Here is a 55,926-nt window from a genome sequence, read left to right on the forward strand (position 1 = left end):
ATGACCGGGATGCCGGGATGACGCTCTTTCAGCGCTGCTGTGATCTGGCGGCAGGGTTCCAGCGCATACTTCTGGAAATCCTCGCCCTTAAGGGATCCCGCCCAGCTGTCGAAGATCTTCACCACTTCGGCGCCCGCCTCGATCTGTTTCGACAGGTAATCGATGGTGGCCTCGGTGATGCGCGCCAGAAGCGCCTCGAACAGGGCCCGGTTTTCGGCCTTCAGCGCATGGGCCGGTCCCTGATCCGGCGTGCCGCGTCCCGCGATCATATAGGTCGCAACGGTCCAGGGCGCCCCGGCAAACCCAATCAGAGCCGTCTCGCTGGGCAATTCCTGTTTCAAAATGCGCAAGGTGTCGTAGATCGGGTTCAGCGTCTCGTGGATGTCGCTGACCGGGCCAAGCTTGGCAAAATCCGCATCGGTGGTGATGGTCGACAGGCGCGGCCCTTCGCCGGTGACGAACCACAGATCCGCGCCCAGCGCCTGCGGCACCAACAGGATATCGGCAAACAGGATCGCCGCATCGAACCCATAGCGGCGGATCGGTTGCAGGGTGACCTCGGCTGCCAGTTCGGAATTGTAGCACAGCGACAGGAAATCCCCGGCCTGAGCCCGCGTCGCACGGTATTCCGGCAGATAGCGGCCCGCCTGACGCATCATCCAGATCGGCGGCACATGCTGTTTTTCGCCTGCCAATGCGCGCAGCAGTTTCTTCTGTTCGGCCATGGGATTCCTCGCTTCTCTCTTGGGTACTGAGGTCTAGGCTGAGCGGCAAATTGTCAAGGGTGGTGAGGCCGATGCTTGTCACGGCATAATGTCGCGAATAAAGGTTCTGACATGACACAGAACCTGCCCTCCCCCGCTTCGCCCCTGAAGATCGGCACCCGTGGCTCGCCGCTGGCCCTGGCTCAAGCCCATGAGACGCGCGACCGTCTGGCCGCCGCGTTCGAGCTGCCGCAGGAGGCCTTCGAGATCGTCGTCATCAAAACCACCGGTGACAATCAGGCGCTGATCGCAGCGGACCGCCCGCTGAAGGAGATCGGCAACAAGGGCCTGTTCACCAAGGAAATCGAAGAAGCGATGCTGACCGGCGCCATCGACATCGCGGTGCATTCGATGAAGGACATGCCAGTGGCGCAGCCTGTGGGTCTGGTGCTGGATTGCTACCTGCCGCGCGAAGACGTGCGCGATGCTTTCATCTCCCCGAGCCTGTCCTCGATCACCGAACTGGCGCCGGGCTCTGTCGTGGGCACCTCCTCGCTGCGCCGCCGCGCGCAATTGCTGAACCGCCGCCCCGATCTGAAAGTGGTGGAGTTCCGCGGCAACGTGCAGACCCGCCTGAAGAAACTCGACGACGGCGTGGCCGAATGCACCTTCCTGGCGATGGCCGGGTTGAACCGTCTGGCGATGGAGAACGTGCCCGCAACCGGCATCGACACGGACGACATGCTGCCCGCCGTGGCGCAGGGCGCCATTGGCATCGAACGGCGCGCAGATGACAGCCGCGCGGGCGATATGCTTGCGGCCATCCATGATACAGAGACCGCACAGCGCCTTGCGGCCGAGCGCGCCTTTCTGGCGGCTCTGGACGGGTCTTGCGAAACGCCCATCGCGGGTCTTGCGGAGCTTGACGGCACCACCCTGCGCCTGCGCGGCGAAGTGCTGCGCCCCGATGGCTCCGAAGCCCTTCAGGACGCGCAAACCTGCGCGATCGAGGACGGACCGGAGCTGGGCCGTGACATGGCGGCAAAACTGCTGGAGCAGGCCGGGGAAGGTTTCTTCGACTGGCGCGGCTGACCGCCCCGCCCCGGACCTGACGCCACGGTTTTCTTGACCTGTTTGCGCTTCTGCTGGAAGCCTGCGGACTGGGAGGACTACACGCATGACACCGGGAAAAACATATCTCAGCTCTGACGAAATTCGCCCTTTGGCGGAACGATCGGATCCTATGGGACTGTGGCTGCTACTGCACTGCTGGGGCACGATCGCCCTGGCGATCGCGCTCTTCGCGCTCTGGCCCAATGTTCTGACCTTTGTGCTCGCCGTGATGGTGATCGGCTCGCGCCAGCTGGGTCTGGCGATCCTGATGCACGAGGCCGCCCATAACGCGCTGTTCAAGACCCGCCGCTGGAATGAGCTTGCCGGGGACTGGCTCTGCGGTCGCCCCATTCTGGCGGATCTGGGCGCCTATCGGCATTACCATCTGACCCATCACCGGTTCACCCAGACGGACAAGGACCCCGATCTGGTCCTGTCGTCGAAATTCCCCACCTCCCGCGCCTCGCTGCGGCGCAAGTTCACCCGCGATCTGACTGGTCAGACCGGCATCAAACAGCTTCTGGGCCAGATCGCCATGTCCCTGCAGCTGGCCGGAGATGACGACGCGATCAAGGCAGCGAACTCCGATTTCGCCCAAAGCTTCAAGGCGCCGCGCCTTTGGGGGGCACTGCCGGTATTTTTCGGCATTGCCCTGCTCATCAGTCTGATTGGCGACTGGTGGTGGGGGCTTGCCTTCTGGCTGCTGCCCTATCTCACTTGGTTCCAGTTCGTGCTGCGGGTGCGCAATATCGCCGAACATGGCGCCACCGAGCAATCGGAAAACCCGCTTCAGAACGTGCGCACCACCCGTGCAGGTCCGCTCGCCCGGCTTCTGGTGGCGCCCTATTGGGTGAACTACCATCTGGAGCATCACATGGTGATGCACGTTCCCTGCTGGCAGCTCAGACGCATGCACGCCCTGTTGCTGAAAAAGGGGCTGGGGGAGCAGATGCGCATCGCGAAAGGGTATGGTCAGGCCTTGGCCGAGGCAGGCTGGCGGCGGGCCTGATCCTGCGCCCTACTGTTCCAGCTGGCCGGACCAGCGCAACCAGCTTTCAGGACTGTCGTGGAACACATTGAGGTCCACGTCGCCATCGATCCCCGGCACCCGCCCGGTGCCGGTGTATTGCCAGAGCCGCCAGAAGGCGCTGGGATAGGTCTGGCGCGGATGCCCGGCGACAGAACGCAGCCAGAACTCCGTGCCGCGCAGCCGACCGATGCCGGTTTCGGCAAAGAAATCCACCGTGGTGTAGATGACCGGGCGGCGACCATAGTGAGCCTCCAGAATATCCAGAAACTTACGCGCCTCAGAGCGGATATGCGCACCATCGGGGCGATGCCTGCAGGTCTTTGAGTGGTGGCTCCACTCCATATCCAGAACATGGGGCAGCGCCTTTGCATCACGCGGCACGTTGCGGATGAACCACCGCGCCTGCTCCCGCGCCGGGCGACAGAAGTAGAAATAGTGATAGGCCCCGCGCGGCATCCCTGCCCGTGCAGCGCCGCGCCAGTTGTCGCCGAACTTCGGATCCAGCAGATCCCCGCCCTCGGTCGCCTTGAGATAGGCAAAGGAGACGCCTGCCGCCTTGGCCGTGTCCCAGTCGATGTCGCCCTGCCAGCGCGACACATCAATTCCGTGAATGGCATAGGAGTAGGGCGTGCGTCCCTCCCATGAATGCGGATCGCTGTCCTCGAACCGGGGATAGGTCACCAGCCGGGCCAGCTGTGCATCGGACGGAAGCTGGGTCGGCGCCGGGCGCTCCGGCTCGGGCCGGGTGCCGCAAGCAGCCAGTGTCACAAGGCAAAGGGCCGACATCAAAAAGAACCGCATCATCCCTCCGCACACAAACACAGTCTTTTGCCCCGTCTCTGGCCCGCGCGGACTACATCCTCGGATATTTTCGCAGAAACCGATATGCCCGGAGCCAGTTTGCTGCGCCACTCAGACCCATTTGGCCAGCGGCGGCAGGCTCATCAAAACCGCATTGGCATCATGCCCGGTTTCCAGACCAAATTTGGTCCCCCGGTCATAGACCAGATTATACTCGGCATAGAGGCCACGATGCACCAGCTGCGCCTCCTTGTCCTTGTCATCAAAGGGCTGAACCCGGCGTCTTTCCACCAGCGGCAGATAGGCTGGCAGGAAGGCGCGGCCAATGTCCTGGGTCAGAGCGAAATCCGCCTCCCAGTCACCGGTGCAACGATCATCCATGAAGATGCCGCCCACCCCGCGCGCCCGGTGGCGGTGCGGGATGTAGAAATACTCATCCGCCCATTCCTTCAGACGCGGATAGAGATCGGTGCCATGCGGGTCGAGATGCTGTTTCTGCTGCGCGTGAAAATGGGCGGTATCCTCGGCATACTCGATGCAAGGGTTGAGGTCCGAGCCGCCGCCAAACCACCAGGCATGCGGGGTCCAGAACATGCGGGTGTTCATGTGAACCGCAGGCACATGCGGGTTCTGCATATGCGCAACCAGCGAAATGCCCGAGGCCCAGAACCGCGGATCATCCTTCATGCCCGGAATGCCCTTGCGCGCCGCCATGGCGTTCTGCGCCCGCTCGCCCAGCGTGCCGTAGACTTCGGAAATATTAACGCCGACCTTTTCAAAGACACGGCCGCCCCGCATCACGCTCATCAGCCCGCCGCCCGCGTCCGATCCATCATCCGCGGTGCGCTTTGTCTCGCTCACCTCGAACCGGCCCGGCGCCTGATCAGAGAAGGGGCCGGTGTCATGGCTCGCCTCAAGCGCCTCGAAGGCCGCGACGATTTCATCGCGCAGGGTGCGGAACCAGGCGGCGGCGCGGGCTTTTTCGTCTTTCATTTCAGCAGTCATCTCAGAGCGTCTTTCGGTACTTGTGGGACGCCGCGCTGCGTGAGCGCAGGCAGGTCCCGGCATTCATCAGTGAACAGGAGCGGCAACGGAATCCAGCAGCGTGCGACCACCATCGACCGTCACGATCTGGCCCGTCATGAAACTGGCCGCGTCCGAGGCAAGGAACTGCGCCGTTTCGGTCAGCTCAGTCGGTGCGGCGATGCGGCCCAGCGGTGTGTGATCTTCGATATCCTGACGATAGGCGCGGTTGTCCTTGAGCGTGCCCCTGAGCGACGCGCTCATCACCGAGCCAAAGGCAATGGAATTCACCCGGACCCCGTGCGGCGCATAAGAGACAGAGAGCGACCGGGTCAGCTGATCCAGCGCCGCCGAAGCCACGGAATAGGCCATCAGATCGGGGTGGGTGCGCCGCGCCGCGATCGACGACAGGTTGATGATGGCCCCGCGCGCAGCGCCCGCCTCGCGCCCCTCGCCCTGCTTGATCATCCGCCGCGCCGCCTGCTGCGATAGACGCAGGGTCGGCAACAGGTTCTCGGTCAGGAGCAGTTCCAACGACTCGTCCTTCGGGTCCAGCGGATCACTCGGCACCACCTGACGGGCGCCGTTAACGAGGATATCCACGTCTTCGAAGGCATCGATGGTCGCCGACAACAGATTGGCGATGGTCAGCCTTTCGCGCAGATCACCGGCGAAGTAGCGGATGTTGCTTTCGTCGGCCTGCTCTCCCAGTTCGGCGATCAGGGCCGCCTCGTTGGTATCGGCAAACATGACGTTGGCACCGGCATCCGCGAACTGCTTGCCAATGGCCAGACCAATCCCGCTTGAGGCGCCGGTCACGATGGCAGTCTTGCCGGAAATCGAAAAGGACATTCGGGCACTCCAGAATGTTGCGTCGCGTAGTGAAAACTGAGCCGGAGCCTAGACCGGACCATTCGGTTTGAAAACCTGCAATACGGGGTGACCTTACCGCCCTAACGCCGCTGCCGCTTGGGGCGGCTGGCGTGCAAGACCTTGAACCGGTTGTCGCCTGCGGCTTCCTCGACTGCGGCAAACCGCTCTGACAGGGTTATCTCATAGGGCAGATGCCGGTTTGCAACCATCCACAGATGCCCCGAGGCGGTCAGCATCTCGGCAGCGCGGGAAATGAAGGCCTTCCCCAGCTCCGGCTCGGCGCTGCGACCACTGTGAAACGGCGGGTTCATCACCACCGCGTTCATCTGCCCCGGCGCCTTCCAATTGCGTACATCGGCCCAGTGGAACTGCGCCCGTTCATCGGCAACGTTGCGCCGCGCGCAGGACAGCGCGTCATGATTGGCTTCGACCAGATGCAGCTCTTCGATTTCGGGATGGCTCAGCATCTGGCGGGACAGATACCCCCAGCCTGCGCCGAGATCAGCAACGGCACGGCCAAGTTTTGCAGGCAGGGCGTCGACCAGTAGTTTCGAGGCCGGATCGATTCCGTCAGCGGAAAACACCCCCGGCACAGTCACGAAGCCCTCCACGTCAACGCCGTCTGCGGGTGGCAACCAGTCAGTGAGCGCATCGCCGCCGCCATCGAACCAAAAGACCTTGCCATGCGCCTTGGACACCGGTTCGGACGGGGACATGCGTTTGCGCAGTTCCTTCAGGATGGAATCGATTCCGTCCGTCTTGGCCCCATCTACCAGCACCGAACCGTCCGTCAGGGCCGAAGCCTGCGCCACCGCCATCCGCGACTGCGCCTTGGCGCGGGACAGGAACACCACGGCAGCGGCAAACCGCATGTCATCCGGCAATTCGGGGCGACAATCGTACCCTTGCGCGGCAAAGGCATCGTATTCACCGCGCATCGGCTGGATCAGCACCAGCTGATCCTTTGGCAGGCACGACAGATCGTGCTCCGCGCGCGGGTGGAAAACGGCGATACGGCCCTCTGCAGGCACCGCAAAGCCGCCCGTCTCAAGAGCGAGCGACAGGCGAACGGACATAGCGGGACCTCTTTAGTCTTCTTTTTCCATGGTGCATTGCAGCGGATGCTGATGGCGACGGGCAAAATCCATCACCTGCGCGACCTTTGTCTCGGCGATCTCGTGGCTGAAAACACCAACCACGGCCAGACCTTTTTTGTGCACGGTCAGCATGATTTCAAACGCCTGCGCGTGTGTCATGCCAAAGAACCGTTCCAGCACCATGACCACGAATTCCATCGGGGTGTAGTCATCGTTGAGCAGCAGAACCTTGTAGCGCGGCGGTCGCTGGGTTTTCGGCCGGGTCTTGGTCAGGACACCAAGATCGCTGTCGTCGTCCGAGTTGTCCGTCATCATCACTGGCTGAAGCAGCATAGCGTCTCTATTCCGGTCGTGCTTGGATTGGTTTCATCGCATATATAGCGTTTTGACCGCGCAGGAAAAGAGAGTGTATGGCCTCAGTGACACGCAATTTGACGACAATCGGTTTTGATGCCGATGACACCCTCTGGCACAACGAGCGATTTTTTCGTGTCACGCAAGAGCGTTTTGCCGAGTTGTTGCAGGATCATACGCCGCAGGACATGGGTCCCGATGCGCTAGCCGCGCGACTGCTGGAGGCGGAAAAGCGCAACCTCGGACGCTATGGCTACGGCGTGAAGGGCTTCACCCTGTCGATGATCGAAACCGCCATAGATGTCACCGAATCACAGGTCCCGGCCAGCGTCATCAAAGAGCTGATCGTCGCCGGACAGATGATGCTATCCTATCCGATCGAGCTGCTGCCCCACGCCCAAGAGGCCGTGGAGAAACTGGCTGGTGACTACCGTATCGTGTTGATTACAAAAGGTGACCTTCTGGATCAGGAGCGCAAGCTGGCACAATCGGGGTTGGGCGATCTGTTCGATGGGGTCGAAATCGTTTCGGAAAAAACCGCCCCTATCTACCACGATATCTTCGAGCGGCACGGGACCGGCGCGGCACAGGCAATGATGGTAGGAAACTCCATGCGCTCGGACGTGGTACCGATGATCAAGGCCGGAGGCTGGGGCACCTATGTGCCGCACGGGCTGATCTGGGAGGTCGAGCACGCCGAGGCACCTGAGGGGCACCCCCGGTATCACGAGATTTCGGACCTTGGCTGCCTTCAGGATCTGATCCGGGAAATCGGATAGAACTCAACCCGCAAGCCGCACAGCTCGACGCGCCAAAAATCTGTTGCCGAAACGCATCGCCTAGACTGATTTTTCAGCGGTACAAAGCGGGCCAGACGCCCAATTTTCCACCTTTTTGGTCAACACTTTTTAACCAAACGCACATCTAGGCAACGCACTCAAAGCCGCTACAACATGTCGGCATATGTACCTGCCGCAGCCGCAGAACCGGTCACGGAAATGGTTTATTCCAGCGCCATCACATGCTACCGTTTTGTTAAAGAAGTAGAACAGTCAGCCGGAAAACCGGCGGCGAGAGGCAGAAAATGGCAGATATCGTGCAGGTCAGGTGTATTCCGCTGACCCACGCCCTGCGGGCATTCGCCCAGCAGATGGCTTGGGCCTTGGGTGTTGTTCTAACAGTCGCGTTGGTGGGCCTTCCGCCTACCCAGGCAACCGCCGCCCCCTATGCGGCAATGGTCGTGGATGCCCGGACCGGCGAGGTGCTGCACTCGCGCAACGCCGACACACGCCTGCACCCGGCTTCCCTCACCAAGATGATGACGCTCTACATCGCGTTTGAAGCAGTCCGGAACGGTGAAATATCGCTGGATACCAAGGTTCGCATCAGCAGCAACGCTGCCTCCGAGCCGCCCTCCAAGCTCGGACTTCGCTCGGGGCAGCGCATCGCATTTCGATATCTGATCCGTGCCGCCGCAGTGAAATCAGCCAATGACGCCGCGACCGCCATCGGCGAAACCCTGGCCGGATCCGAAGCCGCCTTTGCCCGCCGCATGACCCGCACGGCAAAGGCGCTTGGCATGTCCCGCACGACCTTCAAGAACGCCCACGGTCTGACCGAAAGCGGCCATATGTCCACCGCCCGGGACATGACCACCCTGGGACGTCACATGCTTTATGACTACCCCGAGTATTATAACCTGTTTTCGCGCACCTCCACCGACGCCGGCGTGCGCGTCGTGCCCAACACAAACCGCCGCCTTCTGGCGGCCTACAAGGGCGCTGACGGGATCAAGACGGGCTATACCCGCGCCGCCGGTTTCAACCTCGTGGCTTCGGCCAAGCGCGGCAACGAGCGAGTGATCGCTACAGTGTTCGGCGGTAAATCCTCGACCTCGCGCAACGCCAAGGTCGCAGAGCTGTTGGACCTCGGCTTCCGCCGTGCCCCGGCGCACGCAAAACTGCGCAAACCGGCGATGCCCGCCTATGTGGGCAACCAGAACATCCAGGTGGCTGGTGGCGCCGCAGGCAAGACCATCCGCGTCAGCGGCCGGGTCCAGACCAGCCTGCGTCCGCGCCTGCGCCCCGCAACTGAGCCTGCCGAAGATACAGCGCCGGTGCTGGTCGCCGACGCCAGCCAGGCCACAGAAGAAACCGCTGCGGATACCGTGGCATCGACGCCCAAGCTCGACCCCGAGATCCTGCAGGCCAGCGTCGAAGCCGCAATCACCGAAGCCAAAGTGGTTCCCGCCTCTGCCGAAAAACCGACCGTTGGCGCGGCTGTGAAGACCTTCTTCAAAGGCCTGCGCCCCGTCGCCCGCCCGGCCAGATTGGCAAAGACAGAGACCGCCGCCGAGCCGGAACCGGTTGTTGTCACCCGCCTTTCGACCTCCGGGGGGCGCTACTGGGGTATCAACGTGGGCCGCTACACCAACCGGTATGAAGCGGAAAAGGTCCTTCTGCGCACGGCCCTGTCGGAAATGGAAACGCTCAACGGCTCGCTGCGCAAGGTGTCCAAATCCAGATTGGGGTTTGAGGCCAACTTCCTTGGCATGAGCAAGGAAAGCGCGGAACTGGCTTGTCGGCGCCTACAGGCCCGCAACGTGACCTGCGATACATTGGGACCTGCCTCCTGACCCCCTTGCCCCATGCAAGGGACAAGGCACCAGACCACCAGAAACGACAAAGGCCCCGGACGACGGGGCCTTTTCTTTTGTGTGATCTTGCACAGCGCCAAGGGTCAGGGTTTCGGGTGATCATCCCATTCATCGCTCAGGATGCGCCGAGCATCGCCTTCGGGATCGTCATACTGGTTCGACCGCACGGTGTAGATAAAGGCAACAAGCGCCGCGCCGCCTAGGATCAGCGAAATTGGGATCAAATAGGACAGGACGCTCATCTTGCGGACTTTCTCAGCTCAGGATTTCAGGCGCAACGCGTTCAGCGATACGGTGATCGAAGAGCTGGACATCGCCAGCGCCGCGATCAGGGGCGTTGCCAGCCCCGCCACAGCCAAAGGCACCGCGATCACGTTGTAAAGGGTGGCAAGGCGGAAATTCTCGCGGATCCGGCGGATCGCCTTTTGCGCCACGGTGCAGGCATCGGCGATGGGTTCCAGATCTTGCCCCAATAGCACGATATCCGAGGCCACCCGCGCCGCATCCAGCGCCGAGGCTGGCGAGATCGACACATGCGCTGCCGCGAGGGCCGCAGTGTCGTTCAGACCGTCCCCGACCATCAGCACCTTGCGCCCCTGCCCTGCAAGCATGCGGATGCGCCCAGCCTTATCCTCCGGCAGCGCCTCGGCCACCCATTTTTCGATGCCAAGCCGCTTCGCCAGCGCCTCCACCGCGCCGGTGGTATCGCCCGAAATCAGCAACACGTCCTTACCCGCCGTCTGCAGCGCACGCACCGCTTCGGCCGCGCCGGGACGCAGCGCATCAGTGAACAGGAAACCGCGCGGATTGCCATCGCCAGTATCAAGCCAGGCGGCCGTCTGGCTGCCCTGCGCGGCGCCAACCCAAGCCGCCCGGCCCAACCGCACGCGGCGGCCTTGGAAAATGCCTTCAGTGCCGTAGCCCGGCACCTCTTTCAGCTCAGAAACCTCCGCCGGAGTGATCCCGGCCTCCCGCGCGGCACGTGCCAGCGCCACCGAAAGCGGATGCGCTGAGGGCGCGGCAAGCGCCAGCGCGATTTCCAAATCGGATTTCGCCATCTCGTCCAGATTGACCAACTGGGGTGTGCCAGCCGTCAGGGTCCCGGTCTTGTCAAAGACAACGGTATCCACGCCTGCAAGCCGTTCCAACGCAGTGGAATGCTTGATCAGCATGCCCTTCTTGAACAGCCGTCCCGAGGCTGCGGTGGTCACCGCAGGCACCGCAAGGCCCAGCGCACAGGGACAGGTGATGATCAGAACCGCCGCAGCGATGTTGAGCGCCGTGCGCACATCAAAGGTGTAAAGATACCAGCCCACAAAGGCGAGCGCCGACAGGATGTGCACCCCGGGCGCATAGAGCTTGGCGGCCTTGTCGGCCAGCGATGTATAACGCGAGCGGCCCGATTCAGCGATCGCCACCAGATCGGCCATGCGATGCAGAGAGGTATCCTCCCCCACCGCCGTTGCACGAATGGTCAGCGGCCCGGTCAGGTTCACCTCGCCCGCCGAAACCCCGGTGCCGGGACCGGCAAAGACTGGCAGCGTTTCCCCGGTCAGCAGGGACCGGTCCAGTTCCGAATGCCCGTCGGTCACTTCCCCGTCCACCGGCATACGCCCGCCGGGACGCACCAAGATCAGATCGCCGATGGCCAGATCGGCGACAGGGACCTCATATTCCTGACCGTCCAGCAGACGGATCGCACGAGGCACCTCAAGCGCCGCAAGCTCCTGTGCTGCCGACCGCGCCACGGCACGGGTGCGATAGTCCAGATAACGGCCTGCCAACAGGAAAAAGGTCAGCGTCAGCGCTGCATCAAAATAGGCATGTTCCCCCGACAGCGAGGTTTCCCAAAGCGAGGTTACCAGCGCCAGAACCAGAGCGAGAACAATGGGCACATCCATATTGAGGCGCCCAACCTTCAGTGCGCTCCAGGCGTTCTTGAAGAAAGGCTGCGCCGAGAAAATGATCGCCGGAAATGTGATCGCCGCCGAAATCCAGTGGAACATGTCCCGCGTCGCGTCCGAAGCTCCGGACCAGACAGAGATCGACAGCAGCATGACGTTCATCGAGGCAAAGCCCGCAACCGCCAGCCGCATCAGTAGATCCCGGCCTGCGGTATCGTTCTGGGTTGCCGCAAGGGCGGTCACATCCAGCTCATGCGCCTCATACCCCAGATTTTCGAGCACCGGGATCAGATCGGCGGCGTGAACATCTGGCTCCGCTTCGATCAGAGCCCGTTTCAGGGTCAGGTTGACCCGCGCCGATTTTACGCCCGGATGGGCGTTCAGCCCGCGCTCGACCGCGGAAATGCAGCCCTGACAGTGGATTGACGGCAGGGACAAGGCCAGCCGTGCGTCTGTCGGAGCCTGTTCCACAGCTCCAGACGGCGCCGCAACGCAGCCCGGGCACACTGCCATCTGAGGACGCATCGGAGCCGTCATCTGCGTTACCCTTTTGCCACGTGCAGGATGACCCTCTGAGTGAACTCAGTGCCGTTCTGGGCCCGCGCCACCATCCGGATATTCCAGTTCCCAGCGCCCAGTTTGGCAGGCGCGACATAGGCCTGGCCGTTGAACTGGAAGTCAGGGTTCTGGTCGTCCTTCACGTGGGTTGCCCGGCCCAAAGTGGCCGTCAGCTTGGCCACTTCGACCGGGTTGCCATTCCGGTCGGTGATCTCAAGCTTTACCTGACCGTCCTGAGCCGAGGCATAGACCGACCAGCCCAGCGCCTCTTGGGCGGTGCGACGGGCATCGAACTCCTGGCTGGCGGTGTAGGAGTTCTTCACCTCCAGACCAGGAAAGGTTTTCACGGCATTGACCGCCAGCGCAATATTGACGCCAATGATGACCGTGAAAGCGCCGCCAAACACCATCAGCGCATGGCGACCAGTGAACTCACGCTGGGGTTTGTCTGCCGACATGGTTCAGTTTCCTTTCCCGTTGAAGGTCGTATCCTTGTAGGCACGCTCGCCGCTGTTGAGGTCTTCGACCCAGATCCGGACCGGGGTCGACTCGGCTCCGGACGCAGGCGCTCCCTTAGGGGTAACAATATAAACCCGTTGCAGGAAGGCGGTGTCGGCAGGCACCTGAACCGAGGCATAGGGCGTGCCTTCCAGCTGGATCCGCATTTCCGGCTCACCCTTGATCGACAGCTCGAACTGGCGCGGCTCCCCATGCTTGTTGCGCAGGCGCACATCATAGGTGTTGCGGACGGAGCCATCCGACAGGGTAACGAAGGTCGGGTTGCGGACCGGTGCGACGGTCAGATCGATATCCGGGCGGATGAACAGAGCAAACACCAGCGCAAAGCCAACAACAGCCCAGAGCGAGGTATACATGATCGTGCGCGGACGCAGGATATGTTTCCAGACGCTGCGCGGTGGCTGACCAGCGCGTTCGTTTGCCTCGTCCGACAGCGCCATATAGTCGATGAGGCCCCGCGGCTTGCCGATCTTGGCCATGACATCGTCACAGGCGTCGATGCACAGGGCGCAGGTGATGCACTCCAGTTGCTGGCCATCCCGGATGTCGATACCCATCGGACAGACGTTGACGCAGGCCATGCAGTCGATGCAATCGCCCATTTCCTGCGACTCGGCAGATTTGCGATGCTTGCCGCGCGGCTCACCCCGCCACTCACGATAGCCGACGGTCAGCGTGTCCTCATCCATCATCGCCGCCTGAATACGCGGCCAGGGGCAGGCGTAGATGCAGATCTGTTCGCGCGCAAAGCCACCAAAGAAGAAGGTGGTCAGGGTCAGCACCAACATGGTGGTATAGGCGATGGGGTGCGCCTGCAGCGTCACCAGATCGTGCAGCAGTGTCGGGGCATCGGAGAAATAGAAGATCCAGGCACCGCCGGTTGCCAGACCGATCAGGAACCAAGCCGCCCATTTGGTGACACGCAGCCGCGCCTTGCGGAAATCCATCTTTTTCTGACGGTGCAGACGCAGGCGGGCGTTCCTGTCACCCTCGATCCAGCGTTCCACAAGAATGAACAGGTCGGTCCAGACAGTTTGCGGGCAGGCATAGCCACACCAGACCCGGCCCAGCGCCGAGGTGAACAGGAAGAGGCCCAGCCCCGCCATGATCAGAAGACCGGCCACGAAATAGAATTCATGCGGCCAGATTTCGATCCAGAAGAAATAGAAGCGGCGATTGGCAAGATCCAGCAGCACCGCCTGATCGGGCAACGACGGCCCCCGGTCCCAACGGATCCACGGCGTGATGTAGTAGATGCCCAGCATCACGGCCATCAGATACCATTTGAGATTGCGGAACATGCCCGATACGCGCCTTGGGAAAATCGGCTCCCTGGCGGCATAAAGGCTTGGGGCGGGATCGGAATCGCTCACGGACTCACTCCACTGAATTTGCTCTTTGTCTTGCGTTCTCACAGATGCGGCGCAGCACAGCTTTGACGTGGATCAAAAAGGATATCGGACAAATATCTTTGCCAGCGTCCTGCCACCCTTTGATCACGTCAAAAAAACCGGCCACCAACTACCGTGATAGGTTGACGACACACGTCTGAAACGGTTGTCAGCGACCTTATATGGATGCGCAACGCGACCTTTTTGCACGTCTCCGCATCTGCAAACGTCTCTGTGACCAAGGGATCATAGGCGCGCAACCGGGATCGGCGGGCTCACGGGCGCAGCTTCACAAAATTGTGTTGTCCCGCCCGTCAGTTATCGCCGGTGTCATCCTCCGCCACAGCATTCGGAACCTGCCGGTGCTTCCTGAGCCAGGCGATGAATTTGCGGGCCTGCGACCGCAACACGCCGGGCCGAGTCACGATGTGATAACCGCGCGTGTCGTCCTCTGTGAACAGGTCCACCAGCCGCCCTGCCCTAATGTCCTCTTCGACAAAGGCGCGCACGCTGACCGCCGCGCCCTGACCGCCGCGCACCGCCTCCATCAGCAGATTTCCAGGCAGCCGGACCCGGGGGCCACGTAGGGCGTCGACGACACCACGGGAGACAAGCCATTTGGCCGCCTCCGTGGTTCCCAATTCCTCAAGCCAGGGAAAATCGAGTAGGTCCTGCGGCGAAGACACGCTGCGCCCATCAAGTAGATCCGGCGCCGCAACCACGGACATCGGCGATTGTAGCAACATCTCAGCCGCCAACCCGGACCAATCGCCAGAACCATAACGCAGCGCAATGTCGATCCCGCCCGGCGTCAGTTCGACCAATTCGCCACTTGGGTCCAGAACCATATCCACCTCCGGATGCAGGGCGCGAAACTCTGCAAGGCGCGGCATAAGCCACTGGGCGGCAAACATCGGCGTGCAACTGACATGTAACGGCCGCTGCGCGCCAGAAACGGTCAGGTCCTGAACCGCTGTCTGAATCGCACTGAACCCCAGTTGCAGTCCGCGCGCCAGATGCTCCCCCTCGCGCGTCAGCCGCAGCGCCCGGCCACTGCGGTCCAGAAGCGCCACGCCCATATGGCGTTCCAGCGCCCTGAGCTGTTGGCTAATGGCAGCGTGGCTGACATTCAGCGCCGCCCCTGCCTTCACCACATTCGACGTTTCGGCAAAGGCAGAAAAGGCTCTGAGCGCAGCCAGAGGCGGCAGGCTAAACCACTCCATATGTAATCCTGACTTACATAGTGACTTTTTTCCTGAGTCGCATGAAAAGCGTTTTGGCGCAACAGTACCGGACATGTTCAAACTCAGGAGGCATCGAAATGCTGACCGACATCTACGCACGCACCGTATTCACCGCGACCCGCCTCGACTGCGCCCCCCTGCGGGATATGCCACCCGTCAAACCGCTGCCCCAGCCACGGAGCCGCCTTGGCCGGATCAAAGCCTGGCTTACACGGCGCATCAGCCAACCAGCGCGGCGCACCCGCTGCATCGACCCGCAGAAAATCTAGGAAGAAAAAGCGTCGGCTTTTCAGGAAACGCGCGAACAGATCGAAAAGCCGACGCCTGTACCCGCCTAACCAGCACGTCGGTACCGGCGGGATGCGAAGGACCCGGCAGGAAAGCATCACCCTGATGCCTATCGCCCTGCAGGGCCTGTTTCTCTTTGAAACGATATAAGCACGCGACAGCCCAACGCGATTTGACACGGATCAAGTCACGCAAACTAAAGGCGCCAAATTGGACAGAAACTGCCGCCCGGCTGCGCAGCTCTGACTGGGCCCGCCGCAGGTCGCCGTGGAATTCTTGCCGGAATTCCAAACCGGTGCTATCGGCTTTGGATGTCAGATCGCTCTTCCAGCCCGCTTCCTGCCGCGCCATCGCTTGTTCTAGCCAGCGCGGGCGTGCTGTTTGCTTCGCTCTGCTTCGGCGCGCTGCCGTTCTTTGCCCGCAGCCTGACCGAACAGGGCATGCCGCCCCACATCATCGCCTTTTACCGTTTCACCCTGGCGGCCGTGGTCCTCTCGCCGCTGCTGTTCCTGCACCGGGACAAAGCCCGCGCAATCCTGTGGGGGATGGCGGCCGGGGCACTGATGGGGCTTGGCTGGATTGGATATGTCAGCGCCCTGCGCAGCGCGCCGGTCTCCGTGGTCGGGGTTCTTTACATGACCTACCCGGTGTTCACGCTGCTGATCGCCTGGGTGCTGTTTCGTGACAGACCGCCCCTGCGCGCCGTCTGGGCCGCCGGTCTGATCGTGGTTGCCGCGACAATCGCCAGCGGCCCGGGTGCGGTCCCTGCTGCCGCGCTGCCCGCCTTGGCGATTTCTCTGGCGGCGCCCTTGGGGTTTGGATTTGGCATCACCGTGCTAGTCTACCGGCTGACCGTTCTTCCGCCTTTGGCCCGGATCGCGGCGGTTTCGTTAGGATCCGTTCTGGGCCTCTTGCCGCTGGTGATGACGACGGATGCAGCTGCAATGGTCCCCAACGGCGGCGAAGGCTGGCTTTTGTTGCTGGGGATCAGCCTTGGCACGGCACTGGTGCCGCAGTTGGTCTATTCCGTCTGCAGCCCGATGATCGGCGCCACGCGCACCGCTGTCATTGGCAGCATCGAACTGCCAACCATGTTCGCGGTGGGTGTCATCGCCTTTGGAGAGCGGATCTCTCTGGCGCAGGCCATCGCGTGCGCCCTGATCCTTGCGGCGATCATGCTGAGCAGCCAGACCGGGCGCACGGTCGCCCCCCACAGGGCAGGCCCCTGAACCGGCAGAACCAAGCAGCCCGGGCAAGGGCAAAATGAAAAGGGCCACCCGTTGGGCAGCCCTTTTACGTGTTCCGATATTTGCTGTGGAACCCGGTCTTATTCGCCGCCACCCAGCTGGTGCACATAGGCGGTAACCGCGCGGATCTCGGCCTCGCTGAGGCGGAGGTTCCAGGCCGGCATCACACCGTAACGCGCATTGGTCACGGTCTCCGTCAGCGTGTCGTAATCGCCACCATAGAGCCAGATCGCATCGGCCAGGTTCGGAGCGCCCTGAGCGCGATCACCGGTGCCGTCTTCCATGTGGCAGGACGAACAGTTGTCTTCAAAAACAACAGCGCCTGCTTCGACTTTGGAGGCATCCTGCGCTTCGCCCGAAAGGGACATAACGTAGTTCACGACCTGATCGATCTCTTCGGCTTCGAGCAGCTCATCCCGGCCAAAGGCAGGCATCGCGGAGTAGCGCGCATCGTCGCTGTCCTCGTTGCGGATGCCGTGGGCCACAGTCGCGTGGATGTCTTCCACCGAACCACCCCAAAGCCAGTCGTCGTCCAGCAGGTTGGGATAACCCTTGGCACCTGCAGCGCCAGATCCGTGACACTGGGCACACCAGGTCTTGAACACGGCGGAGCCAGCCGACACCGCATAGGCATTCAGATCCGGGTCCGCCGAAATCTCGGTCAGGTCGGTTTCGACCAGCTTGGCATTGGTCGGGGCGTTTGCCTCTTCCACGGCCGCGATTTCACTGGCCACATCCGCACGGGTCGACCAGCCCAGCACCCCGGCCGTGGCCGAGTTGATCATCGGCCATGCCGGATAGGCGATGGTGTAACCAATGCCCCAAATGATGCAGAGGTAGAAGGTGTAGAGCCACCAACGCGGCATCGGATTGTCGAACTCTTCGATCCCGTCCCATTGATGGCCGGTTGTCTTCGAATCGCTATCGAACTTTTGTGGTTTCTTACTCATGTCCGCGCCTCCTTGGCTTTACCCTTTGCTGGGGCGGGTTTGTCGTCATGCCGGAAGGGGATATCTGCCGTGTCGCGGTAGACCCGGTTGCTGCCTGGGCGGAACACCCAGACAACGACCCCGATGAAGAAAGCGAACAGCATCAACAGCATCCAGCTGTCTGCGAACTGCCGCAGGAGTGTGTATTCTTCCATCTGTCCCTCCCGCTTAGCGGCTTGCATCCGGGGTGAAGGTCGAGAAGTCGACCAAAGTCCCCAGCATCTGCAGATAGGCGATCAGAGCATCCGCTTCGGAAACACCCGGCTGGCCATCAAAGTTACGCACATTGATGTCTTCGCCATAACGCTCCATCAGGCCGTCGTAATCGCTGTCGGGATCCGCTTGCGCCATGAAGTCGGCTTGCGCGGCTTCGACCATCTCGTCGGTGTAGGGCACGCCCAGGATCGCATTGGTGGCCATGATGTCACCGATGTATTTGCCGTCCAGCATGGTCCGCTCAAGGAAGCCATATTTGGGCATCACCGATTCCGGCACCACCGACTGCGGATTGCGCAGGTGGTCCACGTGCCACTCATCCGAGTAGCGGCCACCGACACGGGCCAGATCCGGCCCGGTCCGCTTGGACCCCCACTGGAACGGGTGATCGTACATCGATTCCGCCGCCAGCGAGTAGTGACCATAGCGTTCGACCTCGTCCCGCATGGGGCGGATCATCTGGCTGTGGCACACATAGCAGCCTTCGCGGATGTAGACCTCACGCCCGGCCATCTCCAGCGGGGTGTAGGGACGCATGCCCTCCACCTCTTCGATGGTGTTTTCCAGCCAGAACAGCGGTGCGATCTGCACCAGACCACCGATGGTCACAACCAGGAAGCTGCACACCAGAAGGAGGGTCGCGTTGGTCTCGAGGATTTTATGTTTGTCGAGAATTGCCATTGTCCGGCCCTCCTTATTCAGCCGGGACCGAGACCGACAGGCTGGCTTCTTTAGCCGGCGCCCGACGGACGGTCATGATGAGGTTGTAGCACATGATGATCGCACCGGTGAGGTACATGACCCCGCCCAGACCGCGCACCACATACATCGGAAGCTTTGCAGCCACGGTGTCGGCAAAGGAGTTCACCAGGAAGCCATTCGCATCCACTTCGCGCCACATCAGGCCTTCCATGATGCCGGTCACCCACATGGAGGCGGCATAGAGAACGATACCGATGGTGGCGAGCCAGAAGTGCCAGGACACCATCTGCAGCGAGTAGAGACGCTCACGTTTCCACAGAACCGGCACCAGGAAGTACAGGGCACCGAAGGTGATCATGCCATTCCAGCCAAGAGCGCCGGAGTGTACGTGACCGATGGTCCAGTCGGTGTAGTGCGACAGCGAGTTCACGGCGCGGATCGACATCATCGGACCTTCGAAGGTGGACATGCCGTAGAAGCCGACCGAGATCACCATCATGCGGATGACGGGGTCGGTGCGCAGCTTGTCCCAGGCACCCGACAGGGTCATCAGACCGTTGATCATACCACCCCAGGACGGCATCCACAGCACGATCGAGAACACCATGCCAAGGGTCGAGGCCCAGTCAGGCAGCGCGGTGTAGTGCAGGTGGTGCGGACCAGCCCAGATGTAGATGAAGATCAGCGCCCAGAAGTGGATGATCGACAGTTTGTAGCTGAACACGGGACGTTCGGCCTGTTTCGGAATGAAATAGTACATCATGCCGAGGAAGCCAGCGGTCAGGAAGAAGCCCACCGCGTTGTGGCCATACCACCACTGCACCATGGCATCCTGCACGCCGGGCCAGACGATGACCGATTTGGATCCCCAGATGGAGACCGGGATGGTCAGGTTGTTGACCACGTGCAGCATCGCGACGGTCACGATAAAGGCCAGGTAGAACCAGTTGGCGACGTAGATATGCGGCTCTTTCCGCTTGATCAGCGTGCCGAGGAAGACAGCAAGATAGGCGACCCATACGATGGTCAGCCACAGGTCAACATACCATTCCGGCTCGGCGTATTCCTTGGACTGGGTCCCGCCCAGAACATAGCCGGTCGCGGCCAGAACGATGAACAGCTGATAGCCCCAGAACACGAACCACGCCAAGTTGCCGCCCCAAAGCCGCGCCGCGGAGGTGCGCTGAACGACGTAGAACGAGGTTGCCAGAAGCGCGTTGCCCCCGAAGGCGAAGATCACCGCCGAGGTGTGCAGAGGACGCAGACGGCCAAAGTTGGCAAAGCCCTGCGCCCAGTCGAAGTTCAGAACCGGAAAGGCCAGCTGGAAGGCAATGAACGTGCCCGCCAGAAAACCAACAACGCCCCAAAAGGCGGTGGCAATGACCCCGTAGCGCACGACGCTATCGAAATATTCGTGCTCCAGATTGCCGGTGGCCGGTACCGGCTCATCCGTCTTGCGAAGTGTGTAGAGGAAAAGCCCACCAGCCACGAGCATCACGATGATCGCGTGCACCTGGTAAGCCAGATCGCGCGCATAGTTGATCCCGATCATCGCAAAGAGCGTGACCAGACCAAGCGCTATCAGCTTGAGATAATTAGACATCTTGCGTCCCTTTAACATGTACCGCGCGATTCTTCCGCCACGCGGGACCTTTTTAGACCGAGTTTGTGATGCAGAACGCGCCGCTTCCATGCATTGATCTGCATCAAGACAATTGCCAAACAAGTGTGACACATCATTTATGGCACAGCCATTGAAACGCGGTCCCTTCTGGGGATTTTGCGCTATTTCCACCAAGGGATGACAATGACCTACAAAACCTTCTTATCCGTTCTGACTGACCAGAACACCGCCGCAGCTCCGCTGGCTCAGGCCGCCGCTCTGGCAGAGCATTTTTCCGGCCATACCGAGGTTCTGTGCCTTGGCGTGGACCGGACCCAAACGGGGTACTACTACGCCGGTGCCAATGCCATGATCATCCAGGAAGCCATGGTACGGGCACAGGAAGAAGCAGCAGAGGTCCAAACCCACGCCGCAGAGGTCATGGAGCGTAGCGGCACGCCCTTTTCGACCGATATCGCCATCGCGCCGGTGGCCGATCTGGGCCGCCACGTGGCGCATCATGCGCGTTTCTCGGATCTGGTGGTGCTCGGCAAACCCTACGGCGAAGGCATCGGCGTAGAGGCAGAGCCCGTGGTTGAAGCGGCCCTGTTTGAAGGCCGCACTCCGGTTCTGGTGGTGCCCGATGACGCCGAGCCGATCACCCAGCCGAAAACCGTGCTGCTGGCTTGGAACGAAAGCATCGAGGCTATGACCGCGATCCGCAAGGCGCTGCCCTTCCTCGAAGGCGCCGAGGTGGCCCGCATCGTCGTCATCGACCCGCCGCAGCACAGCCCGGAACGGTCCGATCCCGGCGGGATGCTGGCGCAGATGCTCTCGCGCCATGGCGTAAAATGCGAAATCGACGTGCTCAGCAAGACGATGCCACGGGTCTCGGACATCCTGAACCGTCATGCCACCGATACCGGTGCGGATATGATCGTGATGGGCGCCTACGGCCACTCCCGTTTCCGCGAGGCGATTCTGGGCGGCGCGACCCGCAACATGCTGGAAAAAGCGACCGTTCCAGTCTTTATGGCCCACTGATTTCACCGACTGGCCACTCGTGGCTGGCAAAGAAACGACGCAAACAAAAGGCGCCCGATCAGGGGCGCCTTTTTTACATTCTGTCGCAGGACTGGCTCAGCGTGCTTTTCGGATCAACCCTATGACAAACAATAGAATCACCGCGCCGATGGTGGCGTGGATCACCGAGGCCAGCACCCCGCCACCAACGGCAAAGCCAAGAGCTGGGAAGATTGCCCCCGCCAGAAAGGCGCCGACAATCCCCACGATGATATTGCCAATGACGCCAAACCCGCGTCCCTGCATGATCTTGCCCGACAGCCACCCTGCCAAGGCGCCGATGATCAGCATTCCGATCAGACTTTCGAAGTGCATATGATTTCTCCCCTGTTTCAGGCAGCTTAGCTGCGAAGCCCTGCGAGGTCACGCCCGCACGTAATACATGCCCTGGAACCGTGCCCGCATCGCGCGGGTGCGCGGTGCCACGGCTGCGGGATCGTTCCCGGTCAGCCCCTGCGCGATCAGCGCCGCCAGTTCCGGCGCATCCGCAGGCGTGACACCCCGGCGCACCAATTCGGGCGTTCCGATGCGCAGACCGTTCATGTCACCCGGTACCTCGGCAATTGGCAGGCCGATCCCACAGGCCAGGAACCCGGCTTTCCGCAGGGTTTTGGATGCTGCCTGCCCACCACCGAATCCAGCGGCCTCGATCGCGAACTGATGCGATTGGGTTGCCTTTCCTGCGCCCTTGAACACCGGCAATCCAAGCTTTTCCAATTCATCCGCCAGCGCCTGCGCCAGGTCGATCATCGCCTTGGCATAGGCGGCGCCATAATCGACCCAGTCCAGCAGGCTGACCGCCAGCGCCGCCGTCTTGGCCGCGTCAAAATTGGCCGTCATCCCCGGAAAGGCGATGGCATCAAGCCGCTCGGCAACCGCCGCGTCATTGCTGACAATCAGCCCCCCGGCCGGTCCGCCAAGGCTTTTGTAGGTGCTCATCGTCATCAGATGGGCGCCCTCCTGCAGTGGATTGGCCCAGGCGCCGCCCGCGATGATGCCGCATTGATGCGCCGCGTCGAACAGCACCTTGGCGCCGACCTCATCTGCGATGGCGCGGACCTCTGCCACCGGGTGCGGAAAGAGGTTCAGACTGCCGCCAATGGTGATCAGGCTTGGCTGCACCTCATGCGCCATACGGCGCAAGCCATCCAGATCCACGGTGTAGCCATCCGCGTGCACTGGCGCCGGATGTGTTTTCAACCCGTAAAGCCCCGCACAGCCCGCATCATGGTGCGTCACATGTCCACCCACGGTGGCGGGCGGCGCGATGATACTGTCCCCCGGCTGCGTCAGAGCCATGAAACCATAGAGATTGGCGAGCGCACCGGAGCCGACCCGAACCTCGGCATAGGCCGCCTGAAACACCTCGGCGGCCAATTCGGCGGCGATCACCTCGATCTCCTCAATGGCCTCCAGCCCCATTTCATATTTGTCGCCCGGATAGCCCAGCGACGGCCGACTGCCGAGCCCGGATGACAACACCGCCTCGGCAGCCGGGTTCATCACGTTGGTGGCCGGGTTGAGGTTGAAACACTCTTCATCGTGGATTTCCGCATTGCGCCGGATCAGCGCATCGATCCGCCCTGACAGCCTCTCGGTCGTTGCAGCGGCAGTCTGCTGTGCAATCTCCTGCACATGAGCCTCGCAGGCCGCTGGCACCCAGGGGCGCTGTGCAAGGCGTTGTTTTGCCGGATCAGTCATGTGGATCATCCCTGTTGCGGATCTATTGCGTTGCCTCAGTGAAGCCGCCGTGCCCCCTTGTGCGCAAACCAGTTTTGCGAAAAATTAGGGTTAGAAAAACTAGGCCTTATTTCATGAGCGTCTCTCCGCCCCGTCCCAGATCCCTGCCCCTGACCGCCTTGCGCGCCTTCGAGGCTGCTGCCCGGCTCGGTAGTTTTGCCGCCGCAGCGCAGGAGCTTGGCGTCACGCCAGGGGCGGTGTCGGCGCATATCAAGACGCTGGAAGATGCGCTTGGGGCGCCGCTGTTTCATCGCCGGGCCAAGGCAGTGGAGCTGACCGCGCCGGGCGCGCGCGCCCTACCCGAATTTACCGCCGCCTTTGATCAGCTGGCCAGGGCGGTGCAAACCCTGCGGGATGAGGCCGCGCCTTCGGTGGTGCATATCGCCACCCTGCCCTCGGTCGCGCAGTTCTGGTTGTCCCCACGTTTGCCCGCCCTGCGGCAGGCCATGCCCGAGGTTGCCATTTCGGTCACCGCGCTGGAAACACCGCCCAACCTGAAACGCACGCCTTATGATCTGTGCCTGTTCTTCGACCCGTCGCAGGGGCAGCCAGTGGAACGAGATGTCATATTTCCAGTCTGCGCCCCCAATCTGGCCGCACAGCTTTCGCGGCCCGAGGATCTGCGAAATGTGCCCTGCCTGACTGACACCACATGGGACCGGGACTGGATGCATTGGCTGGCTGCAGTGGATATCAGTGAGAAGGTGACGCCACGCGGACCAGTCTATTCGCTCTATGCCCTCGCGGTAGAGGAAACCCTGAACGGTGCCGGGGTGCTGATCGGCCATGCTGCCCTTCTGGCGCCTTTGCTGCAATCAGGACGGCTGATTGCGCCCTTTGCCACCAAGGTTACACTGCCGGATGCCCTGCGCCTGTGGCGCCTGCCCGGCCGGGGCTCGGCAGCTGCAGTCAATCAGGTGGCGGAGTGGCTGAAAAGCAGCGCTGGAGAAGAGATCTTGCAAAGCTGACACGAAAAAGGGACGGACAGATCTGCACCTGTTTCGCCCCTGTCCAATATGCACGCGTTGATTGCGCACAGCGTGGATCTCAGCCGAGGAAACCACCGTCACTATCGTCGCCCGCTTCTTCCAGCAGGCGCCCCATGTCGGGCACGGTCACGTGCCGCTTGCCTTCGAGCTCGATCACGCCGTCCTTTTTCAGTGCCGACATCTGGCGGCTGACGGTTTCTAGGGTCAGACCAAGGTAGTCTGCCATTGCCTCCCGCGTGAGCGGCAGATCAAACACCATCCGATCCTTCGCGCCTGCGGGAGTCAGAGACGCATCCCGGCGGGCAATGATCGATAGCAGGCTGGCGATCTTTTCCCGGGCGGTCTTGCGGCCCAGTACCAGCATCCATTCCCGCGCGGCGTCCAGTTCATCCAGCGTCATTTCAAGCAGGCGGTGCGCGATATGTGGCGTACGCGCCATCAGTTCTTCAAAGGGTTTCTTGCGGAAACAGCACATCACCACTTCGGTTGTGGCGACCACGTTATAGGCCGCGCCATCGCGCCCGGGGCGTCCGACAAAATCGCTGGGCAGGAGAAGACCGACCATCTGGGTACGACCATCTTCCATTGTCTGGGTCAGGGTCGCGATGCCGGAAACCACCGAACCGACAAAATTCATCGAGTCGCCAGACCAGATAATCGGGCGCCCCGCCTCATAGGTCCGGTAATACTTGATGGCATCCAACTCTTCCAATTCATCCGAATCGCAGCGCGCACAGACCGCGCGATGCCTGATCGGGCAATCACCACAGTTGAAAGATGAAATCGTGGGGGCTGTCATGGCGTGTCCCGCTTGATCTGGGTCAAAGTCTAGTTACTCGTACACGATTTACGATAGTCCGATGAAACAGAAATCACAATTGGCAAGCCTCGGATTATTCGATGCTAAAGTGCCGCGCTATACCAGCTACCCCACGGCGCCGCACTTTGCAGGCGGCGTAAATGCCAGTGTTTTCTCAGGCTGGCTAAGGGATATCGCGCCCGGCAGTCAGATCTCGCTTTATGTGCATGTGCCTTTCTGCCGCAGGCTGTGCTGGTTCTGCGCCTGCCGCACACAGGGAACCCAGTCGGACGCACCGGTCAGGGCCTATCTCGACACGCTCAAGGCCGAAATCGCGCTGCTGAAATCGCACCTCCCCGAAGGTGTCAGCCTGTCCCGGCTGCATTGGGGCGGTGGCACACCGACGCTGCTATCAGCCGATATGATTCGTGAGCTGGCCGCCGCGCAGGCCGATCTGGCGCCATGGGCTCCTGGCACCAAATTTTCGGTCGAGATTGATCCAAACGAATGCGACGCGGCGCGGCTGGATGCCCTGGCCGAGGCAGGCATGAACCGGGCCTCGATCGGAGTGCAGGATTTCGACGCCACCATCCAGAACGCAATCGGGCGGCTGCAAAGCTATGAGTTGACGCATGAAACCTTCGAAATGCTGCGCGCGCGGGGGATCCACAGTATCAATGCTGACATCCTGTTCGGGCTGCCACATCAGACGCCGGAGCGGATCACCGACAGCGCGCAGAAACTGTTGTCCCTCTCACCGGATCGGGTCGCCCTGTTTGGATATGCGCATGTGCCCTGGATGGCGCGGCGCCAGACCATGATTCCTACGGATACCCTGCCGACGCCCGAAAATCGGCTGGATCTTTTTGATACCGCCCGGCGCCTGTTCCTGTGGGACGGCTACCGCGAAATTGGCATCGACCATTTTGCCCGGCCGGACGACAGTCTGGTCAAGGCTCAGACCTCTGGGCGGCTCAAACGGAATTTCCAGGGCTATACCGAGGATCCCGCCGACGTTCTGATCGGCATCGGCGCCTCGGCAATCTCGCGCTTCCCGCAGGGCTACGCCCAGAACGCCCCCGGCACCGCGGACCACGCAAAGGCGATAGCGACGGGTCAGTTTGCAACCGCGCGCGGACATGTCTTTCAGGGAGAAGACAAGTTGCGGGGTCGCATGATCGAATCGCTGATGTGCGATTTCAGGATCAGCGCCGAAGAAATCCTGGGCAAATTCTCCATTTCCACGCAGCGGCTGCGGGAGTTGCTGGAAGATACAGCCCGTGCATTTCCGAACATGGTGGAGCTGTCACAGGAAGGGCTGTCGATCCCGGAGCGTGCGAGACCCCTAACCCGGATGATCGCCCGTAGTCTGGACGCCTATGAGGTGAACCAGGCCGGGCACAGCTCCGCGATCTGATATCCCGTTTGATATCGCGCCGGGACCTCAAAAGGCCGCGCTGCCTGCCGCTGGGAGCGTTCAGCTGGTCATCGCGTCGCCGCAAGAAGCTGGCGGGTGTATTCCTCTTGGGGGGTGTCAAACAGCGCGTCTGCCTGCCCGGCCTCCACCACGTCGCCCTGCTTCATCACGATCATCTTGTGCGACATGGCGCGCACGACGTTCAGATCGTGGGAAATGAACAGATAAGCCAGCCCATAGCGCGTCTGCAAATCGCGCAGCAGGTCGACGATCTGCACCTGAACCGTCATGTCCAGCGCCGATGTCGGCTCATCCAGCACCACCAGCCGCGGCCGCAGCACCATGGCACGGGCAATGGCGATGCGTTGCCGCTGTCCGCCCGAAAACTCGTGCGGGTAGCGGTCCATCGCCGCCGGGTCTAGGCCCACCTCCACCATCACCTCAGCCACCAACTCGCGGGTGTCGCGATGCTGATCGACCTTATGGATTGCCAGACCTTCGGAAATGATCTGTGCGCAGGTCATCCGCGGGCTGAGAGAGCCGAAGGGATCCTGAAACACGATCTGCATGTCCTTGCGCAGGCGCCGCAGATCCCGCGTTGACCATTGTCGCAGGTCATCGCCGCGGAATCGCACCTCACCCTCCGACGCAATCAGCCGCATGATGGCCAGTGCGAGGGTCGTCTTGCCAGAGCCGCTTTCCCCGACAATGCCAAGGGTTTCCCCTGCCCGGACGGAAATGGAGGTCGGATTGACCGCCTTCACATGCCCAACGGTGCGCTTCAACAGCCCCTTCTGGATCGGGAACCAGACCTTGAGATCCGAGGTTCGGACCAATTCCTCGGCGCCTTCGGGCACGGCAGCAGGTTGCCCGGAGGGCTCGGCCGCCAGCAATTTCTGCGTATAGGGATGCTGCGGGTTCGCAAAAATGTCCTCGGCAGGACCGCTTTCGACGATCTCGCCGTCTTTCATCACGCAAACCCGGTCGGCAATGCGCCGCACGATGGCCAGATCATGGGTGATGAACAACAACCCCATGCCTTCGCTTTCCTTCAGCTCGGCCAGAAGTTCGAGAATCTGGGCCTGAATAGTGACATCCAGCGCAGTGGTCGGCTCATCCGCGATCAGGATCTCGGGCTTGTTGGCCAGCGCCATGGCGATCATCACCCGCTGCCGCTGCCCACCGGACAGCTCGTGCGGATAGGCGCCAAGACGAGCTTCCGGATCGCGGATGCCGACCTTGATCAGCAGTTCCAGAATGCGGTCCCGCGCCGCCTGCCCGACCAACCCCTGATGCAGGGCCAGCGATTCTGACAGTTGCTTTTCAATGGTATGCAGCGGATTAAGCGAGGTCATCGGCTCCTGAAAGATAAAGCTGATGTCGTTGCCACGCAGCTTCATCAGGTGCTTTTCGTCGGCGCCGACCATCTCCTTGCCGTTGTAGAGCACCGATCCCTTCACCGTGGCACTGTCCCCCAGAAGCGACACCGTCGACAGAGCCGACACGGATTTGCCAGAGCCGGATTCCCCCACCAGCGCCACCGTTTCGCCACGCCCCACCTCAAAGGACACGCCTTTGACCGCTTCGGTCTCCTTGCCGTCTTGGCGGAAAGAGACACGCAGACCTTTCACCTCCAGTATCGCAGTCATGAGAAGGTCTTTCTTGGGTCGAAGGCGTCGCGGATGCCTTCAAAGATAAAGACAAGAAGCGACAGCATGATGGCGAAGGTGAAGAAGGCGGTGAAGGCCAGCCAGGGCGCTTCAAGGTTCTGTTTCGCCTGCAGGGTCAACTCCCCCAGCGAAGGCGCCGAGGACGGCAGGCCGAAGCCGAGGAAATCGAGCCCCGCCAGCGAGGAGATAGTGCCGGTCACGATGAAAGGCATCATCGTCAGGGTCGCCACCATGGCATTCGGCAGCATATGACGGAACATGATGGTCATGTTGCCAACACCCAGCGCCTTGGCCGCGCGCACGTACTCCAGATTGCGGGCGCGCAGGAATTCGGCGCGCACCACCCCGACCAGCGCGGTCCAGCCAAAGAGGATCATCAGGAAGACCAGCAGCCAGAAACTGCGCCCCAGGATCGCGAACATGATGATGATCACATAAAGCGTCGGGGTCGAGCTCCAGATTTCGATGAACCGCTGGAACAGAAGATCCAGCCAGCCGCCAAAATAGCCCTGCACGGCGCCTGCCGCGATGCCGAGAACGGTCGCCGCACCTGTCACGATCAGGGTAAAGACGATGGACAGGCGGAAGCCGTGGATGACCCGCGCCAGCACGTCCCGCTTGGTATCATCGGTGCCCAAGAGGTTCTGCCCGTTCGGCGGCAGCGGCGCCGCACCGGGCCGATCCACCGTGGTGTTAAAGCTGTAGGGAATCGGCGGCCAGATGGTCCAGCCTTCGTGGAAATCTTCCCCTGCGAAGGTGCCAGCCGCGATCTGTTCCATGATCCCTTCAGGGTCATCAAAACAGTCCAGATTGCCGCCCGAGCGGATCAGGCATTCGACCTCGGGGTCCTTGTACACCGCCTCGGTCCTGAAATCGCCGCCAAAGGCGGTTTCGGGATAGAACTTGAAGATCGGCATGTGCAATTCGCCGCGATAACTGACCAGAATCGGTTTGTCGTTGGCGATGAACTCGGCAAACAACGACAGCACGAACAGCACCGAAAAGATCCAGAACGACCAGAAAGCCCGCTTGTTGCGGCGGAAATTGTTCCAGCGGCGCTGGTTGAGTGGGGACAATGCCATGGCTCAGCCCTCTCTCTTTTCGAAATCGATGCGTGGGTCGACCAGCACATACATGATGTCCGACACGATCCCCACCACGAGGCTCATCAGGCCAAAGATGAACAGCGTGCCAAAGATCACCGGATAATCACGCGCCACGGCGGCCTCAAACCCGAGACGCCCCAGCCCGTCGAGCGAGAAGATCGTTTCGATGATCAGGCTGCCCGAGAAGAAGACGCCGATGAACACCGCCGGAAAGCCCGCGATCACGATCAGCATCGCGTTGCGGAACACATGACCATACAGAACCCGTCGTTCGCTCAGCCCCTTGGCCCGGGCGGTCATCACGTATTGTTTCTTGATCTCGTCCAGGAAGGAGTTCTTGGTCAGCAGCGTCAGCGTCGCAAAAGCCCCGATGGTGGAGGCGATGACCGGCAGCGCGATGTGCCAGAAGTAATCCCCAATCTTGGCCAGCAGGCTCAGCTCCTCCCAGTTGTCCGAGGTCAGCCCCCGCAGCGGAAAGATCTGCCAATAAGAGCCACCGGCAAAAAGCACCAGCAATAGGATCGCGAACAGGAACGAGGGGATCGCATAGGCCGCGATAATTATGCCACTGGTCCAAGTATCGAAACGCGACCCGTCGCTCAGCGCCTTGCGGATGCCCATCGGGATCGAGATCATATAGGCGATCAAGGTCGACCACAGGCCCAGCGAAATCGACACCGGCATTTTCTCCATCACCAGTTCGGTGACATCGATCTTGCGGAAGTAACTTTCGCCGAAATCGAACCGAAGATAGTTGCCGATCATCTGGATGAACCGCTCCAATGGCGGCTTGTCTAGACCGAATTGCGCGTTCAACTCTTCGATCAGCTCGGGTGGCAGGCCCTGACGACCCGCATAGTTGTCATTCGATCCAAGGGTTTCCGTGGCCCCCGCATCGCCGCCACCACCGGCAAAGCCTTCGAACACATCACCACTGCCCTGCATCTGGGCAATGATCTGTTCCACCGGCCCGCCCGGCACAAATTGCACCAGGGCAAAGTTGATCACCATGATCCCGAACAGAGTCGGGATCACCAGCAGGAAACGCCGCAGAATATAGGCTGCCATGGGACGGGCCTACCGCAACGCGCCAGAGGCCTTGAGCGCGGCCTCCTTTTCGGCGTTCACCCACCACAGATCCATCGTGCCCGGCGCATAGGGCGGCAGGTTCTCGGGGTATTCATACATGCTCCAGTAGGCGATCCAGTTCACGTCCAGATACCAAGTGGGAACCATGAACCGTTTAGCCCGCAGCACCCGGTCCAGCGCGCGGGCGCTGGCGTGGAGTTCTTCCTCGGTGGTGGCCTCGACGATATTGTCGATCAGCGCGTCCACCGCCGGATCGGCCAGCCCTGCGGGATTGAAGACCGAATATTGATGCGCCTCCGATCCGAATTGCTGATAAAGACCCGTCGAAGGTTCCAGCGACTTCGGATAGGCAAAGCTCACCATATCGAAATCCTTTTCCCGGCGGCGACTGGTGTATTGCGCGAAATCCACCCGGTTCAGCTTGGCATCGATCCCCATGGTGATGAGGTTGGCGACGAATGGCTGCACGATGCGCTCCAGCGTCGGGCTGTCGAGCAGGAACTCGATCTGCATGACCTCGCCCGCCGCATTGCGGCGCACCCCGTCATCGCCAACGGCCCAGCCTGCCTCATCCAAAAGTTTCATCGCCCGGCGCAGATTGCGGCGGTCCGATGGACGCCCCGGTTTCGAAGCATGCGCCATCACCGGTTCAGTGGTCAGGATGGTGGGGTCGATCTGGTCGCCCAGCGCCTCGAGCACTTCTTTTTCGCGCCCTTCCGGCAGGCCCTTGGCCTCCAGCGCACTGTCCTGCCAGAAAGAGGAGCGGTGCCGGAACAACCCGTATTGCAAGCTTTCGTTGGTCCATTCGAAGTTGAAGGCCAGTTGCACCGCTTCGCGCACGCGGATGTCCTGGAACACGGGACGCAGCAGGTTCATCACGAACCCATTCGCGGCAGGCACGTTACCGTCGGGAATTTCGTCCTTGATAACATCCCCGCGCGCAACCGCGTCAAACTCATAGGCGGTCGCCCAGCTTTTGGAACTGTTCTCGGGGCGCAGGGTGTAAACACCGGCCTTGAACCCTTCCATGGCGGCGATGGCATCGCCGAAATACTCGATCCGGATACTGTCGTAGTTGTGGCGGCCAACATTCACATTGAGATCGGCGCCCCAGTAATCTGGATTGCGGCGGTAGACGATACGCTGATTGATGTCGAAGCTGTCGAGAACATATGGCCCCGACCCGATTCCCGGATCCAGACGCGGCTCATCAAGACGGCGGTTTTCGGGATCGGCTTCGAACCAGGCCTTGGAGAAGACGGGCGTGCCTGCGACCTGCGAAATCATCGCGCGGCGCGGGAAATCGGGTGAGAAGTAGAATTTGACCCGGTGCGGGCCAAGCGCCTCGGCCTTGGGGATGCGTTTGCGCACTGCCTCGGCATAGGATTGCAGCCCCTGATCCAGCAGGATGTTATGGGAAAAGACCACGTCATCGGCGGTCACAGGCGATCCATCCGAAAACCGCGCTTCGGGGCGCAGGTTGAAGATCACCCAATCCTGGCTTTCGGGGTATTCCAGACTTTCCGCAATCAGCCCGTAATAGGAGCCCGGTTCGTCATAGGATTCGATCAACAGGCTTTCCAGATGGTAGGAGGACAGCGCCCCGCCCCGCCCCTTGCGGGTAAAGGGGTTCATGCTGTCAAAGGTACCGACGGCGGAAAAGGACAGCTCCCCGCCCTTGGGCGCCTCCGGGTTCACATAGTCGAAATGCGCGAATCCTTCGGGGTATTTCAGTTCACCGAATTCCGCGAACCCATGGCTTTTGATGATTGTCTCTTCGGCGCGGGCCGTTCCTGCCAGCACGGCAACCAGTGCCAGCATCGTCGCGCCCAGCACCAGCACGCTCTGCATCAGAAAACCAAGCTGCGCTGGCAGCCCCCCGCGCATGGTCTGCGTTCGGGCTGTCATCTGTTGTGATCTCATCTGCCTTAACCTCCGCTGTCCGGTGTTCAAGCGATCCGGATTTCTACCGTATTTCAAGCTAATGGCAGGCAGGCGCAACATTCAAGTTGTGATGCGGTCACTTTCGGGTTGGGCCAGGGCAATTTCCCATCCTTTTGCGGCACATATTCTCCGACAGGCCCCACAAAAAGCGAAAGGCCGCTGAGGATCAGCGGCCTTTCAAAACTCAAATCCGGTTCTGTACCAGCCGGAGCGACGGTTTAGTCGTCGAGGCTGTCCAGATAAGCGATCAGGTTCACGCGGTCCTTGACCTTTTTCAGGCCAGAGAAGCTCATCGTGGTGCCCGGTGCGTAGTCGGACGGTTTGATCAGGAATTCATTGAGGTTCTCAGCGGTCCATGCGCCTTCCATACCGGACAGGGCACCGGAGTAACCAAATCCTTCGGCGCTTGCCTTGGGACGGTCAACCACACCGTAGAGATAAGGACCGGTCGCATTGGCGCCAGCCTCAAGCTTGTGGCACGCGGAGCATTTCTTGAAGACTTTGGCGCCTTTGCCAACGTCAGCGGAGGCCATCAGCTCTTCAAAGCTGACTTCTTCCACTTCTTCTTCTGCACCACCTGCCTCTGCCACTTCAATCACGTAAGAAGCCTCGCCATGGGCCTCCACATGATACAGTTCCTCTGCGGCCCATTTGCCCAGGAGGAACACGAGGAACGCGCCGCAGAAGCCTGCAGTCGCTTTGGTAAGGGTCATCGTGTCAAACATGATCGCGAGTCCATTTCAGCTGTCTGGGAGGGTGTCTAAGGCTTCCCCTCTCAAGTGGCAAGGTGTAGACAGCGCGACGAAACGCCCGATTGTCCAAGTTTTGCAGGAAAGTCGCACTCATGACCGGAAAAATCGCCATTCAGGGGGAGCTTGGCTCTTACAGCCACGAAGCCTGCCGCAACGCGCGGCACGACATGGAAGTGCTACCCTGCCGCAATTTCGAGGACACGATCGCAGCAGTGACAAGCGGTCAGGCGGACCTCGCCATGCTGCCGGTGGAAAATTCGACCTATGGCCGGGTGGCCGATATCCACCGTCTGCTGCCGCACAGCGGCTTGCATATTGTTGATGAGGCATTTGTGCGGGTGCATATCAATCTTCTGGGCGTTCCGGGTGCCCGGCTGGAAGATATCCGCGAGGCGAAATCGCATCTGGTTCTTCTACCGCAATGCGGACAGTTCCTGCGTAAACATGACATCACCGGCCGGGTCAGCCCCGACAACGCACGGGCCGCCCGCGATGTGGCGGAGGCAGGCGACAAACACGTTGCCGCCCTCGCCAGCGAGCTGGCCGGAGAGATCTACGGTCTGGATGTGCTGGCCCGCCATATCGAAGACAACGGCGACAACACCACGCGGTTCCTAATCATGTCACGCGAGCCAGATTACAGCCGTCGCGGTGCCCATGGCATGATCACCAGCTTCGTGTTCCAGGTGCGCAACATCCCCGCCGCGCTTTACAAGGCGATGGGTGGCTTTGCCACCAATGGAATCAACATGACCAAGCTGGAAAGCTACATGGTGGACGGCTCCTTCACGGCGACTCAGTTCTATGCCGATATCGAAGGCCATCCCGAGGATGAGAACGTGCAGCTGGCGATGGACGAGCTGGCCTATTTTACCACCAACGTCGAGATCCTGGGCGTCTATCCCGCTGACAATGGCCGCTACTAACCTGTAATTCTGCGGGCATTAAGGCAGCCCACGCCTTTCGGCGGGCTGGACCTGTATTTTAGGGAAAGGTGAGAGGTTGGACATCGACCCAAGCGGGGCTCGTTGTGGCTGCTTCCTTCCGGACCTGACCAGGTTGGCGAGGCGCTTGCCCGCGCCAACCTCTCGAATCCCGATATAGGCGGCTGCCGCAGCAATGACAAGGGGGCCTCCCCGATCCACCGCTCCGCAGTTCAGAGGGCAAGCATCAGTTTCAGAAAGCCTTTTGGTGTCATGCCGCAGTTGCGCACCTGCCCCTCCGGCAATTCATCCAGATACTGCACCGCCTCCGGGCTGGTATAGGCGGCAGCCTCGGCGTTGTTGAGCTCGGCAAACCGCCACGGATACTCTTCCTGCGCCAGTGGATCCTCAGGCAGGCGGCCCGCAACGTAGTCCCGGATCACATCCCGGATTCGCACCGGCGGCAGCGGGATGCTCTCGGCGTCTTTGACCATCTGGAAATTACCACCACCGCTGACCCTGTAACTGTTGACCACAACGGCAAAACGCTGCGCAGGGGCCACGGGCCGCCCATGCACGCGAAGACGTCGAATGCGCCCTGCCGCCGGGTTGATCCGCACGCCAGAGGAGGAAAACCGCGGCGGTGCCGAGAGATCTATTTCGTATTGCAGGCCAAAAAGAACGTCGAAATTATGCCCGGCACGGCTAGGATCAACCAGTTCCTGTTCGGTACTGCCTGGGCGGACTTGTTTGAACACACCCGCAGACATTTCCAACCAGTCCAGCACTTGCGCGCCGGTCGCAACAACCAGCCTCAGCTCATTCGGGAAGATGTGAAGATCAGCGACGTTGCGCATACACAGATCGCCGCGTCCGATGTCGGTATAATGCCCCGGTCCGGAACGGCCACCGAATTTGCCTGGCGCCGCCGCAGACAAGAGCGGCAGTTTGCCAACCTCAGTGCCTTCCAGCAGCGGCCTGACCGCTGCCGCCTGCGCTGCTGCTGCAAGTTCCAACCCAAGATCGGGCCCAAAGAAAGTAAAGAAGGAGTGCAAAGGCACGTCACTGAAGCCAACTGGCTGACGCATCCGTTCGCGCGTTGAATCATGCGCGGGGCCAAGCGCGCGGGTCAGTTCAGCGTCCTCCTCGACCAGAGACATCAGATCGCCCTTCTCTGCCCTTCTGCAGATGGGTTTGAGGCGGGCGTCCCAATTCTCCAGCCGCCACCCCTCCGGGCCGTGCGACACCTGCAGATCGATCTGCCCCAAGTGTGATCCATGCGCACCCGGCATGACCACCGGCTTGGTGAAACTGTGCTCGGGATCTGGAAGGGTCTTGTGGGTGTGCCCGCCGATCACCGCATCGATTCCCGCCGTGGCCGCGATGGGAAGCAAGGCATTCTCCATGCCCGGCACCCGCTCCAGCCCTCCGACACCAGTATGCGCCAATGCGATCACGATATCGCATCCTTCCCGCCGCAGCGCGCTGGCAGCGGCGGCAGCCGCCTGCACCATGTCCGCAACCACGACCTGACCTTCCAGAAGATGCGCATCCCATGTTACCGTCTGCGGCGGCAGCACCGACAAGATCCCGATCCGCAGCGGCGGCGCACCAGCGCAGGCAGGCACCTCCCGCTCCAGAATGGTGGTGCGGGCGAAAGGTAGCTTCCGTCCCTCCTCCACGGCCGTCATATTCGAGCAAATCACCGGACAGGGTGCCTGCTCCAGCACCTGCTCAAGCGTCTCCAGACCGAAGTTGAAGTCGTGATTTCCAAGCCCGATGGCATCGTATTGCAACACTTTGAAGGCCTGCATCAGCGGATGCGGCACGATCGGGTCGTCAGAGGAAATCTCACCAATCGGCGCCCCTTGCAGCCCATCACCATTGTCCAAGAGCAGCACCGTGCCCCCTGCCTCCCGGACCTCTTGCCGCGCCTCTGCGATCAGGGACGCGACGCGGGACAGGCCGATGCTGGGGTCCGGCCGGTCGGCATAATAGTCGTAGCTGAGCAGATTGCTGTGCAGATCGGTGGTTGCCAACAAGCGCAGCACCCCCTTCCCCAATGGCAAGGATTGATCCGGTCCTGTCATATTGCTCTACCCGCAGCCTGCACGGCGTCTTCCGATCTTCGTTTTTTCTCACGTTCTGACACGAACGCGTTAACCCTTTGAAACAGCGTTTCCTTGATTTGCAAAGTCACCATTTTTGAGGATGTTAACGATTGTGGCGCTGATGCCGAAAATTTGACCGGTCTAACGCCAATATCCAGCGGCAGACCGGTGACCCGGCGTTAAACATCCGCTGACAACCATAAAAATGCATCGACCGCGCTACCCGAACAGGCTGGTCATTGCGCGGTTTTGCCGCCATCAATGCAGGAAATCGGGCCTTAACGCCGGATCCCCTGCCAAAAGAAGGACAACGATATGAAACGGGCCGAAGAGGTGACATTTGGCGGCAAGGGTGGCCTGGACCGCAGCGCGCATCTGCGTGCGGATGCCGAAGCACTAGACGCTGCCTGGGGGGCACAGAATGCACAGGTGCTGATGATGTGGCGCGGCAAACCCCTGTGCCAGCGGTCAAATCCAGAGCGCGGACCGGACGCGCTTGCCTGGATCTCCACCACGCATCCGATGGCAGCAGAGTGCCGCGACGCCGCTCTGTTTCTCGGCCTCCTGCCGGATCAAAGCCCGGCCTTCGCCTGTGATATCAGCAGTTGGCAGCCCGATGCGCTGGACGAGATGGCGCTGGCCAGTTTTGCCGATGTAACGGAGCAGCAGCACCCGGACCTGCCCTCCGGTTATGCTTTCGCCGAGCTGCGCAGGGTGATGACCCGGCTGACCCCGCTGGAGGCCGAGCTGGCCGCCACCGCCAAGGCGCTGTTTTCCTGGCATGGCTCGCATGGGTTCTGTGCCCGCTGTGGCCACCCCAGTGATATGGTTCAGGCAGGCTGGCAAAGAAATTGCCCCAGCTGCAAGGCGAGCCATTTTCCCCGCACCGATCCGGTTGTGATCATGCTGATTACCCATGGGGACGAGGTCCTGATGGGCCGCTCTCCCGGCTGGCCGGAAGGTATGTACTCCCTGCTGGCCGGTTTCGTTGAACCCGGCGAAACGCTGGAGGCCGCCGTGCGGCGTGAAGTTCTGGAAGAATCCGGCGTGAAGGTCGGAGAGGTGGAATACCTGTCCAGCCAGCCCTGGCCCTTTCCCATGTCGCTGATGTTCGGCTGCCGCGGGATCGCGCTGGATCGCGAGCTGACCATCGACCCACATGAAATCGAGGACGCGATCTGGGTCAGCAAGCAGGACATGATGACCGCCTTTGCCGGAGAGCACCCGATCCTGAAGCCTGCCCGAAAAGGAGCAATTGCACATTTTCTGTTGCAGAACTGGCTTGCGGATACGCTGGATTAAAGGGAATATCGCGGCCACGCTGAGAATTGATCAATCAAAACAGGCAAGCAGGCGTCAGAGTCATGGATTTCACGAGTAAAGAAGATATCGATTCACCGATCGCCGACGTGTTTGAAGCCCTGTCGGACTTTGAAAGCTTTGAACGCTCGGCCATCCGGCGCGGCATCGACGTGCAACGGATCGGCGATATCAGCACGCCTGAAAACGGCCTCGCCTGGGATGCCAAATTCAACTTTCGCGGCAAGGCGCGCGAGCTGCGCATTGCTCTCAAATCCTATGATCCCGTCACCCGCATTCTGCTGTCCGGCGACAGCAGCGGGCTGAACGGCGAAACCGAGATCGAACTGATGGCGTTGTCGCCGCGGCGCACCCGTGTAACAATTTCACTCAACCTGACGGCCAAGACCCTGTCGGGGCGGTTGCTGCTGCAATCCTTCAAACTGGCGCGCGGTTCGCTCAATAAAAAATTCAAAGCGCGCGCGGCAGATTTCGCCCGGCTGACCGAAGAACGGTTGAACCGCACGGCCTGAGGGCACCGCATCCGCCTGCACAAATCAGAAAGCTTACCTGGCTTGCAGTCGTTGGTGCGGATTTCTCCGGGTTTCACACAAGCGAATTGACGACTCGCCCTTCGACCCGCTACCCATTTCACAGATGGTTTCCGCGATCCGCCTTTGGCGGGTCCGGGATGAAAAGGGAACGTGGTGCGATCCGGCCTCTCTCGGCCAGAACAATTCCACGACTGCCCCCGCAACTGTAGGCGGAGAGCGACCCCGGAAGATCCACTGGGCGCAAGGCGACAGCCTGCGGCCGGGAAGGACCGGAGAAGCCCAGACCCGCAAGTCAGGAGACCTGCCATCGCACAACTCGAAACCGGGCGGGGTGTCCGGAGCGGGTGAGATGGCTCCTGTTGCGCGGCCCGTTCTGGCCGACAAGCATCCGGCCACATGTCTCTCCCCCTCTTTCTGCCCCTGCCTCAGCGCGGAGGGCGCGATGATCTGGACGACAAAAACGCATGAACTTGCGGCAACAACCTGTCAACACACCGGGGCAAGCTGCCCGGCACTGGAACGGATGCTGGTGGCCCTGTGCGGGGCGCTCGATACCGCGCGGGATATGACCGAAGAGGATTTTGAAATCACCGGCGACAGCCTGCTCGATGGCTGCACCCGCCATTGCCCGGCGCGCTTTTTTGCCTCGCACGACAGGATCCGGGTGTTCTGCGAAGTGGACACCGCAGCAGAGCGCAGCGGTCTGGACCGTTTTGCCGACGCGCTGCTGTCCAGCGATGCACAAGCGCAGCCCGCAGATCACCTGCCACATCGCCCCTGCTCCTTCGGAGAAGCCATCCCGCTCAGCGCGGCGTAGCGGCAGACCCAGCAAACAACAGGAGGGGCGTCGGTTTTATTCGGTGAATGCCGCGCCCCGTGAAGAAGAAAGCGGGATGACAGTCGGGTCCGCTCCGGCGGGCTGCCTCTGGCTCAGCGGCTGCGGGCCCAGGCCATCTGTGCCTCGGTCTCGACCGCGCAGGGGCGAGACATGCGCAGCCGGTTCAGCGCCGCCTCTGGCGCAACACCGCATTCGATCAACAGGCGCAGCACCACCATGCCGGAGCGCCCGCAGCCGCCCCGGCAATGCACTAGAACGCGGCCGCCACCGGTCAGCGCCTGGCGCGCCGAGGCGCTGACCCCGGGCCAGGCCTCGTTCACTTCTGGGCCGGGCACACCAAAATCCGCCACCGGCAGATGCACCCAGCGGCTTCCCATGCTCTGCAGATCAACCCCCAGCGTCGCGGCCCCGACGGAGACATGCTCGGCTTCGGTGGTCATCGAAATGACCAGACCGGGCTGCCAGTCGTGGATCAGTTCAAGGTCCCCCTTGTAGTCGCCACCGGCGCCGGGCAGCGGACAGATAGCAAGAATGCCATTGGCGGCGGACACCGCGTAGATCGTAAAGGGCTGCCGGGCCTGCGCACCCGCCCCGTCGGAACTCATCCCAGTCATCACACACTCTCCACCACATACAGGGAAAAACTCTGCCACCTGCCCTGCCGGGCGGTCAACAGCGGTGGACGAAGCCCGCGGGCTTCCCTACCCTATGAGGCGGTCCCAATCCCATTCCGAATCCGGCACGAGACAGCATGAGCGACACTCCAACATCCGATCCTGAAACCCTAACCGCTGAGGTTCAGCACGCGGAGCAGCCGTCCGGCCAGTATCAGGTCCTCGCCCGCAAGTACCGGCCCGAAACCTTTGCGGATCTGGTTGGCCAAGACGCCATGGTGCGTACGCTGAAAAACGCCTTTGCCGCGAACCGGATTGCTCAGGCTTTCATCATGACCGGTATTCGCGGCACGGGTAAGACCACCACCGCCCGGATCATTGCCAAGGGGATGAACTGTATCGGCACCGATGGCAACGGCGGCCCCACCACCGAACCCTGCGGTCAGTGCGAGCATTGCCTCGCGATAATGGAAGGCCGCCACGTGGACGTGATGGAGATGGACGCCGCCAGCCGCACCGGCGTCGGCGACATCCGCGAAATCATCGATTCGGTGCAATACCGCGCGGCCTCGGCCCGCTATAAGATTTACATCATTGACGAGGTTCACATGCTGTCGACCAGCGCGTTCAACGCGCTGCTGAAAACGCTGGAGGAACCCCCCGCCCATGTGAAGTTCATCTTCGCCACCACTGAGATCCGCAAGGTTCCGGTGACGGTCCTGTCGCGCTGCCAGCGGTTTGATCTGCGCCGGATTGAGCCCGAGGTGATGATCGCCCTCCTGCGCAAGATCGCCACCGCCGAAAACGCCCAGATCGCCGAGGATGCGCTCGCCCTCATCACCCGCGCTGCCGAAGGTTCGGCCCGCGATGCAACCTCGCTGCTGGATCAGGCGATTTCCCACGGCGCGGGCGAGACCACCGCCGATCAAGTGCGCGCCATGCTGGGCCTTGCCGACCGGGGCCGGGTGCTGGATCTGATGGATATGATCCTGCGCGGCGATGCGGCTGCGGCGCTCAGCGAGCTCTCCTCGCAATATGCCGAAGGCGCCGATCCGCTGGCTGTTCTGCGCGATCTGGCCGAAATCACCCATTGGGTGTCGGTGGTAAAGATTACGCCAGACGCGGCAGAGGATCCGACCATCAGCCCGGATGAGCGCGCCCGCGGTCAACAGATGGCCGAAGCGCTGCCGATGCGGGTGCTGACCCGCATGTGGCAAATGCTGCTCAAGGCGCTGGAAGAGGTCGCCGCCGCCCCCAACGCGATGATGGCTGCCGAGATGGCGGTGATCCGCCTCACCCATGTGGCCGACCTGCCCAGCCCCGAAGAGCTGATCCGCAAGCTGCAGGATATGCCGCCCCCGCCGCCCGGCGGTGGTGGCGGAATGCCCATGCAAAGCATGGGCGCGCCTGCCGCGGGCGGGGCATCGGCTATCACCTCTGCTCCGCCGCAAGGCGCACCGGGCGGTGGACCGTCCGGCGGCATGACCATGTCGCACAGCCAAGGGCAGGGACAAGCCACTGCGCTGGCACCGGCCGCAGAAAAGGCCCTCGCCCGCTACCCGAGTTTCGAGCATGTGGTGGAACTGATCCGCACCAACCGTGATGTGAAACTGCTGGTCGAGGTGGAAACAGGCGTGCGCCTCGTCGCTTACCAGCCGGGCCGGATCGAATTCACACCGCATGCGAATGCGCCCCGAGACCTTGCTGCGCGCCTAGGCACCGCCTTGCAAAACTGGACCGGCAGCCGCTGGGTCGTCACCATCGCTCCCGACGGCGAGGCCCCGACGATCGCCGAAATCCGCGATGCCGCCGAAAACGCATTGCGCACCAAGGCCAGCGAACACCCACTGGTACAGGCGGTGATCGACAGTTTCCCCAAGGCCCGGATCACCCGCATCCGTACCGCCGAGGAAATGGCCGCCGAGGTCGAGGCCGAAGCCCTGCCCGAGGTGGAAGACGAATGGGATCCGTTCGAAGACGGGTAGCGACTGGCCTGACGGTCCTCTTGTTCACCCTGCCGACAACCGCTTACGCCAAAACCTGCTTTGCTACCGGCGATCTATCCGACAGCGCGTGGGATGTGCTTTGGCGGATGTCGGCCAAGCCTGCTGTCTTGGCCCTCTTCGCTCTTGCCGGATTCGCGCTGTACAGCAGAAAGCGCGCCTCCATTGCAATCGCAGGCTTTCTTTGGGGCATGCTCGCGGCCGCAATTGCCGTCGATAATCATGAGCTTTTCTTTGATGATAAGAGTGCCTTGGGTATAATCGAAGACTGCACCGCCTCCTCCCACTTGTTCATCGCGCTTGCAATTGCGATATGTGCGGGGATGACTTACGGCGCCCTGCGCCCCCGCACTTAGGAGAAACACCATGCTCAAAGGTCTCGGCGGTCTTGGCGATATGGCCAAGATGATGAAATCGGCACAGGAACTGCAAACCAAGATGGCGCAGATGCAGGAAGACCTGCACAACGTCATGGTCACCGGCGAAGCAGGCGCGGGCCTGGTAAAAGCCACCGCCTCGGCCAAGGGCGACCTCAAGGCGCTGGATATCGACCCGTCCATCTTCAACGGCGATGACAAGGAAATGGTCGAGGACCTGATCCTGGCCGCCATCAAGGACGCACAGTCCAAGGCAGCCGAAAAAGCGCAGGAAGAGATGACCAACCTCACGGAAAGCATGGGCCTGCCCAAGGATATCAAGCTGCCCTTCTGATCCGGAGGCGCAACTGAAAAGTTCCGAAAAGGCGGCCTTGGCCGCCTTTTTCATGTCTCACGGGCATACGCCCTTTGCCCAACCTGGCGCGCAGGCGCTGCCCAGACAAACCCTGAACATCCGTCGCCTCTCCCCCTTGCCATTGCCCGCCGTGATGCGTCTATATGGGCTGACACTCCAAAGGCCGCCTCCATGCAAGACCGCTCTACCAGCGACATCGAAACCCTCATCGATCTGATGGCAAAACTGCCCGGTATGGGGCCGCGTTCAGCCCGGCGGGCGGTGCTGCACCTGATCCGCAAACGCGCGCTTTTGCTGACACCGCTGTCGGACATGATGACCCGCGTCGCCACCACCGCCCGCGAATGCCTCAACTGCGGCAACGTGGGGACCGAGGACATCTGCGAGATCTGCGACAGTGAGGCCCGCGCCAATGGCGAGATCTGCGTCGTCGAAAGCGTCTCGGATCTCTGGGCGATGGAGCGCGCAGGCGTTTTCAAGGGACGCTATCACGTGCTGGGCGGCACCCTCTCGGCGCTGGATGCCATCGGCCCCGAGGATCTGCGCATTCCCCGATTGGTCGACCGGGTCGGCAGCGAGGCAGTGAGCGAGGTGATCTTGGCGCTGAATGCCACCATCGACGGGCAGACCACGGCCCATTACATCGCCGACCAACTGAGCGGCCAGGTGAAACTTACCTCGCTCGCGCAAGGTGTACCCATCGGCGGCGAGCTGGATTACCTCGACGACGGTACCATCAGCGCCGCGCTGAAGGCCCGTAAGGAACTCTGACGGCAAAAGGGGAAGGACAGCCATGCCAACCGCCCTGCACCGCCCGATTCTGAGAGCCGCCATATTTTATTTTGCGGCCGTGTTCTTCTGCGGATTTGTTCTGGGCAGCCTGCGGATCTTTGTGCTGCTGCCCCTGATGGATGAACTCTGGGCGGTCTGCCTTGAACTGCCCATCATGCTGACCCTCAGCTGGCTGATCGCCCGGCACCTGACCCGGAATCGCAAGGATCTGTATCCTGCCGCCGCGCGCCTGTGGATGGGGATCTGGGCCTTCGGGCTGCTGATGGTCGCAGAATATGTACTCGCCACCACACTGATGGGCGCAGCCCCCAGCAGCTACTTCGGCCATTGGGCCACCGCTGCCGGGGCGATCGGGTTGGCAGGGCAAATCGCATTTGCCCTGATCCCGTTTGTGCAACGGATAACCCGTCGCGAAACGCCTTAGCTGAAGAAGGCCTGGAACGCGGCAATCGCGCCGTTGAGGCCCTCATCGGTGACATCCTTGTGCAGCACCAGCCGGATCGGGCCGCTGTCCCCTGCCCCAATCACCACGCCCGCCTTGGCCAGATGCGCCTGCAGGGCTGCGTTCTGCACCTCTGCCGGGGTGAAGAACACCATGTTCGTGGCTTGCGTGACTTCTCCCGCGCCCAGAGCGCGCAAGGCATCTGCCAGCGTAGCGGCCCGGGCATGATCCTCTGCCAGACGGTCGACGTTCTGCTCCAGCGCCATCAGACCTGCCGCAGCCAGCACCCCGGACTGGCGCATGCCGCCGCCCAGCATCTTGCGCCAGCGCCGGGCGCGGGCAATCAGATCGGACGGACCGACCAGAACCGATCCCGCAGGCGTGCCCAAACCCTTGGACAGGCAGATCGACACGGTATCGAACAGCACCGCCAGATGCGGTGCAGAGCAGCCCAGCTCGGTGATGGCGTTGAAAAAACGCGCCCCGTCCAGATGCAGCGACAGCCCCGCAGCCCGGCCCGCATCGGTCATCGCGCGCATGTCCTCCAGCGAAATGGCCTGTCCGTTGTGGGTGTTCTCCAAGGACAGCAGGCGGCTGATCGGCATATGGGAATCATCCGGTTTGACCGCTGCCGCGATCGCTGCGGGATCAAGTCCACCGCCGGGCTGCACCTCCAGCGGGTAGAGCGCGCTGCCGCCCAGCACCGAAGCGCCGGCCGCCTCGTATTTGAATACGTGGTAGTCGCGGCCGGTGATGATTTCCTCTCCGCGGCCGCAATGAGACAGGAGCGCGGTCAGGTTGCTCTGGGTGCCGGTGGGCAGGAACAGGCCCGCTTCCTTGCCCAGACGCTCGGCCAGGGTGGCCTCCAGCTGGTTGACCTGCGGGTCCTCGCCATAGACATCATCGCCCACCTCGGCCGCCGCCATCGCCTGACGCATCGCGTCGTCGGGGCGGGTGACCGTGTCGCTGCGCAGATCGCACAGCACCCCTGCACCGGTTTCGGTCTGCGTCATTCCTGCATATTGGCTCATGATGATCTCTCCAGTCGATTTTGCGCAACGCTAGCCGCAAGAGGTCGGCACGAAAACCCCCAAGTCGCGGGTAGATAACAACCTTCTGTGTCCCGCCCCAGCCCTGATCCCGCAAAGTGACCCCACGGTCAAATTGACAGCCGCCCCCGGCGAACGCTTGACTGAGAACAACATCAGCGATCAGGGAGGGGTACTGGTGACACTCATAAAGGCCGAAAGCGCCGCAATCGTCGCCGAAGTCCATGTCGCACCGGGTCAGGAAGTGGCCGCAGGCACGGTGTTGCTGGCCACCGAACTGATGAAAATGCGCCATGAAATCCGCGCCGAGCAGAGCGGGATTGTCACTGCCGTTCACGTGACCGCCGGACAAGAGCTGCAGGGCGGTGAAACGCTGATCACTTTGGAACCCGGCAGCGTGTCCGTTGAGGAGGTTGCAACCGACGATACCGCCCGTCCTGATCTGGAGGAATATGCGGCCCGCATGGCGCTGCTGGACGATGCCGCCCGCCCCGAGGCCGTCGCCAAACGTCACGCGCTGGGAGGCCGCACCGCAAGGGAGAACATCAACGATCTGTTCGATGCAGGCAGTTTCACCGAATATGGCGCCCTTGCTGTGGCGGCCCAACGCGGCAAGCGGGCGCTGCCCGATCTGCAGGCGCGCACGCAGGGCGACGGTATCATCTGCGGAATCGGCACGGTTTCTGGGCGTACGGTGGCTGCCATGGCGGTAGATTACATGGTTCTGGCAGGCACACAGGGTTTCAACCACCACCGCAAGATGGACCGCCTGATCGAGGTCGCCAGCCGCGACCGGCTGCCCATCGTCCTCTTTGCCGAAGGCGGCGGCGGGAGACCCAACGACGGCGACACCGCCCTGATCATGGCCGCTTGGTTGAACGTCACCTCCTTCCGCCATTTCGCCGCCTACAAAGGGCCGAAAATCGGCATCGTGTCGGGCTATTGTTTCGCCGGGAACGCGGCCCTTTACGGGGTCTGCGACCTACGGATCGCGACTAAGAACAGCTGGATCGGAATGGGCGGCCCGGCGATGATCGAAGGCGGCGGGCTGGGTGTCGTCGCCCCGAAGGAGATCGGCCCCAGCGACGTGCAGGTAGACACCGGGCTGATCGACATTCTGACCGAAGACGAAGCCGAGGCCGTAGAGGCTGCGAAACGGCTACTAGGCCTTGAGGCCGCACAGACACCACCCGCCGACGCCCCAGAGGAAACCCCGGACCTGCGCAATGTCGTGCCCGTGGACCGCACCCGTGCCTATGACATGCGCGCAGCCATCGACGGGCTGGCCGACAGTGACACGTATCAGGAGCTGCGCCACGGGTTTGGCGCGGGCATGATCACCGGCTTTGCCCGGATCAGAGGTCGCGCGGTGGGGCTGCTGGCGAACAACCCGCTGCACCTTGGCGGCGCCATCGATGCCGAGGCCGGTGACAAGGGCGCGCGTTTTCTGCAGCTGTGTGATGCCTGGGGCCTGCCGGTCATCACCCTATGCGACACGCCGGGCTTCATGGTGGGCCCCGAGGTCGAGAAAACCGGACAGGTGGCGCATATCTCGCGGCTGTTTCTGGCCGGAGCTCATTTCAGCCAGCCGCTGGTGACGCTGATCCTGCGCAAGGCCTATGGTCTGGGCGCGATGGCGATGGCGGGCGGCGGGCTGGACCGTCCGCATTTCTGCTGTGCCTGGCCCACCGGAGAGGTCGGCGCCATGGGGCTGGAAGGCGCGGTCAGGCTAGGCCACCGCGATCATCTGGCCGCCATCGAAGACCCGGCAGAGCGGGAAGCGGAATATCAACGCCTCGTCGATGCCCTGTATGAGCGCGGAAAGGCACTGAATGCAGCCAGCCTCTTGGAATTCGACGCGGTCATCGACCCGGCAGAGACCCGCGCCGCGCTGCACCGTGCACTGGAAAGCGCAGGCCCCGCGACCCCCGGCCCCCGCTACGCCGACGCCTGGTAGGGCCGCCACAAAGAAAAAACCACGCCCGGATCCGGGCGTGGCTTTCCTATTCGCTGGACCGTCTTGGCCCTGGTGTCTCAGCGCTTCAGAAGCGGGGATCGGTCCCGTCTTCGTCCTCGTCGTCCTCGTCACCGCCCGAGGGCAGGTTGAAGAAGCTGTCCGCATCGGGCAGCGGCTCTTCGGACGGGGTGCTTTCGGCAGAGCCACCACCCAGAGTGAAGGTTTCCAGCCCTTCGATGGCCGAGGGGATCTTCGGCTCGGCATCCATCTCCAGCGATTGCTCGGTCGACACCAGCTTGCGGCGTTCGTCGTCGCTCATCACGCCGCCTTCGGCAGCCCGTTTTGCGGCGGCTTTTTGCACGGCAGAGTCCAGTTCGGACTGTTTGCAAAGGCCCAGCGCAACCGGGTCGATCGGCTGCATGTTGGCAATGTTCCAGTGGGTCCGCTCGCGGATCGACTGGATCGTCGGCTTGGTGGTGCCTACCAGTTTGGCGATCTGACCATCGGAGAGTTCCGGGTGGAACTTCACCAGCCACAGGATCGAGTTCGGACGGTCCTGACGCTTGGACAGCGGCGTGTAGCGCGGTCCGCGGCGTTTTTCCTCGCCAGCAGCGGCCGGGTTGAACTTGAGCTTCAGCTTGTGCAGCGGATTGGCCTCGGCCTTGTCGATCTCATCCTGCGTCAGCTGGTTGTTTGCAACCGGATCAAAGCCTTTGACGCCGGCGGCGACGTCACCGTCGGCAATGCCCTGGATCTCCAGCTCGTGCATGCCAACGAAATCGGCGATCTGCTTGAAGCTGATCGTGGTATTGTCCACCAGCCACACGGCGGTCGCTTTGGTCATCAACGGTTTTGCCATGCGCTTATCTCCTTAAAACACGTTTGCCCCACGAACATCTACGTACATCTTTCCCGTCGCCTGAATTAGGCTGCCCCGAGGTCTGGGGCGGGTTTCCGTTGTCGGGGAACTTCAGTCCTATATAGTCGCCTTGTTTTCATAAGGAAAGAGGCGATGCGCAGGTTCTTGCTGGCAATTGCAACCGTGATTTCCGGGCTGGCGTCGCTGCCCGGTTACGCCGACAGCGACCGGTCGCGGGAGGTCGCGGGCGAATTCGATTACTACGTCCTCAGCCTCAGCTGGTCACCGAACTGGTGCGCCATCGAAGGCGATGCCAGGGGATCGGATCAATGCGACAGCCGCCATGATCACGGCTGGACCCTGCATGGGCTGTGGCCGCAGTATCACCGGGGCTGGCCGGATTTCTGCAACACCGCCGAGGCCCCGCCAAGCCGCCGCCAGACCGCCGAGATGGCCGATATCATGGGGTCTCCGGGCCTGGCTTGGCATCAATGGAAGAAACACGGCAGCTGTTCCGGCCTGTCCCCCGCGCAGTATTTTTCCCTCTCGCGCGAGGCTTATGGACAGATCACCCGTCCGGCCATCTTCCGCAAGCTGGACAAACTGGTGAAACTGCCCGCATCGCTGGTCGAGGAAGCCTTTCTGAAGGAAAATCCACAGCTGAGCCGGGACAGCCTGACCATCACCTGCCGCGATGGTCACATCCAAGAGGCCCGCATCTGCCTATCGCGCAGCCTTGATCCTGTGCCCTGCGGCCCGGACGTGATCCGCGACTGCACTCTGAAGGATGCACTATTCGCCCCGGTGCGCTGAACCTAATGGAGGCCTGGCTTCCTCCACCATCTCCTCAAACTCCCCCTGCCCCACTGCCCGACAGGCGGCTTGACCGCGAAAAGAGGAGGCAGGCGCCACTGGGCAGCTTTCCCTCACGCGACATTGATTGGCTTGTGCAGCGCATTTTGGCCGATTTTGTGCTAGTATTGTTCCACGTGCCGCGCACGGCCCTGCCTAAACGGCACTTCCATTTAAATCCGCGAGGAGGAAGAGGAGGAACAAGCGCATGGCAAAGACAATCGGTAATCCGCTCAGTTGGCTCTTGCAGGGGGCAGAAACCACCGGACAGCATTTCGGCAAGACGGTGGGAGAAATGGGCAGCAGCGACGTCACGGAGCTGCCTCAGGCGCGCAGGCTTTCGATGGACGACCTCATCCATTCACTGGCCGCAGGTCTTGAAGATTTTGCCGCCTGCCGCAGCGATGCGATGTTCCTGGTGCTGTTCTACCCGGTGATTGGCCTCGCGTTGATCGTGATGAGCCTGTCGATGAACCTGCTGCCACTGATCGTGCCAATGATCATGGGGTTTGCGATCCTCGGGCCTGTTGCGGCGGTCGGGCTGTATGAAATGTCCTCGCGCCGCGAAGCCGGGTTTAAGCCGCGCTGGATGGATGCCTTTGGCGTTATCCGCTCGCCTGCCTTCGGCGCCATTCTGGTGCTGGGTTTTTATCTGGCAGCACTGTTCATCATCTGGCTGGTCGCTGCGGACATGATCTATATCCGCACCCTGGGACCAGAGCCGCCGACCTCGATGCTCGGCTTCGCCACCGCCGTAGTGACCACCCGCGAAGGCTGGATCATGGCAATTGCAGGCGGCGCGTTAGGGGCCGTCTTTGCCTTTGCCGCGCTGGCGATGAGCCTGGTCTCTTTCCCGCTGCTGCTGGACCGCCACGTGGGCCTGCCGGTGGCGGTGGCCACCTCAATCAACGTGCTGCGCAAGAACCCGGTGATTTGCATTACCTGGGGCGTGATCGTCGGCAGCATGCTGGTAATCGCTGCGATCCCGTTCCTGGCCGGGTTGATCATCGTGGTGCCGGTGCTGGGGCACGCTACCTGGCATCTGTACCGGCGCGCGGTGAAATAGAGCGAAGCACACAGAAAAAGGGCCGACGCAACTGTCGGCCCTTCTTGCGTGCAGGTAAGCGGCCTTAGCCCACCTTCAGAACGATCTTGCCAATATGGCCGGAACTTTCCATCCGCGCGTGTGCGGCTGCTGCCTCCTCCAGCGCAAATTCGCTGTCCATCACCGGCGCCATCTTGCCTGCTTCGACCAGCGGCCAGACCGCCTCGGCCAGATCCTGCGCAATGCGGGCCTTGGCCAGATCGCTCTGCGGGCGCAGGGTCGATCCCGTCACCGTCAGGCGGCGCGCCATGATCTGGGCAAAGTTCAGCTCGGCCTTGGGGCCTGAAAGAAAGGCGATATGTACCAGACGGCCATCATCGGCCAGCGCCCGGATATTGCGGGGAATATAGTCGCCGCCCACCATGTCGAGGATGAGATCGGCGCCGCCCTCAGCGCGAAGAACTTTCACGAAATCCTCGTCGCGGTAATTGATCGCACGCTCGGCCCCCAGATCGAGACAGGCCTGACATTTGGCATCGGACCCGGCGGTGGTGAACACCCGCGCGCCCAAGGCCGAGGCCAGCTGAATCGCTGTCGTTCCGATTCCGGAGGAGCCGCCGTGCACCAGAAAACGTTCGCCCGCCTTCAGCCCTCCCCGGGTAAAGACGTTTGACCAGACCGTGAAACAGGTTTCCGGCAGGCAGGCCGCGCGTTTCAGCGACATGCCCTTGGGAATGGGCAAACAATGGGCGGCCGGTGTGACCACGTATTCGGCATAGCCGCCGCCGGGCAGCAAGCCACAGACCTTGTCCCCCACGGCGTATTCGGTGACGCCCGCACCGATGGCGACCACCTCGCCCGAGGCTTCCAGCCCCGGCAGATCGCTGGCACCGGCAGGCGGATCATAGGCCCCCGCACGCTGCAACGCGTCCGGCCGGTTGACGCCCGCATAGGCGACCTTCAGCAGCAGCTGGCCATGGCCCGGCTGCGGAACGGGCCGGTCTGTCAGCGTCAGAACCTCGGGGCCTCCGGGTTGCGAGATTTCAATCGCGCGCATCGTTTCCGGCAATGTCTCCGTCATGCAAAGATCCTTTCCCTTGCGTGGTGCGTTTTAACGCTTTGAATATCACCTTGGGTGCGGGGCACAAACCCCGGCAGGTGGTTTGCATTGCGCCCGGATGTACTGAAACGGCGAATGGACGTGGCGTTTGATCAGCGGCCAGTCCTACGGCCTGGCAGATCCGTGGGTGTCGACGGGCGCCGGATCTGATCCGCCAGCCAGGACGGGCCGGCCAGAAGGGGCTTCAGCAAAAGATTCTTCTGCAAATCGGCCTTCAGCTTTTCGAACTGCATCACGTTGTCGATGCGCCGATCCAGAAAGTCCCATGTGGCCTGATGGCCCGGGCTGTCGTCCCCCAGCCAGAACAAAACGGTCGAGGAATAAACCCCGGACAACGTGGCCCGTTTGCTGTACCAGTTGATGTCCTCGGAGGTATCGCCCAGCGCGGTCCAGATCGCATCCACCGTGCCCCATATCGCCTTGGCCCCGTCGGCGGCATAGACCGGCAGCGAGAACAGCGTCACGCCCCGGCGCACCGCTTCCTTGTCGTCGGAGGCTTCAAGGCGGAACCGGACGGCGGCGGCGATCTTGTCCCGGAACCGCAACCCCGTCAGATCCGCCGTCTTCAGCCGTTCCAGCATCTGATCATCGCCGCGCCGGTGATAGGCCAGCGCCAGATCCACCGCCCCGCGCGGACACAGGGCGCGTGCCAGAACCGGGTCCATGCCGCAATCCTCGACTGCAGCAGCAAAGGTGGCTTCGGTCCAGCCGTCAAAGGCGACATGAATGAGCGCCGCATCCAGAAGCGCGTCGATCGATCCGGTGTCGGCGGCCGGTTGCTCTGTGGCTGTTTGCTCAGTCATGATGCATCTCCTCGTCAACAAATGCGCCTTTAAGGGCCTGCGTCGCTGCGCGATCTGCCCTTTTGCTCAGTACTAGACAAGTTAGACCGGCTTTGCTATACGGCCACCTCCTGCAAATCCTTGCAACCCAACTTAGAAAGGTGGTGAAAACCACATGCAGGTTAGTGTTCGTGACAACAATGTCGATCAGGCGCTCCGTGCCCTGAAGAAAAAGCTGCAGCGCGAAGGCGTGTTCCGCGAAATGAAGCTCAAGCAACATTTCGAGAAGCCCTCCGAGAAAAAAGCGCGCGAGAAAGCTGAAGCGATTCGTCGTGCCCGTAAACTGGCACGTAAGAAAGCACAGCGCGAAGGTCTCCTCTAAGATCTTCCTCCGGTTTTTTCTGGACGCTTTTGACGACCCCCGTGGCCCGCCCCGGGGGTTTGTCGTTTCTAAGATACATATTTTACGGCGGAATATCGGTTCTGCGGCTAAATAGTTAAACTTATACGTGTATTAAGAGTCCGTCCTTGCTATCAATAGTAGCAGGGCACCGAAACCTCACGTTTCCCAAGGCGGACGGCCCTGTTGCCGAAGTTGGAACGGTCGGCATTTCCCGGAGGAGGCACATCGCTCCCCCCCAAACCTGGCGATAGCCTTGCTCCCTGCACCAAGGCGTCTGCCCCTCCGGGTGACTTCCTCTTGAGCCCCTTATTGGTCTGATCTGCGCGTGCCTCCCGGCGCTCTCCGCACTTACCGGCTCCTGTCCCCTTTGGCCCAGGTCACCGGCATTTCAAGCGGACCGCGGAAGGCCCATCCGCCGAACCGTGCCTCCCCCGCAAGGGATAGATCCGGCAGCCGCTCAAACAGCATCGGTAGCGCCGCTTCGGCGATCAACGCCCGTGATATCCAGGCCCCGGCGCAAAAATGTGGACCGGCGCCAAATGAAATGGCCGCGCTGATATCCTGATGGATGTCAAAGGCATCGGGGCGCGCAAACACCTGCTCGTCCCGGTTCCCAGAACCGAACATCAGAAACACCCGGTCCTCAGGCTTCAGCGCCACCTCGTGCAGGACATAAGGCTGCGCCACCCGGCGCGGTGACATGCCAATGGGGGACATCCAGCGGGCATATTCCTCGAACGCCTGCAGCCAGCTGGCACGGCCGACGCGGACATCTTCCAGTTGCTCCGGATGGCGCAGCAAGGCCCAGACGGTCCCGGCGATCGCATCGCGTGGCTCGTTCTGCCCGCCCGAGATCGCCAGCTTGATATTGGCCCTGATCTGATCCTCCGGCAGGCCCGCAGCCTGCTGAACCCGCAACAGGGAATAGTCATCCGCGCCAGAATCACTCCGCCACATCTCGGTAATGTGCTGGTCGATCAGCCGGGTGCTGTCATTGCAGCGCGCCTCAACCTCCGGATCACCTGCATAATTGGCACAGCCATCGATCATGCCCTGGCTCACCGCGTCCATCTCTTCGGCGCGCATGCGGGTCAGACCGGTGACTGCCTTCAGCGCCTCTGCCGAGACTGGCATGGCGAAGTCACGCACCAGATCGCACGCCCCCCGGGGTGCCAGGTCGTCAAGTATCCGCGCCGTCGCGGAACGGAACTGCGCCAGCCAATGCTGTTTCACCGTCTTGGGAGAGACCGCCGGAAAGATCGCCTTGCGCTCTCCCATATGGGCGGCGCCGTCCTTGCGCATCATGTTTTGCCCCATCAGTTGGGTCATCAGCCCCTCAGGCTGGTCCGAGGAAAACACCTCGATCCGCTTTTCCTCCCGGAAAATATCGTCACGGCGGGTGATCAGAACCGCGTCCAGCTGCGGCACATAGACCACCGGCGCCTCGGCGCGCATACGGGCCAGATCCGGATAGGGATCCCGCCAGAACGCCTGCGGATCGATATCATAAACTGGCCTTTCCATCACTGCCCCTCCCCCCAATTGTCAGCTTCAGGGAAGACTGCGTGGCAACTGTTGTCTTGTCAACTCGCCTGACCTAAGCTGCCTGGATGAGCGATTTACCCGACGATCTGTTCCTTATCCTGCCGGATGGCAGTGAGGACAGCCCCGCCGCCCCGACACTGGACTACAGCCGCAACCCGGTGGTCACGGTGACATTCGCAGGCAACCGGCTGACCCGGAACGCTGCGCGCGCCTACCAAAAGGAATTCGGAATCGGTGTCATGGACTGGCGCATGCTGGTCATGCTGACGCGCGATCCGGGCTGCTCCGTCGGTCAGGCTGCGAACCTCACCGGTATCGACAAGGCCGCCGTCAGCCGCGCACTGCAACGCATGGAAAAGACCGGTCTCGTCCGGGCCGAGGTACGGGGCGGAGATGAGCGGCGCAAATCCTGGTTCCTGACCGAGGCGGGGCATGCCCTGCACGCCCAGATGTTGCCGCGCGCGCTGGAGCGGCAGCGCGACCTGCTCAAAGGTTTCTCCCCCGAGGAGCTCACCGCCTTCACCGGGTATCTGCAACGGTTTCTCGACAATATGGCAGATCAGGCGGACACGCCCGAATAAAGATCACAACGGCCTTGAGGCAGGCAGCCTGAGACAAGCGCACGCCGCGCCCCGGCGCGGCGCCGGGCCCAACGGCGGTAGCGCAGTCCGCAGGCTGTGCCAGAACCGGCGGGGGAACCCGCCCTCGCTCTTTACACAGAGGTCGCTCAGTAGATCTTTGGCACGTACAGCTCGTCCGGCAGAACCCTGCGTTCATAGTCGGGATTATATTCCCGGTCCGGCAGCGACACCTTCTCCTGCGGCACCTCTTCATAGGGCACTTTGGTCAGCAGGTGCTCGATGCAGTTCAGACGCTCGCGCTTCTTGTCGTTGCCTTCGACGATATACCAGGGCGCTTCGGGGATATTGGTGCGTTCGAACATATCCTCCTTGGCCTTGGTGTATTGCTCCCAGCGGATACGGCTTTCCAGATCCATCGGCGACAGCTTCCACTGCTTCATCGGATCATGGATCCGCATCATGAACCGCAGCTGCTGTTCCTCATCCGTAATCGAGAACCAGTATTTCAGCAGGATGATCCCCGACCGCACCAGCATCCGTTCAAATTCTGGAACGTCCTGAAAGAACTGTTCGACCTGATCCTCACTGGCAAAGCCCATCACCCGTTCAACCCCGGCGCGGTTGTACCAGGACCGGTCAAACAGCACGATTTCCCCCGCAGCCGGCAGATGCGGCACGTAGCGCTGAAAATACCACTGACTCTGCTCTCGGCGCGAGGGCGCGGGCAGAGCCACGACGCGGGCAACACGCGGGTTCAGACGCTGGGTGATCCGCTTGATCACACCGCCCTTGCCAGCGCTATCGCGCCCTTCGAACAGGATGCACACCTTGGCGCCGCTGTGCTGCACCCAATCCTGAAGCCGGATCAATTCCGCCTGCAGGCGCAACAGATTTCTGAAGTAGACCTTGCGATCCAGCATTTCGGGATGCTGCGAGCGGTAGATCTTGCGCAGCTCCATCGACAGCATGGGCTCGGCAAATTCAATCTCGAAATCCTCGTCCAGCGTGTCCTGAAGCTCGGCATCCAGCCAGTCAAATGAATCAGGGGTTGTATCGCTGGTCACGGCGCGGCTCCTTGTTGTTACTCGTCTGTTTCGGCCGCTCTAACGCACGGATGTGATTGTTTGATGTCACAACAGCACCCGCTGTCCGAATGGCCTGAAAAAGGCAGTTCCGGTCCGGCCTGACCGGAACTGTCACAAAGGGCGTTAATTCGCCCGGGTCAAAGGCAAACGAAAATCCCGACCGGGTGCAAGCGCAAAAGCACCGGCTTCCGGCTTTCTGCCAAATTCAGCCGCGCGCAGCTGCAAGGATCATGTCAGATGCCTTTTCCGCGATCATGATTGTCGGCGCATTGGTGTTGCCGCTGGTGATCGTGGGCATCACGCTGGCATCCACCACCCGCAGCCCCGATACTCCGCGCAAGCGCAGTTCGGGGTCCAGCGGCGCGCGTTCGTCGCTGCCCATATGCACGGTGCAGGTGGGGTGGAAGATCGTGGTGCCGATATCCCCTGCCGCCTGCATCAGATCGGCCTCGCTATCCGATGCGATCCCCGGCTTGATCTCCTCGGGGCTGTATGCCTGCATCTTGGCCTGCCCCATGATCGCCCGCGCCTGCCGGATCGCCGCCACGGCCACCTGACGGTCGCCTTCAGTCGACAGGTAGTTCGGCTGGATACTCGGCGCGGCCATCGGATCGGCCGAGGCGATCTCGACCCGGCCCCGGCTTTCGGGGCGCAGGTTGCAGACGCTGGCAGTCAGCCCCGGGAAATTATGCAGAGGCTTGCCGAACGCCTCCAGCGTCAGCGGCTGCACGTGATACTCCAGATCGGGCGTTTCCAGATCCGGGCGTGAGCGGGAGAAGGCGCCCAGCTGGCTTGGCGCCATCGACATCGGACCAGAGCGTTTCAGCGCGTATTCCAGACCGATTTTGGCCTTGCCGATCACGGAATTCGCCAGCGTGTTGAGCGTATGCGCCCCCTCCAGCCGCCAGGCGCAGCGCAGTTGCAAATGGTCCTGCAGATTTGCACCGACCTGCGGCATGTCCCGCAGAACCTCGATCCCGTGCTGCTGCAGCAAGGCGCCCGGCCCCAGCCCGGACAGCTGCAGGATCTGTGGGCTGTTGATCGCCCCTGCTGACAAGATCACCTCGGCGGCGGCATGGGCGACATGCACCTCGCCGCCCTTTTGATACTCGACGCCCGTCGCGCGGCCCTCTTCGATCAGGATGCGGCGGGTATGAGCCTGGGTTTCCACCTTCAGCCCCTGCCCTGTCGCCGTACGCAGGAATGCCTTGGCGGTGTTCATCCGCCAGCCCGCACGCTGATTGACCCGGAAATAGCCGACGCCTTCGTTGTTGCCGGTGTTGAAATCCGTGACTTTGGGCAGGCCCCAGGCCGCGGCGGCCTCCATCCAGTCATCCAGCACATTCCAATGCAGCCGCTGGTTCTCGACCCGCCATTCGCCGCCCGCGCCATGCATCTCGGATGGGCCTTCGACGTAATCCTCGGATTTCTTGAAATAG

At 61.7% G+C, this 55,926-nt stretch carries 56 protein-coding genes, 1 other RNA gene and 1 riboswitch (2 of these 58 only partly in view); of the genes, 23 read left to right on the forward strand and 34 right to left on the reverse strand.

Annotated elements, in window-relative coordinates; all coding sequences use genetic code 11:
* Positions 1–725, reverse strand: the 5' portion of a protein-coding gene (hemE, locus tag C6W91_RS04315) for a uroporphyrinogen decarboxylase (protein ID WP_274866752.1). The gene continues 310 nt to the left of window position 1, outside the view; the window shows 725 of its 1,035 coding nt (coding positions 1–725); it begins with the start codon at positions 723–725; its stop codon lies off the left edge, out of view.
* A 111-nt stretch (positions 726–836) separates the two neighbouring features.
* Here hemE and hemC point away from each other — a divergent pair, with 111 nt between their 5' ends.
* Together hemC and C6W91_RS04325 are read left to right on the forward strand one after the other, a co-directional pair.
* The gene (hemC, locus tag C6W91_RS04320; protein ID WP_274866753.1) at positions 837–1,796 is read left to right on the forward strand and encodes a hydroxymethylbilane synthase; all 960 of its coding nucleotides are present in this window, start codon (positions 837–839) and stop codon (positions 1,794–1,796) included.
* Positions 1,797–1,881: 85 nt separating this feature from the next.
* Complete coding sequence (locus C6W91_RS04325) at positions 1,882–2,826, forward strand: fatty acid desaturase family protein (protein WP_065271267.1); 945 nt, start codon at positions 1,882–1,884, stop codon at positions 2,824–2,826.
* Between the two features lie 9 nt (positions 2,827–2,835).
* On the opposite strand, the gene C6W91_RS04330 is transcribed toward C6W91_RS04325, so the two are convergent.
* From C6W91_RS04330 to clpS, 5 genes are all read right to left on the reverse strand, one after another.
* Positions 2,836–3,648, reverse strand: coding sequence for a GH25 family lysozyme (locus C6W91_RS04330; RefSeq protein ID WP_274866754.1), 813 nt, complete (start codon positions 3,646–3,648; stop codon positions 2,836–2,838).
* 111 nt (positions 3,649–3,759) lie between these two features.
* A complete protein-coding gene (gene hemF, locus C6W91_RS04335) occupies positions 3,760–4,653 on the reverse strand; it encodes an oxygen-dependent coproporphyrinogen oxidase (protein WP_274866755.1) in 894 nt (297 codons plus the stop codon).
* 66 nt (positions 4,654–4,719) lie between these two features.
* The gene (locus C6W91_RS04340) at positions 4,720–5,523 is read right to left on the reverse strand and encodes an SDR family NAD(P)-dependent oxidoreductase (RefSeq protein WP_274866756.1); all 804 of its coding nucleotides are present in this window, start codon (positions 5,521–5,523) and stop codon (positions 4,720–4,722) included.
* Positions 5,524–5,624: 101 nt separating this feature from the next.
* On the reverse strand, positions 5,625–6,620 hold the full coding sequence (locus C6W91_RS04345; RefSeq protein WP_274866757.1) for a class I SAM-dependent methyltransferase: 996 nt from the start codon (positions 6,618–6,620) through the stop codon (positions 5,625–5,627).
* A 12-nt stretch (positions 6,621–6,632) separates the two neighbouring features.
* Positions 6,633–6,974, reverse strand: coding sequence for an ATP-dependent Clp protease adapter ClpS (gene clpS, locus C6W91_RS04350; RefSeq protein WP_065271271.1), 342 nt, complete (start codon positions 6,972–6,974; stop codon positions 6,633–6,635).
* Positions 6,975–7,060: 86 nt separating this feature from the next.
* Here clpS and C6W91_RS04355 point away from each other — a divergent pair, with 86 nt between their 5' ends.
* Positions 7,061–7,774 carry an HAD family hydrolase gene (locus C6W91_RS04355; protein ID WP_274866858.1) on the forward strand — a complete coding sequence of 238 codons (714 nt, stop codon included), beginning with the start codon at positions 7,061–7,063 and terminating at the stop codon, positions 7,772–7,774.
* Between the two features lie 129 nt (positions 7,775–7,903).
* Here C6W91_RS04355 and C6W91_RS04360 read toward each other — a convergent pair whose 3' ends face one another.
* The gene (locus tag C6W91_RS04360) at positions 7,904–8,047 is read right to left on the reverse strand and encodes an SWIM zinc finger family protein (protein ID WP_370570471.1); all 144 of its coding nucleotides are present in this window, start codon (positions 8,045–8,047) and stop codon (positions 7,904–7,906) included.
* Positions 8,048–8,079: 32 nt separating this feature from the next.
* Between C6W91_RS04360 and C6W91_RS04365 the strand changes: the two genes are divergently transcribed.
* Positions 8,080–9,630, forward strand: a complete 1,551-nt coding sequence (locus tag C6W91_RS04365; protein ID WP_274866758.1) for a D-alanyl-D-alanine carboxypeptidase family protein — start codon at positions 8,080–8,082, stop codon at positions 9,628–9,630.
* 104 nt (positions 9,631–9,734) lie between these two features.
* Here C6W91_RS04365 and ccoS read toward each other — a convergent pair whose 3' ends face one another.
* The 5 genes from ccoS to C6W91_RS04390 form a co-directional block, all read right to left on the reverse strand.
* The gene (gene ccoS / locus C6W91_RS04370) at positions 9,735–9,893 is read right to left on the reverse strand and encodes a cbb3-type cytochrome oxidase assembly protein CcoS (protein WP_065271273.1); all 159 of its coding nucleotides are present in this window, start codon (positions 9,891–9,893) and stop codon (positions 9,735–9,737) included.
* 18 nt (positions 9,894–9,911) lie between these two features.
* Positions 9,912–12,092, reverse strand: coding sequence for a heavy metal translocating P-type ATPase (locus C6W91_RS04375; protein ID WP_274834864.1), 2,181 nt, complete (start codon positions 12,090–12,092; stop codon positions 9,912–9,914).
* 5 nt (positions 12,093–12,097) lie between these two features.
* Positions 12,098–12,571: a FixH family protein gene (locus C6W91_RS04380; RefSeq protein ID WP_274866759.1), complete on the reverse strand. Its 474-nt coding sequence runs from the start codon at positions 12,569–12,571 to the stop codon at positions 12,098–12,100.
* A 3-nt stretch (positions 12,572–12,574) separates the two neighbouring features.
* The gene (gene ccoG / locus C6W91_RS04385; protein WP_065271276.1) at positions 12,575–14,005 is read right to left on the reverse strand and encodes a cytochrome c oxidase accessory protein CcoG; all 1,431 of its coding nucleotides are present in this window, start codon (positions 14,003–14,005) and stop codon (positions 12,575–12,577) included.
* 332 nt (positions 14,006–14,337) lie between these two features.
* Positions 14,338–15,246 carry a LysR family transcriptional regulator gene (locus C6W91_RS04390; RefSeq protein WP_065271277.1) on the reverse strand — a complete coding sequence of 303 codons (909 nt, stop codon included), beginning with the start codon at positions 15,244–15,246 and terminating at the stop codon, positions 14,338–14,340.
* A gap of 98 nt (positions 15,247–15,344) precedes the next feature.
* Between C6W91_RS04390 and C6W91_RS04395 the strand changes: the two genes are divergently transcribed.
* A complete protein-coding gene (locus C6W91_RS04395) occupies positions 15,345–15,536 on the forward strand; it encodes a hypothetical protein (RefSeq protein WP_274866760.1) in 192 nt (63 codons plus the stop codon).
* A gap of 330 nt (positions 15,537–15,866) precedes the next feature.
* Positions 15,867–16,784 (forward strand): DMT family transporter, encoded by a 918-nt coding sequence (locus tag C6W91_RS04400; protein WP_370570461.1) that lies wholly within the window; start codon positions 15,867–15,869, stop codon positions 16,782–16,784.
* A 98-nt stretch (positions 16,785–16,882) separates the two neighbouring features.
* On the opposite strand, the gene ccoP is transcribed toward C6W91_RS04400, so the two are convergent.
* Genes ccoP through ccoN form a run of 4 tightly spaced genes read right to left on the reverse strand, consistent with a single transcriptional unit; the run spans position 16,883 to position 20,312 of the window.
* On the reverse strand, positions 16,883–17,752 hold the full coding sequence (gene ccoP / locus C6W91_RS04405) for a cytochrome-c oxidase, cbb3-type subunit III (protein ID WP_370570462.1): 870 nt from the start codon (positions 17,750–17,752) through the stop codon (positions 16,883–16,885).
* Entirely contained in the window at positions 17,749–17,946 is a 198-nt protein-coding gene (locus C6W91_RS04410) for a CcoQ/FixQ family Cbb3-type cytochrome c oxidase assembly chaperone (protein ID WP_065271281.1), read from the reverse strand. Before C6W91_RS04410 ends, ccoP begins: the two co-directional genes overlap by 4 nt.
* 13 nt (positions 17,947–17,959) lie before the next feature.
* Complete coding sequence (gene ccoO / locus C6W91_RS04415) at positions 17,960–18,688, reverse strand: cytochrome-c oxidase, cbb3-type subunit II (RefSeq protein ID WP_065271282.1); 729 nt, start codon at positions 18,686–18,688, stop codon at positions 17,960–17,962.
* A 13-nt stretch (positions 18,689–18,701) separates the two neighbouring features.
* The gene (gene ccoN, locus C6W91_RS04420) at positions 18,702–20,312 is read right to left on the reverse strand and encodes a cytochrome-c oxidase, cbb3-type subunit I (RefSeq protein WP_065271283.1); all 1,611 of its coding nucleotides are present in this window, start codon (positions 20,310–20,312) and stop codon (positions 18,702–18,704) included.
* A 204-nt stretch (positions 20,313–20,516) separates the two neighbouring features.
* On the opposite strand from ccoN, the gene C6W91_RS04425 reads away from it, so the two are divergent.
* Positions 20,517–21,356, forward strand: a complete 840-nt coding sequence (locus C6W91_RS04425) for a universal stress protein (RefSeq protein WP_274829716.1) — start codon at positions 20,517–20,519, stop codon at positions 21,354–21,356.
* 96 nt (positions 21,357–21,452) lie between these two features.
* Here C6W91_RS04425 and C6W91_RS04430 read toward each other — a convergent pair whose 3' ends face one another.
* Positions 21,453–21,710 carry a GlsB/YeaQ/YmgE family stress response membrane protein gene (locus tag C6W91_RS04430; protein WP_274832689.1) on the reverse strand — a complete coding sequence of 86 codons (258 nt, stop codon included), beginning with the start codon at positions 21,708–21,710 and terminating at the stop codon, positions 21,453–21,455.
* 48 nt (positions 21,711–21,758) lie between these two features.
* Complete coding sequence (glyA, locus tag C6W91_RS04435) at positions 21,759–23,096, reverse strand: serine hydroxymethyltransferase (protein ID WP_274866762.1); 1,338 nt, start codon at positions 23,094–23,096, stop codon at positions 21,759–21,761.
* 113 nt (positions 23,097–23,209) lie between these two features.
* Here glyA and C6W91_RS04440 point away from each other — a divergent pair, with 113 nt between their 5' ends.
* Entirely contained in the window at positions 23,210–24,103 is an 894-nt protein-coding gene (locus C6W91_RS04440; RefSeq protein ID WP_274866763.1) for a LysR family transcriptional regulator, read from the forward strand.
* A gap of 79 nt (positions 24,104–24,182) precedes the next feature.
* On the opposite strand, the gene fnrL is transcribed toward C6W91_RS04440, so the two are convergent.
* Entirely contained in the window at positions 24,183–24,923 is a 741-nt protein-coding gene (gene fnrL / locus C6W91_RS04445) for a transcriptional regulator FnrL (RefSeq protein WP_065271286.1), read from the reverse strand.
* 61 nt (positions 24,924–24,984) lie between these two features.
* Between fnrL and hemN the strand changes: the two genes are divergently transcribed.
* Entirely contained in the window at positions 24,985–26,340 is a 1,356-nt protein-coding gene (hemN, locus tag C6W91_RS04450; RefSeq protein ID WP_274866764.1) for an oxygen-independent coproporphyrinogen III oxidase, read from the forward strand.
* Positions 26,341–26,408: 68 nt separating this feature from the next.
* On the opposite strand, the gene C6W91_RS04455 is transcribed toward hemN, so the two are convergent.
* The 5 genes from C6W91_RS04455 to C6W91_RS04475 all read right to left on the reverse strand — a co-directional run bounded on the left by C6W91_RS04455 (position 26,409) and on the right by C6W91_RS04475 (position 32,874).
* The gene (locus C6W91_RS04455; RefSeq protein WP_274866765.1) at positions 26,409–27,989 is read right to left on the reverse strand and encodes an ABC transporter ATP-binding protein; all 1,581 of its coding nucleotides are present in this window, start codon (positions 27,987–27,989) and stop codon (positions 26,409–26,411) included.
* The gene (locus tag C6W91_RS04460) at positions 27,986–29,092 is read right to left on the reverse strand and encodes an ABC transporter permease (protein WP_065271289.1); all 1,107 of its coding nucleotides are present in this window, start codon (positions 29,090–29,092) and stop codon (positions 27,986–27,988) included. Before C6W91_RS04460 ends, C6W91_RS04455 begins: the two co-directional genes overlap by 4 nt.
* A gap of 3 nt (positions 29,093–29,095) precedes the next feature.
* Entirely contained in the window at positions 29,096–30,184 is a 1,089-nt protein-coding gene (locus C6W91_RS04465; protein ID WP_370570463.1) for a microcin C ABC transporter permease YejB, read from the reverse strand.
* Positions 30,185–30,193: 9 nt separating this feature from the next.
* Entirely contained in the window at positions 30,194–32,056 is a 1,863-nt protein-coding gene (locus tag C6W91_RS04470) for an extracellular solute-binding protein (protein ID WP_370570472.1), read from the reverse strand.
* 311 nt (positions 32,057–32,367) lie between these two features.
* Complete coding sequence (locus C6W91_RS04475) at positions 32,368–32,874, reverse strand: cytochrome c family protein (RefSeq protein WP_065271292.1); 507 nt, start codon at positions 32,872–32,874, stop codon at positions 32,368–32,370.
* Between the two features lie 119 nt (positions 32,875–32,993).
* Here C6W91_RS04475 and C6W91_RS04480 point away from each other — a divergent pair, with 119 nt between their 5' ends.
* Positions 32,994–33,827: a prephenate dehydratase gene (locus C6W91_RS04480; RefSeq protein ID WP_065271293.1), complete on the forward strand. Its 834-nt coding sequence runs from the start codon at positions 32,994–32,996 to the stop codon at positions 33,825–33,827.
* Positions 33,828–33,893: 66 nt separating this feature from the next.
* Here C6W91_RS04480 and ffs read toward each other — a convergent pair.
* Together ffs and C6W91_RS04490 are read right to left on the reverse strand one after the other, a co-directional pair.
* Positions 33,894–33,992: signal recognition particle sRNA small type (gene ffs / locus C6W91_RS04485), an RNA gene on the reverse strand.
* A gap of 65 nt (positions 33,993–34,057) precedes the next feature.
* Entirely contained in the window at positions 34,058–35,875 is a 1,818-nt protein-coding gene (locus C6W91_RS04490; protein ID WP_370570473.1) for a 5'-nucleotidase C-terminal domain-containing protein, read from the reverse strand.
* A gap of 375 nt (positions 35,876–36,250) precedes the next feature.
* On the opposite strand from C6W91_RS04490, the gene nudC reads away from it, so the two are divergent.
* The 3 genes from nudC (at position 36,251) to C6W91_RS04505 (ending at position 38,605) form a co-directional block, all read left to right on the forward strand.
* Positions 36,251–37,237: an NAD(+) diphosphatase gene (nudC, locus tag C6W91_RS04495; protein WP_370570464.1), complete on the forward strand. Its 987-nt coding sequence runs from the start codon at positions 36,251–36,253 to the stop codon at positions 37,235–37,237.
* Between the two features lie 62 nt (positions 37,238–37,299).
* Positions 37,300–37,767, forward strand: coding sequence for an SRPBCC family protein (locus C6W91_RS04500; RefSeq protein ID WP_274829725.1), 468 nt, complete (start codon positions 37,300–37,302; stop codon positions 37,765–37,767).
* Positions 37,768–37,875: 108 nt separating this feature from the next.
* A riboswitch (cobalamin riboswitch) is annotated at positions 37,876–38,112 on the forward strand.
* 118 nt (positions 38,113–38,230) lie between these two features.
* Entirely contained in the window at positions 38,231–38,605 is a 375-nt protein-coding gene (locus tag C6W91_RS04505; protein WP_274832680.1) for a hypothetical protein, read from the forward strand.
* 113 nt (positions 38,606–38,718) lie between these two features.
* Here the strand turns inward: C6W91_RS04505 and C6W91_RS04510 are convergent, their stop codons facing one another.
* Positions 38,719–39,240, reverse strand: coding sequence for a protein-tyrosine phosphatase family protein (locus C6W91_RS04510; protein WP_274866769.1), 522 nt, complete (start codon positions 39,238–39,240; stop codon positions 38,719–38,721).
* Between the two features lie 137 nt (positions 39,241–39,377).
* On the opposite strand from C6W91_RS04510, the gene C6W91_RS04515 reads away from it, so the two are divergent.
* From C6W91_RS04515 to C6W91_RS04535, 5 genes are all read left to right on the forward strand, one after another.
* Complete coding sequence (locus C6W91_RS04515; protein WP_274866770.1) at positions 39,378–41,225, forward strand: DNA polymerase III subunit gamma/tau; 1,848 nt, start codon at positions 39,378–39,380, stop codon at positions 41,223–41,225.
* A complete protein-coding gene (locus C6W91_RS04520; protein WP_275000998.1) occupies positions 41,201–41,599 on the forward strand; it encodes a hypothetical protein in 399 nt (132 codons plus the stop codon). The genes C6W91_RS04515 and C6W91_RS04520 overlap by 25 nt, the downstream gene beginning before the upstream one ends.
* Positions 41,600–41,609: 10 nt before the next feature.
* Positions 41,610–41,954 carry a YbaB/EbfC family nucleoid-associated protein gene (locus C6W91_RS04525; protein ID WP_065271301.1) on the forward strand — a complete coding sequence of 115 codons (345 nt, stop codon included), beginning with the start codon at positions 41,610–41,612 and terminating at the stop codon, positions 41,952–41,954.
* Positions 41,955–42,146: 192 nt separating this feature from the next.
* Positions 42,147–42,746, forward strand: coding sequence for a recombination mediator RecR (gene recR / locus C6W91_RS04530; RefSeq protein WP_065271302.1), 600 nt, complete (start codon positions 42,147–42,149; stop codon positions 42,744–42,746).
* 22 nt (positions 42,747–42,768) lie between these two features.
* Positions 42,769–43,191 carry a hypothetical protein gene (locus tag C6W91_RS04535; RefSeq protein WP_274866772.1) on the forward strand — a complete coding sequence of 141 codons (423 nt, stop codon included), beginning with the start codon at positions 42,769–42,771 and terminating at the stop codon, positions 43,189–43,191.
* On the opposite strand, the gene ltaE is transcribed toward C6W91_RS04535, so the two are convergent.
* Positions 43,188–44,240: a low-specificity L-threonine aldolase gene (gene ltaE / locus C6W91_RS04540; RefSeq protein ID WP_274866773.1), complete on the reverse strand. Its 1,053-nt coding sequence runs from the start codon at positions 44,238–44,240 to the stop codon at positions 43,188–43,190. The genes C6W91_RS04535 and ltaE overlap by 4 nt on opposite strands.
* Positions 44,241–44,436: 196 nt before the next feature.
* Between ltaE and C6W91_RS04545 the strand changes: the two genes are divergently transcribed.
* Positions 44,437–46,215, forward strand: a complete 1,779-nt coding sequence (locus tag C6W91_RS04545; RefSeq protein WP_370570465.1) for a carboxyl transferase domain-containing protein — start codon at positions 44,437–44,439, stop codon at positions 46,213–46,215.
* 85 nt (positions 46,216–46,300) lie between these two features.
* Here the strand turns inward: C6W91_RS04545 and C6W91_RS04550 are convergent, their stop codons facing one another.
* Positions 46,301–47,074 (reverse strand): DUF1013 domain-containing protein, encoded by a 774-nt coding sequence (locus C6W91_RS04550; protein ID WP_274829733.1) that lies wholly within the window; start codon positions 47,072–47,074, stop codon positions 46,301–46,303.
* Between the two features lie 153 nt (positions 47,075–47,227).
* On the opposite strand from C6W91_RS04550, the gene C6W91_RS04555 reads away from it, so the two are divergent.
* Complete coding sequence (locus C6W91_RS04555; protein ID WP_274837299.1) at positions 47,228–47,887, forward strand: ribonuclease T2; 660 nt, start codon at positions 47,228–47,230, stop codon at positions 47,885–47,887.
* A 247-nt stretch (positions 47,888–48,134) separates the two neighbouring features.
* Positions 48,135–48,992 carry a DUF2189 domain-containing protein gene (locus C6W91_RS04560; RefSeq protein ID WP_274866775.1) on the forward strand — a complete coding sequence of 286 codons (858 nt, stop codon included), beginning with the start codon at positions 48,135–48,137 and terminating at the stop codon, positions 48,990–48,992.
* A gap of 64 nt (positions 48,993–49,056) precedes the next feature.
* Here the strand turns inward: C6W91_RS04560 and C6W91_RS04565 are convergent, their stop codons facing one another.
* Together C6W91_RS04565 and C6W91_RS04570 are read right to left on the reverse strand one after the other, a co-directional pair.
* Positions 49,057–50,040, reverse strand: coding sequence for an NAD(P)H-quinone oxidoreductase (locus tag C6W91_RS04565; RefSeq protein ID WP_065273574.1), 984 nt, complete (start codon positions 50,038–50,040; stop codon positions 49,057–49,059).
* Positions 50,041–50,183: 143 nt separating this feature from the next.
* Entirely contained in the window at positions 50,184–50,894 is a 711-nt protein-coding gene (locus C6W91_RS04570; protein WP_274866776.1) for a COQ9 family protein, read from the reverse strand.
* Positions 50,895–51,048: 154 nt separating this feature from the next.
* Here C6W91_RS04570 and rpsU point away from each other — a divergent pair, with 154 nt between their 5' ends.
* Entirely contained in the window at positions 51,049–51,255 is a 207-nt protein-coding gene (gene rpsU / locus C6W91_RS04575) for a 30S ribosomal protein S21 (RefSeq protein ID WP_005614280.1), read from the forward strand.
* Between the two features lie 369 nt (positions 51,256–51,624).
* On the opposite strand, the gene C6W91_RS04580 is transcribed toward rpsU, so the two are convergent.
* Complete coding sequence (locus C6W91_RS04580) at positions 51,625–52,800, reverse strand: cytochrome P450 (protein WP_274866777.1); 1,176 nt, start codon at positions 52,798–52,800, stop codon at positions 51,625–51,627.
* Positions 52,801–52,886: 86 nt separating this feature from the next.
* Here C6W91_RS04580 and C6W91_RS04585 point away from each other — a divergent pair, with 86 nt between their 5' ends.
* Entirely contained in the window at positions 52,887–53,402 is a 516-nt protein-coding gene (locus C6W91_RS04585; RefSeq protein ID WP_274866778.1) for a MarR family winged helix-turn-helix transcriptional regulator, read from the forward strand.
* 146 nt (positions 53,403–53,548) lie between these two features.
* On the opposite strand, the gene ppk2 is transcribed toward C6W91_RS04585, so the two are convergent.
* Positions 53,549–54,466 carry a polyphosphate kinase 2 gene (gene ppk2, locus C6W91_RS04590; RefSeq protein ID WP_065271313.1) on the reverse strand — a complete coding sequence of 306 codons (918 nt, stop codon included), beginning with the start codon at positions 54,464–54,466 and terminating at the stop codon, positions 53,549–53,551.
* Between the two features lie 226 nt (positions 54,467–54,692).
* On the reverse strand, positions 54,693–55,926 hold the 3' portion of the coding sequence (locus tag C6W91_RS04595) for a GMC family oxidoreductase (protein WP_274866779.1). Its footprint extends 356 nt past the window's final position; only the last 1,234 of its 1,590 coding nucleotides appear in the window; its start codon lies off the right edge, out of view; it ends in the stop codon at positions 54,693–54,695.

The organism is Phaeobacter sp. SYSU ZJ3003 (assembly GCF_041300735.1).
Taxonomy (GTDB): Bacteria; Pseudomonadota; Alphaproteobacteria; order Rhodobacterales; family Rhodobacteraceae; genus Phycobacter; species Phycobacter gallaeciensis_A.

Bases quoted from the DNA above. Each gene is read 5' to 3' on its own strand.
- hemC (WP_274866753.1), top strand. From the start codon at position 837: ATGACACAGAACCTGCCCTCCCCCGCTTCGCCCCTGAAGATCGGCACC.
- C6W91_RS04325 (WP_065271267.1), top strand. From the start codon at position 1,882: ATGACACCGGGAAAAACATATCTCAGCTCTGACGAAATTCGCCCTTTG.
- C6W91_RS04330 (WP_274866754.1), bottom strand. From the start codon at position 3,648: ATGCGGTTCTTTTTGATGTCGGCCCTTTGCCTTGTGACACTGGCTGCT.
- hemF (WP_274866755.1), bottom strand. From the start codon at position 4,653: ATGACTGCTGAAATGAAAGACGAAAAAGCCCGCGCCGCCGCCTGGTTC.
- C6W91_RS04340 (WP_274866756.1), bottom strand. From the start codon at position 5,523: ATGTCCTTTTCGATTTCCGGCAAGACTGCCATCGTGACCGGCGCCTCA.
- C6W91_RS04345 (WP_274866757.1), bottom strand. From the start codon at position 6,620: ATGTCCGTTCGCCTGTCGCTCGCTCTTGAGACGGGCGGCTTTGCGGTG.
- clpS (WP_065271271.1), bottom strand. From the start codon at position 6,974: ATGCTGCTTCAGCCAGTGATGATGACGGACAACTCGGACGACGACAGC.
- C6W91_RS04365 (WP_274866758.1), top strand. From the start codon at position 8,080: ATGGCAGATATCGTGCAGGTCAGGTGTATTCCGCTGACCCACGCCCTG.
- ccoS (WP_065271273.1), bottom strand. From the start codon at position 9,893: ATGAGCGTCCTGTCCTATTTGATCCCAATTTCGCTGATCCTAGGCGGC.
- C6W91_RS04375 (WP_274834864.1), bottom strand. From the start codon at position 12,092: ATGACGGCTCCGATGCGTCCTCAGATGGCAGTGTGCCCGGGCTGCGTT.
- C6W91_RS04380 (WP_274866759.1), bottom strand. From the start codon at position 12,571: ATGTCGGCAGACAAACCCCAGCGTGAGTTCACTGGTCGCCATGCGCTG.
- C6W91_RS04390 (WP_065271277.1), bottom strand. From the start codon at position 15,246: ATGGAGTGGTTTAGCCTGCCGCCTCTGGCTGCGCTCAGAGCCTTTTCT.
- C6W91_RS04395 (WP_274866760.1), top strand. From the start codon at position 15,345: ATGCTGACCGACATCTACGCACGCACCGTATTCACCGCGACCCGCCTC.
- C6W91_RS04400 (WP_370570461.1), top strand. From the start codon at position 15,867: ATGTCAGATCGCTCTTCCAGCCCGCTTCCTGCCGCGCCATCGCTTGTT.
- ccoP (WP_370570462.1), bottom strand. From the start codon at position 17,752: ATGAGTAAGAAACCACAAAAGTTCGATAGCGATTCGAAGACAACCGGC.
- C6W91_RS04410 (WP_065271281.1), bottom strand. From the start codon at position 17,946: ATGGAAGAATACACACTCCTGCGGCAGTTCGCAGACAGCTGGATGCTG.
- ccoO (WP_065271282.1), bottom strand. From the start codon at position 18,688: ATGGCAATTCTCGACAAACATAAAATCCTCGAGACCAACGCGACCCTC.
- ccoN (WP_065271283.1), bottom strand. From the start codon at position 20,312: ATGTCTAATTATCTCAAGCTGATAGCGCTTGGTCTGGTCACGCTCTTT.
- C6W91_RS04425 (WP_274829716.1), top strand. From the start codon at position 20,517: ATGACCTACAAAACCTTCTTATCCGTTCTGACTGACCAGAACACCGCC.
- C6W91_RS04430 (WP_274832689.1), bottom strand. From the start codon at position 21,710: ATGCACTTCGAAAGTCTGATCGGAATGCTGATCATCGGCGCCTTGGCA.
- glyA (WP_274866762.1), bottom strand. From the start codon at position 23,096: ATGACTGATCCGGCAAAACAACGCCTTGCACAGCGCCCCTGGGTGCCA.
- C6W91_RS04440 (WP_274866763.1), top strand. From the start codon at position 23,210: ATGAGCGTCTCTCCGCCCCGTCCCAGATCCCTGCCCCTGACCGCCTTG.
- fnrL (WP_065271286.1), bottom strand. From the start codon at position 24,923: ATGACAGCCCCCACGATTTCATCTTTCAACTGTGGTGATTGCCCGATC.
- hemN (WP_274866764.1), top strand. From the start codon at position 24,985: ATGAAACAGAAATCACAATTGGCAAGCCTCGGATTATTCGATGCTAAA.
- C6W91_RS04455 (WP_274866765.1), bottom strand. From the start codon at position 27,989: ATGACTGCGATACTGGAGGTGAAAGGTCTGCGTGTCTCTTTCCGCCAA.
- C6W91_RS04460 (WP_065271289.1), bottom strand. From the start codon at position 29,092: ATGGCATTGTCCCCACTCAACCAGCGCCGCTGGAACAATTTCCGCCGC.
- C6W91_RS04465 (WP_370570463.1), bottom strand. From the start codon at position 30,184: ATGGCAGCCTATATTCTGCGGCGTTTCCTGCTGGTGATCCCGACTCTG.
- C6W91_RS04470 (WP_370570472.1), bottom strand. From the start codon at position 32,056: ATGCAGAGCGTGCTGGTGCTGGGCGCGACGATGCTGGCACTGGTTGCC.
- C6W91_RS04475 (WP_065271292.1), bottom strand. From the start codon at position 32,874: ATGTTTGACACGATGACCCTTACCAAAGCGACTGCAGGCTTCTGCGGC.
- C6W91_RS04480 (WP_065271293.1), top strand. From the start codon at position 32,994: ATGACCGGAAAAATCGCCATTCAGGGGGAGCTTGGCTCTTACAGCCAC.
- nudC (WP_370570464.1), top strand. From the start codon at position 36,251: ATGAAACGGGCCGAAGAGGTGACATTTGGCGGCAAGGGTGGCCTGGAC.
- C6W91_RS04500 (WP_274829725.1), top strand. From the start codon at position 37,300: ATGGATTTCACGAGTAAAGAAGATATCGATTCACCGATCGCCGACGTG.
- C6W91_RS04505 (WP_274832680.1), top strand. From the start codon at position 38,231: ATGATCTGGACGACAAAAACGCATGAACTTGCGGCAACAACCTGTCAA.
- C6W91_RS04510 (WP_274866769.1), bottom strand. From the start codon at position 39,240: ATGACTGGGATGAGTTCCGACGGGGCGGGTGCGCAGGCCCGGCAGCCC.
- C6W91_RS04515 (WP_274866770.1), top strand. From the start codon at position 39,378: ATGAGCGACACTCCAACATCCGATCCTGAAACCCTAACCGCTGAGGTT.
- C6W91_RS04520 (WP_275000998.1), top strand. From the start codon at position 41,201: ATGGGATCCGTTCGAAGACGGGTAGCGACTGGCCTGACGGTCCTCTTG.
- C6W91_RS04525 (WP_065271301.1), top strand. From the start codon at position 41,610: ATGCTCAAAGGTCTCGGCGGTCTTGGCGATATGGCCAAGATGATGAAA.
- recR (WP_065271302.1), top strand. From the start codon at position 42,147: ATGCAAGACCGCTCTACCAGCGACATCGAAACCCTCATCGATCTGATG.
- C6W91_RS04535 (WP_274866772.1), top strand. From the start codon at position 42,769: ATGCCAACCGCCCTGCACCGCCCGATTCTGAGAGCCGCCATATTTTAT.
- ltaE (WP_274866773.1), bottom strand. From the start codon at position 44,240: ATGAGCCAATATGCAGGAATGACGCAGACCGAAACCGGTGCAGGGGTG.
- C6W91_RS04550 (WP_274829733.1), bottom strand. From the start codon at position 47,074: ATGGCAAAACCGTTGATGACCAAAGCGACCGCCGTGTGGCTGGTGGAC.
- C6W91_RS04555 (WP_274837299.1), top strand. From the start codon at position 47,228: ATGCGCAGGTTCTTGCTGGCAATTGCAACCGTGATTTCCGGGCTGGCG.
- C6W91_RS04560 (WP_274866775.1), top strand. From the start codon at position 48,135: ATGGCAAAGACAATCGGTAATCCGCTCAGTTGGCTCTTGCAGGGGGCA.
- C6W91_RS04570 (WP_274866776.1), bottom strand. From the start codon at position 50,894: ATGACTGAGCAAACAGCCACAGAGCAACCGGCCGCCGACACCGGATCG.
- rpsU (WP_005614280.1), top strand. From the start codon at position 51,049: ATGCAGGTTAGTGTTCGTGACAACAATGTCGATCAGGCGCTCCGTGCC.
- C6W91_RS04580 (WP_274866777.1), bottom strand. From the start codon at position 52,800: ATGGAAAGGCCAGTTTATGATATCGATCCGCAGGCGTTCTGGCGGGAT.
- C6W91_RS04585 (WP_274866778.1), top strand. From the start codon at position 52,887: ATGAGCGATTTACCCGACGATCTGTTCCTTATCCTGCCGGATGGCAGT.